Origin of the sequence: Geomonas silvestris (assembly GCF_014193515.1) — a bacterium.
Taxonomy (GTDB): domain Bacteria; phylum Desulfobacterota; class Desulfuromonadia; order Geobacterales; family Geobacteraceae; genus Geomonas; species Geomonas silvestris.
Genome location: NZ_BLXX01000011.1, coordinates 1 through 56,690 on the forward strand (window position 1 = coordinate 1; position 56,690 = coordinate 56,690).

The 56,690-nt window shown below is 61.7% G+C and carries 54 protein-coding genes (1 of these 54 running past the window's edge); 20 read left to right on the forward strand and 34 right to left on the reverse strand.

Translation table 11 applies throughout. The features are described from left to right. Positions 1-431 precede the first annotated feature (431 nt). Positions 432-1,025, reverse strand: a complete 594-nt coding sequence (locus GMST_RS15790; RefSeq protein ID WP_246399745.1) for a helix-turn-helix domain-containing protein — start codon at positions 1,023-1,025, stop codon at positions 432-434. Between the two features lie 169 nt (positions 1,026-1,194). On the opposite strand from GMST_RS15790, the gene GMST_RS15795 reads away from it, so the two are divergent. The 5 genes from GMST_RS15795 to GMST_RS15815 all read left to right on the forward strand — a co-directional run bounded on the left by GMST_RS15795 (position 1,195) and on the right by GMST_RS15815 (position 6,069). Next, the gene (locus tag GMST_RS15795) at positions 1,195-2,628 is read left to right on the forward strand and encodes a DegQ family serine endoprotease (protein WP_183355659.1); all 1,434 of its coding nucleotides are present in this window, start codon (positions 1,195-1,197) and stop codon (positions 2,626-2,628) included. 58 nt (positions 2,629-2,686) lie between these two features. After that, complete coding sequence (locus GMST_RS15800; RefSeq protein WP_183355660.1) at positions 2,687-2,950, forward strand: hypothetical protein; 264 nt, start codon at positions 2,687-2,689, stop codon at positions 2,948-2,950. An 86-nt stretch (positions 2,951-3,036) separates the two neighbouring features. Next, the gene (locus GMST_RS15805) at positions 3,037-4,008 is read left to right on the forward strand and encodes an RluA family pseudouridine synthase (RefSeq protein ID WP_183355661.1); all 972 of its coding nucleotides are present in this window, start codon (positions 3,037-3,039) and stop codon (positions 4,006-4,008) included. A 161-nt stretch (positions 4,009-4,169) separates the two neighbouring features. After that, the gene (pgeF, locus tag GMST_RS15810) at positions 4,170-4,970 is read left to right on the forward strand and encodes a peptidoglycan editing factor PgeF (protein ID WP_183355662.1); all 801 of its coding nucleotides are present in this window, start codon (positions 4,170-4,172) and stop codon (positions 4,968-4,970) included. A 79-nt stretch (positions 4,971-5,049) separates the two neighbouring features. Further along, the gene (locus tag GMST_RS15815) at positions 5,050-6,069 is read left to right on the forward strand and encodes a hypothetical protein (protein ID WP_183355663.1); all 1,020 of its coding nucleotides are present in this window, start codon (positions 5,050-5,052) and stop codon (positions 6,067-6,069) included. A 146-nt stretch (positions 6,070-6,215) separates the two neighbouring features. Here GMST_RS15815 and GMST_RS15820 read toward each other — a convergent pair whose 3' ends face one another. The 8 genes from GMST_RS15820 to GMST_RS15855 form a co-directional block, all read right to left on the reverse strand. Further along, on the reverse strand, positions 6,216-6,398 hold the full coding sequence (locus GMST_RS15820) for a hypothetical protein (RefSeq protein ID WP_183355664.1): 183 nt from the start codon (positions 6,396-6,398) through the stop codon (positions 6,216-6,218). Then, positions 6,395-7,855, reverse strand: coding sequence for a glycogen synthase GlgA (gene glgA, locus GMST_RS15825; protein WP_183355665.1), 1,461 nt, complete (start codon positions 7,853-7,855; stop codon positions 6,395-6,397). Before glgA ends, GMST_RS15820 begins: the two co-directional genes overlap by 4 nt. Before the next feature lie 166 nt (positions 7,856-8,021). Next, positions 8,022-9,056, reverse strand: coding sequence for a galactose-1-phosphate uridylyltransferase (locus GMST_RS15830; RefSeq protein WP_183355666.1), 1,035 nt, complete (start codon positions 9,054-9,056; stop codon positions 8,022-8,024). 264 nt (positions 9,057-9,320) lie between these two features. After that, a complete protein-coding gene (locus GMST_RS15835) occupies positions 9,321-11,531 on the reverse strand; it encodes a glycoside hydrolase family 57 protein (protein WP_183355667.1) in 2,211 nt (736 codons plus the stop codon). A gap of 47 nt (positions 11,532-11,578) precedes the next feature. Next, positions 11,579-14,089 (reverse strand): mannose-1-phosphate guanyltransferase, encoded by a 2,511-nt coding sequence (locus GMST_RS15840; protein ID WP_183355668.1) that lies wholly within the window; start codon positions 14,087-14,089, stop codon positions 11,579-11,581. A gap of 158 nt (positions 14,090-14,247) precedes the next feature. Continuing rightward, positions 14,248-14,625 carry a response regulator gene (locus GMST_RS15845; protein ID WP_183355669.1) on the reverse strand — a complete coding sequence of 126 codons (378 nt, stop codon included), beginning with the start codon at positions 14,623-14,625 and terminating at the stop codon, positions 14,248-14,250. A gap of 2 nt (positions 14,626-14,627) precedes the next feature. Continuing rightward, the gene (locus tag GMST_RS15850; RefSeq protein WP_183355670.1) at positions 14,628-16,250 is read right to left on the reverse strand and encodes a sensor histidine kinase; all 1,623 of its coding nucleotides are present in this window, start codon (positions 16,248-16,250) and stop codon (positions 14,628-14,630) included. 333 nt (positions 16,251-16,583) lie between these two features. Then, positions 16,584-17,267, reverse strand: coding sequence for a Crp/Fnr family transcriptional regulator (locus tag GMST_RS15855; protein WP_183355671.1), 684 nt, complete (start codon positions 17,265-17,267; stop codon positions 16,584-16,586). 275 nt (positions 17,268-17,542) lie between these two features. Here GMST_RS15855 and GMST_RS15860 point away from each other — a divergent pair, with 275 nt between their 5' ends. From GMST_RS15860 to GMST_RS15905, 10 genes are all read left to right on the forward strand, one after another. Beyond that, positions 17,543-18,184 carry a response regulator gene (locus GMST_RS15860; protein WP_198424568.1) on the forward strand — a complete coding sequence of 214 codons (642 nt, stop codon included), beginning with the start codon at positions 17,543-17,545 and terminating at the stop codon, positions 18,182-18,184. A gap of 113 nt (positions 18,185-18,297) precedes the next feature. After that, positions 18,298-18,906, forward strand: coding sequence for a CheR family methyltransferase (locus GMST_RS15865; protein ID WP_183355673.1), 609 nt, complete (start codon positions 18,298-18,300; stop codon positions 18,904-18,906). A 180-nt stretch (positions 18,907-19,086) separates the two neighbouring features. Further along, a complete protein-coding gene (locus GMST_RS15870; RefSeq protein ID WP_183355674.1) occupies positions 19,087-23,043 on the forward strand; it encodes a methyl-accepting chemotaxis protein in 3,957 nt (1,318 codons plus the stop codon). Between the two features lie 83 nt (positions 23,044-23,126). Continuing rightward, a complete protein-coding gene (locus tag GMST_RS15875) occupies positions 23,127-23,612 on the forward strand; it encodes a chemotaxis protein CheW (protein WP_183355675.1) in 486 nt (161 codons plus the stop codon). 588 nt (positions 23,613-24,200) lie between these two features. Then, positions 24,201-26,423, forward strand: a complete 2,223-nt coding sequence (locus GMST_RS15880; protein WP_183355676.1) for a methyl-accepting chemotaxis protein — start codon at positions 24,201-24,203, stop codon at positions 26,421-26,423. 90 nt (positions 26,424-26,513) lie between these two features. Further along, positions 26,514-26,996 carry a chemotaxis protein CheW gene (locus GMST_RS15885; protein WP_183355677.1) on the forward strand — a complete coding sequence of 161 codons (483 nt, stop codon included), beginning with the start codon at positions 26,514-26,516 and terminating at the stop codon, positions 26,994-26,996. A 169-nt stretch (positions 26,997-27,165) separates the two neighbouring features. Beyond that, positions 27,166-28,332: an LPS export ABC transporter permease LptF gene (gene lptF / locus GMST_RS15890; protein ID WP_183355678.1), complete on the forward strand. Its 1,167-nt coding sequence runs from the start codon at positions 27,166-27,168 to the stop codon at positions 28,330-28,332. Next, entirely contained in the window at positions 28,329-29,408 is a 1,080-nt protein-coding gene (gene lptG, locus GMST_RS15895) for an LPS export ABC transporter permease LptG (RefSeq protein ID WP_183355679.1), read from the forward strand. Before lptF ends, lptG begins: the two co-directional genes overlap by 4 nt. A 137-nt stretch (positions 29,409-29,545) precedes the next feature. Continuing rightward, complete coding sequence (locus tag GMST_RS15900) at positions 29,546-30,466, forward strand: choice-of-anchor Z repeating domain-containing protein (RefSeq protein ID WP_246399755.1); 921 nt, start codon at positions 29,546-29,548, stop codon at positions 30,464-30,466. A 143-nt stretch (positions 30,467-30,609) separates the two neighbouring features. Then, positions 30,610-31,011, forward strand: a complete 402-nt coding sequence (locus tag GMST_RS15905) for a VOC family protein (RefSeq protein ID WP_183355680.1) — start codon at positions 30,610-30,612, stop codon at positions 31,009-31,011. Positions 31,012-31,142: 131 nt separating this feature from the next. Here GMST_RS15905 and GMST_RS15910 read toward each other — a convergent pair whose 3' ends face one another. From GMST_RS15910 to GMST_RS15935, 6 genes are all read right to left on the reverse strand, one after another. Then, entirely contained in the window at positions 31,143-31,859 is a 717-nt protein-coding gene (locus GMST_RS15910; protein ID WP_183355681.1) for a cytochrome c biogenesis CcdA family protein, read from the reverse strand. A 39-nt stretch (positions 31,860-31,898) separates the two neighbouring features. Further along, positions 31,899-32,408 (reverse strand): TlpA disulfide reductase family protein, encoded by a 510-nt coding sequence (locus GMST_RS15915; protein ID WP_183355682.1) that lies wholly within the window; start codon positions 32,406-32,408, stop codon positions 31,899-31,901. Next, positions 32,409-33,770, reverse strand: a complete 1,362-nt coding sequence (locus tag GMST_RS15920; protein ID WP_183355683.1) for a sigma-54-dependent transcriptional regulator — start codon at positions 33,768-33,770, stop codon at positions 32,409-32,411. 276 nt (positions 33,771-34,046) lie between these two features. Then, the gene (locus tag GMST_RS15925; RefSeq protein WP_183355684.1) at positions 34,047-34,307 is read right to left on the reverse strand and encodes a hypothetical protein; all 261 of its coding nucleotides are present in this window, start codon (positions 34,305-34,307) and stop codon (positions 34,047-34,049) included. 240 nt (positions 34,308-34,547) lie between these two features. Beyond that, positions 34,548-35,516 (reverse strand): polyprenyl synthetase family protein, encoded by a 969-nt coding sequence (locus tag GMST_RS15930; protein ID WP_183355685.1) that lies wholly within the window; start codon positions 35,514-35,516, stop codon positions 34,548-34,550. Between the two features lie 425 nt (positions 35,517-35,941). Next, positions 35,942-36,415, reverse strand: a complete 474-nt coding sequence (locus GMST_RS15935) for a hypothetical protein (RefSeq protein WP_183355686.1) — start codon at positions 36,413-36,415, stop codon at positions 35,942-35,944. A 566-nt stretch (positions 36,416-36,981) separates the two neighbouring features. On the opposite strand from GMST_RS15935, the gene GMST_RS15940 reads away from it, so the two are divergent. From GMST_RS15940 to GMST_RS15950, 3 genes are all read left to right on the forward strand, one after another. Continuing rightward, positions 36,982-38,583: a glucose-6-phosphate isomerase gene (locus GMST_RS15940; protein ID WP_183355687.1), complete on the forward strand. Its 1,602-nt coding sequence runs from the start codon at positions 36,982-36,984 to the stop codon at positions 38,581-38,583. Between the two features lie 190 nt (positions 38,584-38,773). Further along, positions 38,774-39,781, forward strand: a complete 1,008-nt coding sequence (gene ltaE, locus GMST_RS15945) for a low-specificity L-threonine aldolase (protein WP_183355688.1) — start codon at positions 38,774-38,776, stop codon at positions 39,779-39,781. Positions 39,782-39,886: 105 nt separating this feature from the next. Next, a complete protein-coding gene (locus tag GMST_RS15950; protein ID WP_183355689.1) occupies positions 39,887-40,222 on the forward strand; it encodes a tRNA-binding protein in 336 nt (111 codons plus the stop codon). Positions 40,223-40,336: 114 nt separating this feature from the next. On the opposite strand, the gene rsmI is transcribed toward GMST_RS15950, so the two are convergent. The 16 genes from rsmI to GMST_RS16030 all read right to left on the reverse strand — a co-directional run bounded on the left by rsmI (position 40,337) and on the right by GMST_RS16030 (position 51,142). Next, a complete protein-coding gene (gene rsmI, locus GMST_RS15955; RefSeq protein ID WP_183355690.1) occupies positions 40,337-41,176 on the reverse strand; it encodes a 16S rRNA (cytidine(1402)-2'-O)-methyltransferase in 840 nt (279 codons plus the stop codon). A gap of 189 nt (positions 41,177-41,365) precedes the next feature. Then, complete coding sequence (locus tag GMST_RS15960; protein WP_183355691.1) at positions 41,366-42,187, reverse strand: NAD+ synthase; 822 nt, start codon at positions 42,185-42,187, stop codon at positions 41,366-41,368. A gap of 2 nt (positions 42,188-42,189) precedes the next feature. Then, positions 42,190-43,038: a nitrilase-related carbon-nitrogen hydrolase gene (locus tag GMST_RS15965; RefSeq protein WP_183355692.1), complete on the reverse strand. Its 849-nt coding sequence runs from the start codon at positions 43,036-43,038 to the stop codon at positions 42,190-42,192. A 309-nt stretch (positions 43,039-43,347) separates the two neighbouring features. After that, positions 43,348-43,788, reverse strand: coding sequence for a DUF4149 domain-containing protein (locus GMST_RS15970; protein ID WP_183355693.1), 441 nt, complete (start codon positions 43,786-43,788; stop codon positions 43,348-43,350). Between the two features lie 227 nt (positions 43,789-44,015). Beyond that, positions 44,016-44,393, reverse strand: coding sequence for a YraN family protein (locus GMST_RS15975; protein WP_183355694.1), 378 nt, complete (start codon positions 44,391-44,393; stop codon positions 44,016-44,018). A gap of 89 nt (positions 44,394-44,482) precedes the next feature. After that, on the reverse strand, positions 44,483-45,166 hold the full coding sequence (gene rnhB / locus GMST_RS15980) for a ribonuclease HII (RefSeq protein WP_183355695.1): 684 nt from the start codon (positions 45,164-45,166) through the stop codon (positions 44,483-44,485). A 78-nt stretch (positions 45,167-45,244) separates the two neighbouring features. Continuing rightward, entirely contained in the window at positions 45,245-45,604 is a 360-nt protein-coding gene (gene rplS / locus GMST_RS15985) for a 50S ribosomal protein L19 (RefSeq protein ID WP_183355696.1), read from the reverse strand. A gap of 208 nt (positions 45,605-45,812) precedes the next feature. Continuing rightward, complete coding sequence (locus GMST_RS15990; protein WP_183355697.1) at positions 45,813-46,382, reverse strand: RNA methyltransferase; 570 nt, start codon at positions 46,380-46,382, stop codon at positions 45,813-45,815. Then, positions 46,379-47,104 (reverse strand): tRNA (guanosine(37)-N1)-methyltransferase TrmD, encoded by a 726-nt coding sequence (gene trmD, locus GMST_RS15995; RefSeq protein WP_183355698.1) that lies wholly within the window; start codon positions 47,102-47,104, stop codon positions 46,379-46,381. The genes GMST_RS15990 and trmD overlap by 4 nt, the downstream gene beginning before the upstream one ends. Then, complete coding sequence (gene rimM / locus GMST_RS16000; RefSeq protein ID WP_183355699.1) at positions 47,101-47,622, reverse strand: ribosome maturation factor RimM; 522 nt, start codon at positions 47,620-47,622, stop codon at positions 47,101-47,103. The genes trmD and rimM overlap by 4 nt, the downstream gene beginning before the upstream one ends. 2 nt (positions 47,623-47,624) lie before the next feature. Continuing rightward, positions 47,625-47,855 (reverse strand): KH domain-containing protein, encoded by a 231-nt coding sequence (locus GMST_RS16005; RefSeq protein WP_183355700.1) that lies wholly within the window; start codon positions 47,853-47,855, stop codon positions 47,625-47,627. A 49-nt stretch (positions 47,856-47,904) separates the two neighbouring features. Beyond that, the gene (gene rpsP / locus GMST_RS16010) at positions 47,905-48,171 is read right to left on the reverse strand and encodes a 30S ribosomal protein S16 (RefSeq protein WP_183355701.1); all 267 of its coding nucleotides are present in this window, start codon (positions 48,169-48,171) and stop codon (positions 47,905-47,907) included. 93 nt (positions 48,172-48,264) lie between these two features. Then, positions 48,265-49,623 (reverse strand): signal recognition particle protein, encoded by a 1,359-nt coding sequence (ffh, locus tag GMST_RS16015; protein WP_183355702.1) that lies wholly within the window; start codon positions 49,621-49,623, stop codon positions 48,265-48,267. Between the two features lie 251 nt (positions 49,624-49,874). After that, the gene (locus GMST_RS16020) at positions 49,875-50,246 is read right to left on the reverse strand and encodes a four helix bundle protein (RefSeq protein WP_183355703.1); all 372 of its coding nucleotides are present in this window, start codon (positions 50,244-50,246) and stop codon (positions 49,875-49,877) included. A 48-nt stretch (positions 50,247-50,294) separates the two neighbouring features. Continuing rightward, the gene (yedF, locus tag GMST_RS16025) at positions 50,295-50,879 is read right to left on the reverse strand and encodes a sulfurtransferase-like selenium metabolism protein YedF (RefSeq protein ID WP_183355704.1); all 585 of its coding nucleotides are present in this window, start codon (positions 50,877-50,879) and stop codon (positions 50,295-50,297) included. Between the two features lie 2 nt (positions 50,880-50,881). Further along, positions 50,882-51,142, reverse strand: a complete 261-nt coding sequence (locus GMST_RS16030) for a putative Se/S carrier protein (RefSeq protein WP_183355705.1) — start codon at positions 51,140-51,142, stop codon at positions 50,882-50,884. Between the two features lie 95 nt (positions 51,143-51,237). Here GMST_RS16030 and GMST_RS16035 point away from each other — a divergent pair, with 95 nt between their 5' ends. Beyond that, on the forward strand, positions 51,238-51,498 hold the full coding sequence (locus GMST_RS16035; protein ID WP_183355706.1) for a hypothetical protein: 261 nt from the start codon (positions 51,238-51,240) through the stop codon (positions 51,496-51,498). A gap of 13 nt (positions 51,499-51,511) precedes the next feature. Further along, positions 51,512-51,961: a DciA family protein gene (locus GMST_RS16040; RefSeq protein WP_183355707.1), complete on the forward strand. Its 450-nt coding sequence runs from the start codon at positions 51,512-51,514 to the stop codon at positions 51,959-51,961. Between the two features lie 86 nt (positions 51,962-52,047). Here GMST_RS16040 and GMST_RS16045 read toward each other — a convergent pair whose 3' ends face one another. The 3 genes from GMST_RS16045 to GMST_RS16055 form a co-directional block, all read right to left on the reverse strand. Further along, positions 52,048-52,869, reverse strand: a complete 822-nt coding sequence (locus GMST_RS16045; RefSeq protein WP_183355708.1) for a tRNA1(Val) (adenine(37)-N6)-methyltransferase — start codon at positions 52,867-52,869, stop codon at positions 52,048-52,050. A 196-nt stretch (positions 52,870-53,065) separates the two neighbouring features. Continuing rightward, the gene (locus tag GMST_RS16050) at positions 53,066-55,498 is read right to left on the reverse strand and encodes a YfhO family protein (protein ID WP_183355709.1); all 2,433 of its coding nucleotides are present in this window, start codon (positions 55,496-55,498) and stop codon (positions 53,066-53,068) included. 18 nt (positions 55,499-55,516) lie between these two features. Beyond that, on the reverse strand, positions 55,517-56,690 hold the 3' portion of the coding sequence (locus tag GMST_RS16055; protein WP_183355710.1) for a glycosyltransferase family 4 protein. It continues 29 nt past the right edge of the window; the window shows 1,174 of its 1,203 coding nt (coding positions 30-1,203); the start codon falls outside the window, past its right edge — the gene reads right to left on this strand; its stop codon occupies positions 55,517-55,519.

The following is a 56,690-nucleotide window of genomic DNA, read 5'->3' on the forward strand; positions in this document are numbered from 1 at the left end:
CAACCTGTCAACAAAAAGTTTCAAGGTTTTTTCGGCGGCCGATCCGTGAAGCGATCTGGCCAGGGCGGTTATTTGTTTGTCGGAGAGCAGTGCTGCAACAGAGTCCCGTTTTATAGCAAAGCATCTCGAGGGCGTCAACCCTTTTCCGATACCTTAATGAATAATTTTCTCTAACACACCAAGGATCCAACTGCACACTACATATATGGCAACCCGGCCCATCGATTCCAGTGGAGGTTCAATTCAGGTGAGGGGATTACTCGGGCAAGGAACAGTATCGGAAGGAGGCGCAACAATTTTAGAGTTTAGCGACGAAGAACCTGGCGTCAACCAGAAAAAAACGGCGATCGCCCAGGCCCAGACGTGCAGGCTAAGGAAACCGCCGGTTTCTTTGACAACCTCAGTGCGTGGCGCGGGCGCCTTGCCCGGACCTAGCCCTTGGTGTAGAGGACCGCAACGGCGCGGGCGCGGGTGGGACCGACCGAGACATAGCCGTGCGGCTCCGAAGACTCATAATAGATACTGTCACCCGGCATGAGGCGCATCACCTCTTCGGCATAGTGGAACTCGAGCTCGCCATCGAGGATATAGAGAAACTCGACACCTTCATGGCTGTAGAAAAGCGAGTTATCCCACTCGCGCTCCTCGAACTCGACCAGGAACGGTTCAACCTTCTTCTCGCGCATCCCCGGTGCCAGCGGCTTATATACATACCCTTGGGCGGCATCTTTACCAGGCCGGCGCTGGGTACCCACCGACTGCTCGCCGCGGGTCAGCACGAACTTCTGGCGATCGGTAGCTTCCTCGAAGAAGTAGTGGATGCCGACCTTAAGGCCCTTGGCGATCTTCAGCAGGGTGGCAATGGGCGGCGTCACCTGATCGTTCTCGATCTGGGACAACAGCGGCTTGGAGAGCCCGGTCATGTCGGCAAGCGCCTGCAAGGTGAGACGCTGCTCCTGACGAAGTCCCCGCACCTTCTCCCCCAGCTTCATTTCACGAATTTCCTGCTTGATCTTCTCTTGCACGGAGCACCCCCTGATAGGCACATATATAGGCAAAACTGTATCGGTCGTCAAGGGGTATTTACACTAACCCAGCAGAGATTCCTAAATACCCGAAGGGGTTGACATCAATTCCTTTTTTGGCTAGGCTTTTTTGGGTTTCAGCCCTAGCAGAACAGCCAAGGAGTGCTCCATGAAAAGTGCACGTATCCTCATCGCCTGTCTAATGGTTATCTGTGTTCTCGCTGCCTGTAAGAGAAAGCAAGAACCAACCTTCTACGAGTCAAACAGAAAAGAGAGTGTTGATGCTCCGGTAAAGGATGTACCAAAGGATATCCTGGGCACCCAACAAGCATTCGTCAACCTGGTAAAGAACGTCACCCCCTCGGTAGTTAACATCTCCACCGTCGGGAAGAAGAAACTGGTGCGCCCCTTTTTCGAGGCGAACCCCTTCTTCGATGAGTTCTTCGGCGAGCATGGCATGCGCCCCCAGTACCGGCGTGAGAGCAGCCTCGGCTCCGGCTTCATCCTGAACAAAGAGGGGTACATCGTCACCAACGACCACGTGGTGCGCGACGCCGAATCCATCCAGGTGAAACTCTCCAACGAAAGCGTCTACGCCGGCAAGGTGGTTGGGAGCGACCCCAAAACCGATATCGCCGTGATCAAGATCAACACCAAGGAGCCGCTCCCCGCTGCCGTCCTGGGGGATTCCAGCAAGCTGCAGGTGGGTCAGTGGGCCGTCGCCATCGGCAACCCCTTCGGCCTGGACCGCACGGTCACCGTCGGGGTGGTCTCGGCAACCGGCCGCTCCAACATGGGGATCGAGACCTACGAGGACTTCATCCAGACCGACGCCTCCATCAACCCGGGCAACTCGGGAGGACCGCTTCTCAACGTCAACGGCGAGGTGATCGGCATCAACACCGCCATCGTGGCCGCCGGCCAGGGGATAGGCTTCGCTATACCCGTGAACATGGCCAAGCAGGTGGTCACGCAACTTATCAGCAAGGGGAACGTAAGCCGGGGCTGGCTCGGGATCTCGATCCAGGCGGTCACCGACGACATGGCGCGCTCCTTCGGGCTCCCCAAGACCTACGGCGCCCTGGTGAACGACGTGGTTCCCTCCGGCCCGGCGGCCAAGGCGGGGATCATGCAGGGAGACGTGATCACCTCCTTCAACGGCACCACGGTGAAGGACGTGCGCATGCTGCAGCGGGTGGTCGCCGACACGCCGGTCGGCAAGAAGGTGGAAGTCGAGGTTTACCGCGACGGCAAACCGATCAAGGTCTACGTGACCACCGCGCCGGCCGAGAGCGCCCCTGCCCAGACCCAGCGCCCGGCCGAGCGCGAGGCGGGGGCCCTCGGACTCTCGGTTCAGGATCTGAGCGCGGCACAGAAGTCGCGCGGGCTCTCCGGCGTGGTGGTGAGCGATCTCGAACCCGGCGGCATCGCCGAAGACAGCGGCATCGAGCGCGGCGACGTGATCCTGGCGGTGAACCAGCGCAAGGTCCGCAATCTCGGCGATTACCAGAGGGCGATCAAGGACGCCGTCGCCAAAGGTGCGGCGACCCTGCTCATCAGGCGGGGCAACGCGAACATCTACTTCGCCTTAAAATTAAAGTAGTCAGCTCCGGAAAAACTGCGTATAGTGATCCGCTGATAAAACCAGTCGGGGGAGATACATGAGCCTCATAGAAAACCGGGACCAGGCCAGGCGGCTTGCCAGAGCCATCGTTTCCGACGTGGCGATCTACAACCGGGACAAGGTGGAGCAGGGGATCAAGGAAGACAACATCTTCGAGCTGTTAAACGACGCCCTCACCGAGGGGCGGGAGCACTTCGAGTCCCGGGTGACGCCGGAGATCGCCACCTCCAACATCTTCGACATAGCGGTGGTCGACGTATTGATCAAGCGGGCAGGCAAGATCGAATCGACCATCTGGTAGGTATACCGACACCAGGACATTAACCGCCCGGGCGCGCTTCCTCAGAAACGCGCCCGAGCTTTTTTTACCGAGGGAATTTACGCAGTATGGAACCTATCGAACTTATCTTTCCAGGCGACACGGACCCCGAACGTCTGGACAGCTTCATCTCCCGCTCCGTTCCGGAGCTCACCCGTTCGGCCGCCCTGCGCCTCATCGAGACGGGGCAGACCACCGTGAACGGCAAGGTGCAGAAGCCGTCGCTGAAACTCAAAGGTGGCGAGCGCATCGTCGTCGAGGTGCCGCCTCCGGTGCCTGCCGAACCTCAGGCGGAAGATATCCCGCTGGAGATCCTCTTCGAGGACGGCGAGGTCGTCGTGGTGAACAAGGCCGCGGGGATGGTGGTGCATCCCGGCGCCGGCAACCCCGACGGCACGCTGGTCAATGCCCTTTTAGGCCACTGTACCGACCTCTCCGGCATCGGGGGCGAGCTGCGCCCCGGCATCGTGCACCGCATCGATAAAGACACCTCGGGGACCATCGTGATTGCCAAGAGCGACCGCGCCCACTACGCGCTCTCCGAGCAGTTCCAGGCGCACACCATCAAGCGTGTCTATCTGGCGCTGGTCTACGGGAACCTGAAAGAAGACAAGGGGCGCATCGAGTCGGTGATCGGCCGCCACCCGGTCGAGCGCACGAAGATGTCCGGGAAAGCCCGTAACGGCAAACACGCCGTCACCCACTGGCGGGTCGTCTCCCGGTACCCGGGCCTCACGCTGGTCCGGCTGCGCCTGGAGACCGGCCGCACGCACCAGATCAGGGTGCACCTCTCGGAGGCGGGGCACCCTCTGGTGGCCGACGAGCTGTATGGCGGCGGCGCCCGCCTGGCCAATCTCAAGGATCCGGTTCTCAAGAAGCTGATCAAAGAGATGGGGCGCCACGCGCTGCACGCAAAGACGCTCGGTTTTCTGCACCCGGTAAGCGGCGAGTTCCTGGAGTTCGACACCGAGCTGCCGCCTGACATGGCGCGGATCGTCGCCTACCTGGACGAGAAGTACCCGCAGGAAGAGGCGGAGTAGCCGAGGGTTTGGGAGGTCGGCATTGCCGCCCCCGGAAAAAGTTCGCGCGCCACGGATCCGACCGATGGGACGGATCATCACGCAGGCGCTAAAGGTAATCGAGCGTCGAACACGATACCACTTGTACTGGCAGCACCAGAATCAACACGAGGTAAATTGTCATGGAAATGAGCAAGGCAGGGAAGATTCAGTATCTGAAACCGCAATTGGGCGGCAAGGCGGTCGCCGCCGGATTCACCACCCGCCACGAAGGGGTTTCGCGCCCTCCCTACAACTCCCTTAACCTGGGGAGCAATACGCTGGACTCCCCGCACAACGTCGAGGGAAACCGCAGCCTTTTGGCCCGCAGCTTCGGCACCACGCTGGACCGTTTTCTCACAGTCACCCAGGTGCACGGCACCGACCTTTTGGTCATCGACACGCCGAACCCGGAATTCAACCACTTCCTCAAGCTGGAATGCGACGGCATCGTCACCAACCAGCCGGGCCTGATGATCGCGGTCTGCGTCGCGGACTGCGTCCCCGTCCTGCTGCACGACCCGGTACAAAAGGTCGTGGCGGCGCTGCATGCGGGGTGGCAGGGGACGGTCTCCAACATCGCCGGCAAGGGTGTCGAGGCGATGGTGAACATCTTCGGCAGCAAGACGAAGGACATCCAGGCCGCCATCGGCCCCTGCATCTCCCAGTGCTGCTACGAGGTGGACGCACCGGTCAGGGACGCCTTCAAGAAGGCTGGCGCCGCCTGGGATCTCTACAGCAGGCCCGGCGCCTCCGAAGGGAAATGGCAGTTGGACCTCTCCGGCCTGAACCGCCAGCAGCTGCGGGATGCCGGGCTGGGCGCGGGCCAGGTCGACGCCGAGGAACTCTGCGTATGCTGCAACCAGGAGCTCTTCTTCTCCTACCGGCGCGACGGCGGCGATACCGGCAGGCAGGTGGGCTTCATCATGCTGGAAGCTGAATAAAACGGTCGCCGCCTTTCGCCGCGGCGCAGTGCATTTTATCACGGTGTGCCGACAGCACGCCACTACAGGAGGAGGTACGATGCGGTCGTTTCTCAAGCTGGCCCTGTTAGTCGCAGTAACCGTAAGCATGTTCGGCTGTGCCCACAACTACTACAACATTCCCCAGGAGACCCTGGAGAAAAAAGTGAAGACGGTTGGCGTGGCATCCCTTTTCACCGATGCGGACTCCGACCTGCGGCACCCGGACAAAAGCTCGCTCGTCGCGCTGATCCAGACCTTCAACGCGAAGAACGAAAAGGAGCTGACCGCCCGGCTCAGGGGGACCGGGACCTTCTACTCGGTCCGCCCCGTCGACGGGGATCCCAACAGGCTTTTCTCGACGCTGTTGCAAAACCGCGAGCGGCGGGAAGACGCCGGGGTGATCTACAACAAGTACTTCTACAAGAAGGACGAGGTCCGGCGCCTGGCCGCCGAGAACAACCTGGACGCCCTGCTCCTTGTGGTGGTGAACGGGATCACGAGGCCCGAAAAGGTCTACGCCAGCAACCTGCTCTCCTACCTGGAGACCGACTACAACTTCCTGGCGATGTCTGCGCAGCTGGTGGACCGCGACGGCGAGATCATCTGGGAATACCCGAACTTCAAGAAGTCGATGCCGCTCTCCTATCCCATGCTGCTCTCGTTGCAGTACCCTGACTTCGACGAGGCGGCTGCCAACCTGAGCGACAAGGTGGACGTGAAGTTCAAGACCATCGCCGGCATCACCAAGTCCCTCGCGAAGACCGAGAAATCGGTGAGTAACGGTCCGCCGGTCTCTTCCGTGTACGCCGACCAGTTCGACGACATCATAAGCCTCATGAAGAAGTACCAGCCGCTCTTCGGCGGCAAGAAAGAGACCGCCCCGGCGGCAGCTCCGACCGGAGCCTTGGAACCGGCCCACCCCGCGGCACCGGCGAGCGCCGCACCGGCTCCCGCGGCAGCACCGGCCCCCGTGGCACCGCAGCCCCCCGCGGTCCAGGAGGCACCGGCCCCGGCTCCGCAGGGGATCCAGGAACCGGGCATGCGGGAAGAGATCGTGCCGGAGACCCCGGCAAAATAACCACAGCTGCGGGAGGGAGCCTCGCTCATCCTCATCAGTAACCCCGACAGCACGGACGCAAAAAAAAGAGGCCGGTGCGGGATTCAATCCCAGCACCGGCCTCTTTGTTTCCGGTTCATGATCAGTTGTGTGTTGGCATGTCGGGGCTAGAGTTCCTCGAAATCCTCGTCATCCGATTCGGCCTCGCCTTCCTGCGCCTCGGCCTCTTCCCCGTCGTCGAAGTCCTCGTCGTTCACCCGCGCCAGGAACTGCTTGTTGCTCTCGATGAGCTTGCGGATCTCTTTGGTGAGTTCCTCTATCTCATCGCCGCCTTCGACTTCCTGCGTCATGCCTCAACCCCTTTGCGCGCCAGGGCCTTGCGGTAGAGCTCCAGGTACTTGTGCACCGAATTCTGCCAGGAGAAGTCGCTGCTCATGCCGCGGCGCATCAGTTTTTTCCAGAAGGCCCGGTCCTGGTAGGCGGTGATGGCCCGGTTCACGGCGTCCCACAGGGCTTCCGGGGTGTACTCGTCGAAAACGAAGCCGTTGGGGGTCTTGTCGCTATCCTGCGGATCGAAGACGCTGTCGGCCAGGCCACCGGTGCGGCGCACCACCGGCACGGACCCGTAGCGCATGGCGATCAACTGCCCAAGGCCGCACGGCTCGAAGGAGGACGGCATGAGGAACATGTCGCTGCCGGCGTAGATCTTCGGTGCCAGCGCGTGGTCGAACCCGGTGGCGCAGGCGATGTTGCGGGCCCCAGCCGCCTTTATGTCTGCAAAGGCCTTCACGAAGCGCTCCTCGCCCGTACCGAGCACCACCAGCTGCAGCGGCGCCTTGGCAAGCTGCGGCAACAGCTCGGCGATCAGGTCGAACCCTTTTTGCGCCACCATACGCGACACCATCCCGAAAAGCGGGACCTCGGGCGCACTGGCAAGCCCCATCAGCCGCTGCAGACCGATCTTGTCGACCAGCTTGCCCGACAGCGAGGCGTGGCTGTAGTTCTTCATGATGTCCTTGTCCATGGCCGGGTTCCACTCCTCGTAGTCGAGGCCGTTCAGAATCCCGTACAGGTCTTCCTTGCGGTTGTGCAGCACCCCCTCCAACCCGCAGCCGAGCTCCGGGGTCTGGATCTCCCGGCAGTAGGCCTCGGAGACCGTGGTGACCAGGTCGGCGGAGACGATCCCCCCCTTCAGGAGGTTCACCTTGCCGTAGAACTCGAGCCCATCGATGGTGAAGCACTCCTTGGAGAGCCCCATCCCCTCCAGTTCCTCGGGTGGGAAGAGCCCCTGGTAGGCCAGGTTGTGGATGGTGAAGATGACGCCGGTCTTGGCGAAGAAGGGGTCGTGCTTGCGCTCGTGCTTCAGGTAGTGCGGAATGAGCGCGGTCTGCCAGTCGTGGCAGTGGATGATGTCGGGACGGAAGTCCATTTTCTTCAGCAGCTCGAGAACGCAGCGGCAGAAAAAGGAGAATCGCAGCGAGTTGTCGGGGTAGTCCTCTTCAGCGGTGCCGTAGAGTTCCTCGCGGGCGAAGTACTCCTTGTTCTCGATGAGGTAGACCGGGATGTCACCCAGGGCGGCCTGGCGCAGGAACCCTTTCTTCTCGACGCCGTCCATCAGGACCGAGGCGCTCTTGCGCCCCTTTCTGACCGCCATGCCTCCCTTCTCGACGCTGCTGTAAAAGGGCATCATGATCCGGACATCATGGCCCAGGGTCTTTAAATTCTTGGGAAGGGCACCCGCCACGTCAGCCAGACCACCGGTCTTGGCAAAGGGGGTTACCTCAGAGGAAACGAACAAAATCTTCATGGAGAAACCTCTAAAAGCTTAAAATTATATGTGATTTTAGATTAGAAGCGCGGTTAAGTAAAGATTTTTCTCGGGAAGCGCGCCGCTCGACCGGACCACTTAACAGCTCGCGGGCCCATCCGTCAACGCTGTATACCGCTTGAAAGGGGGTTCGGACCTCCCCCTTTCAGGCGAGATCCAGCTCGACCTCGCGCAGGAAAACGGCTGCGTCCTCCGGCGAGGTGGGGTTGATGTAGAACCCGGTCCCCCACTCGAAGCCGGCGATCTGCGTCAGGCGCGGCACCAGTTCGATGTGCCAGTGGTAGTCGTACTCGATGGAACCCCAGTACTCGGGTTTGCCCAGGCGCTGCTGCCGGGGGGGCGCGGTGTGCAGGATGAAGTTGTAGGGTGGATCGCGCAGCACGCGCTTCACCCGGCAGAGCATGTCTTTCAAGGCCTGGGCCAGTTCCATGAGTTCCGCATCGCCAAGCAGCGCGAAGTCGTAGGAGTGCCGCTTGGGGTAGAGCCTCAGCTCGAACGGGAAGCAGGAGGCGTAGGGGGTGACGGTCACGAAGTTGCCGAACTCCCTGACCACCCGGACCCCCTCGGCTATCTCGAACTGCACCACGTCGCAGAAGATGCAGCGCTCCTTTGCTTCGTAGAACTCCTGGCAGACCCTCAGCTCCGTCGCCGCCACCGGCGGGGTGAGCGGCACCGCGATGAGCTGGCTGTGCGAGTGCGAGATGGGTGAGCCGGCGCGCCGCCCGTGGTTTTTGAAGAGCACCAGGTAGCGGAAGCGCGGGTCGCCGCGCAGGTCGAGGATGCGGGTGCGGTAGGCGATAAGGACATCGGTGATCTCGGGGAGCGAAAGGTCGGCGAGCTGCCGGTCGTGGTCAGGCGTCTCGATGATCACCTCGTGGGCGCCGATCCCCTCCATGACGTCGTACGGGCCATAGCCGCGGGTCTTCAGGTCCCCCTCGATGCGCAGCGCCGGAAACTTGTTGGGGATCACCCGCACCCGCCAGTTCGCCTGGTTGGGCTCGCCTTCGGGGCGGATCGCGAAAATTTCCGGCGGCGTCTTGTCCTCGTTGCCGTAGCAAAACGGGCAGTTGGTGACGGTGCCGGTCTCCGGTTCCACCTGGAAATCGCGCGGGCGGCGGCCGCGATCCGTCGCGATGATAACCCAGTGCTGTTTGAGCGGATCCCACCTGAGTTCGGACATGTGACCTCGAGAACCTCAAAAAGGTTCTATGCTCTACGTTCTATGTTGTACGTTCTATGTTGTACGTTCTATGTTGTACGTTCTATGTTGTACGTTCTATGTTCTACGTTAACGAATCTGGGTTTCGTTTCGTGAGGCAGCTCTTTGTTGGCCAGCAGGGTCACGGACCCTACCGTCACTCACCTTCCACCAACCAGCACCGTGGCAGGCTCGCCTTTCAACCGAGAACGTAGAACATAGAACATAGAAACGTTTCTTTGGTTTTCAGATAAGCCAGGTCTCCAGGTCGAGATCCGGGCCGGTGTAGCTCAACAAAAGCGGGGTATCGACCGGCCAGCGCCCCACCTCCTCGCCGCTATGGGTCAGGGTGAGGTAGGCGAAAATCTTGTCCCCGGGGGTAAGCTGCAAGACCGCGAGCGGGATGCGCGCCTCGGCGATGCGCACGACGCCGTACTGCGCCACCGTGCCGCTTGGCTGCCACCCCGCCGGCCCCTTCACCATGACCTGGTTCTCGGAAAGCCCGAGCTGCATGTCGAGACGGTACTCGTTGGCATGGATCAGGTGCAGCGACACGACGTCCTCGCGCTTGAGGAACTTCTCCAGGAACTGCACGCCGTCGATCCGGACATAGAAGAAGTTCCGGTCGTAACCGTAGAAGAAGGACTGCAGCAGGTTTTCGCCGGCGTGGATCGCCGAGTACTGCTTGGTCAGGTCGTAGAGCCCCGCAGCCAGCCACTCGAAGTAGTCGGTCACCAACCCGGTGATCGCAGGAGTGATGAGTGCCGCCGGCTCCCGGACGAAGCCGGCCGGCGACTGCTTCTTGATCGGCTCGTAGAGCTCGCGCGGCACGGCGAGCCCCAAAAGCCGGTAGACGTTCATCAGGTGCCGGCGGAACAACAGGTCGAAGCTCGCGGAGTGCGGGGAGAAGTGGTCGTCTCCGTACCACCAGAACCAGTCGCTCCCCTCCGCGGCGTAGAGCGCCTGCACCACCAGCTCCGCCACCTCCCCCCCGATCTCCTCCGGGGCGGGGTCGGCCTGCGCGGTGTCTCCCGAGAGCAGTGCAGCGACCGCCGGGCTATGCTGCACGGCGGCAGCCCTGGCCCGGGCGAGGTAGTCCCACCCGAGGTTCTCCTCGGGGTGCCCGATCCAGATGCCGTAATTCGCGTTGATCCAGGAGCCGGGATGGATGTGGCTCAAGGTGCGCCGCTCGGGGACCCACTCCAGCACCTCGGAGAAGGTGGCCGGGGCGAGCCCGGGGGTGCCGGCCAGACAGTGGTAGAGCTTGCTCAAAAAGGGGAGCCCGTTGTCCTGGTAGTACTCCCAGGCGTTCTCCCCGTCCAGGATGACCGGCGCCACCACCGAGCTGTGGCAGCGCTGGCGCACCTCCTTGAGCCGCCCCAGGAAGTCGGCCACCGCGCGCTCGGCCTCCCACTTCGAATAGGTGAAGCCGATCAGGTCGGAGAGCACGTGGTCCCTGAAGAAGATGGCGGTCTCGCTCTCTCCCTGCTGGTAGAAGTAGGGGCGGTAGAGCGCCTCCCGGTCGCGCCCCAGCCCGCGCGGCAGGCTCTTGGCGAGCACCCACTCGTCGGTGGCGGTCCAGGTGATGCCGCGCTCGGCGAGGATCCCCAAAGCCTCGTCGCTCACCGCCCCCTCCGAGGGCCAGACCCCCTTCGGGGTGCAGCCGAAGAGCCGCTCGAAGCAGGCGATGCCGCGGTCCACCTGGCTGCGGGCGTCCTCGGGGTGCCTGAAGTGCTGGGTGGGGAGGGTGACCCGCGGCATGGCGCTCTGGGCCAGACGGGTGTCGCAGAGAAGCGGCAGGATCGGGTGGAAGTAGGGGGTGACCGAGAGTTCGACCTTCCCCTCTTCCTGCAGGCGTTTGTAGAGCGGGATGATCTCGCCGATCAGGACGCGCTGGGTCTCGAAGAGCAAAAGCTTGTCCGAGGCGGTGAAGTTCTTCCCCTTGCGCAGGAGCTCCCGGAACTCGGGATAACGGCGCCGGGCCGCCTCGCCGGTCCAGGTGAGGTAGAACCAGACCTGCAGGTCGAGGATCTCCTGGTCACCCATGACCCGCAGCCGGTCCCGGGAGCCGCCCCCCACGCCGTCACCGGCCAGGCAGTAGAGCTCGAGGTAGCGCCGGTGCGGCTCCACCATGCGCTGCCGGTTCGCCGAGAAGAAGTTGTCCAGGACGAAGAGGCGCTCCTCCTCGGTCATGTCGGCAGGCGCCATGCGCGCCCGGGAGAGGAAGGGATCGACCGCGGTGCCGGCGCCATAGTCCTGGATCTGCTCCAAAAGGGAGGGGACCAGGTTGAAGGTCACCTTGGCGCCGGGGGAAGCGTCAACGATGGCCGGCATATCGTAGTAGTCCTTGATGGCATGCAGGTAGGTCCAGGGGAGGATGTACTCCCCCTGGACCGGGTCCTTGTAGAAGGGCTGGTGCATGTGCCAGAGAAAGGACACGTACAGCGGTTCCGCCATGGCTTGGCTCTCCTTGTGGCTGCCCGGCTAAAAGGCGCCGTCCGTGCCTAGAGCGTCAGCTCCTTCTTCCACTTCTCCACTTTCTGCATGTACTCGTCCAGGAGCCGGTGCGCGGCCTTGGGGTCCTTCCCTTCGGCCACCACGTGCACCACCGGCTGGTACTGGTCGGGGAGCACCAGGACCCAGTCCTCGCCGAAACTCACCTTGATGCCGTCGATGAAGCTCGCCTCCTTGTCCAGGCTGTCCTCGCTCATCTTGCGCATGATCCCCCCCTTCTTCTCCCAGACACAGGGGACCTTCCCCTGCAAGAAGGTGCTGCGCCGCACCTCGCCTAAAACCTTGGAGAGCGGCAGCCGGGCGGCAGCCGAGAGCTCGATGGTCTTCGCGATGGTGAACATCCCGTCGAAGGCGGCCTGGAACTTCGGGAAGGCGAAGCGGCCGCTCATGGTGCCGGCCATGATCACCTCGGGGGAAATCGCGGTCTCGATCATGGAGCGCTCGGCGCTCTTGGTGCGCCGGACCGCGCAGCCGTTTTCCGCCGCTATCTGCTCGATCACCGAGGGGGCCGACACCGGGACGGCGAAGGTACCGCGGGCCCCGCTTTTCAGCATGAGAGCGACCAGAAGCGGCAAAAGCTCCTCGGGGGGGTAGACCTTGCCGGTCTCGTCAACGAGCGCCACCTCCTCGGCGGTCGGGTCGAGCCAGAATCCCGCCTGCGCCTCCAGCGTCACCACGATCTTGGAGAGCTGCTGCAGCGAGTGCGGCTTCTCGTCGGCGCTCTTCGAGCCGCGGCTTTCGTCCAGGTAGGTGTTGAGCCCGATCACCTCGACCCCCAGGTCGTTCAGGATCTGCGGGAGGATCTGGCCGGCCACCGAGTGGTTGAAGTCGATCACCACCTTGGACGCCGCGCCGCGGATCAGCTGCTGGTCGAGCCCCCTGAAGAACCCTTCGCGGTAGAAGTCGACCACCTGGGGGAGTTCGGTGATGCCGCCGGGCTCCTGGTAGTGGGCGCGCCTGAAGTTCTCCTTGTAGAAGATGCGCTCCACGTTTTTCCCCATGGAGCTCGAGAAGTCGAGGCCGTCGGCGTCGAGAAAGACGATCTCGGTGATGGCCGGGTCCTCCAGGCTCTGCCGGAAGTGCACCCCCCCCACCTCGCCGAAGGTGCGCAGCTTGTAGCGCAGGATGGGGAGCGAGATCATCCGGATGTCGCGCACGTTCACCCCCGCCGAGAGGATCCCCCCCAAAAAGGAGCGCTTCAGCATGCGCGAGGAGAGCGTCGAGTCGCGCCCCACCAGGACGTGGCTCCCTTTGGGGAGCGAGGTGCCGTAGGCGCACCCGAGCTTCGCCACGAACTCGGGGGTGAGTTCGATGTTGGAGAGCCCCTTGATCATCTCACCCTCGAAGAGCGACTTCTTCCAGCGCTCGCCCCAGATCAGGTTGTCGGTCACTGTGGAGCCGGCTTCGATCACCTTGCGCGGCCAGACCTTCACGTCGCGCTTTAAGTAGCTGTCCTCGCCGATCGAGGTGTCGTCGGCCACCACGACCCCTTCCTCCATCACGGTCGCCTGCCCCACGCTCACGTTGTTGCACAGGACGCAGTCGTTGATCTTCGCCCCCTTCTTGATGAAGACGTTGTCCCAGATCACGCAGCGGGTGAGCTTCACGCCGGGCTCGATGGTGCAGTTTCTGCCGATCACCGAGTCCTTGATCTGGGCCCCCGCCTTCACCTGGGAGTTGTCCCCCACCACCACGGTCCCCTCCATGAGGGTCCCCTCGCCGAGCCGCACGTCCGTGCCGATCCTCAGGTCCTTCCCCACCAGGTCCTTCTTGGGCTCGTCGATCTTCACGTTGACCTTACCCTTCAGGATGTCGTGGTGCGCCTCGCGGTAGCTGTCGGTGTTGCCGATGTCGCGCCAGTACCCTTTCACCGGGTAGCCGAAGAGTGCCGCCTTCTTCTTCAACAAGAGCGGGAAGAGGTCCTGGGAGAAGTCGAAGTTCTCCCCCTCGGGGATCATCTTGAAGACCTCGGGCTCGAGGACGTAGATGCCGGTGTTGATGGTATCCGAGATCACCTCGCCCCAGCCGGGCTTCTCGAGGAACTGGGTGATGCGCCGGTCCTTGTCGGTGATCACCACGCCGAACTGCAGGGGGTCCTTCACCGAGGTGAGGGTGATGGTGGCGAGCGCCTTGTTGTTCTCGTGGAAGTCGATCACCTTCTGGATGTTGAAGTCGGTCAGAAGGTCGCCCGAGATGATCAGGAAGCGCTCGTCCAGGTACTTCTCGGCGTACTTCACCGCGCCCGCGGTCCCCATGTCCTCGAGCGGCGTCACGTAGGTGATGCGCACGCCGAAGTCGGCGCCGTCCCTAAAGAAGTTCTTGATGACGCTCGGCTGGTGGTAGAGCAGCATCACCAGGTCGGTGATACCGTGTTTTTTCAGGAGTTCCACGATGTGCAGCATGATGGGACGGTTCATGAGCGGAACCATCGGTTTGGGGATGTTGCAGGTAAGCGGTTGCATGCGGGTACCAAAGCCCCCCGCCATGATGACAGCCTTCATAGGTCAATCCTCCTTGGGAAAAATAACATCAGGAAATATCAAGTTGAGGTTGAGGTTGAGGAGAAGCCTTGACAGCCCGACCGGTACAGGATCTCTGCATATTTGCTGTTGATCGGTTCAGGCTGCGTAGAAGCCTTCTTCTCAACCTTAACCTCAACCTAACCTGCCGTTTGCGCCTTCTGCCTCTTGGCGAGTACCCGCTTGATCTCGTCTTTTAACTCCTGCATGTCGCTCGATTTCACCACGTAGCCGTCGGCGAGCCAGGCCGAGAAGTCGTCCTTGTAGCAGGAAAAAGCGGTGCACAGGATGACCGGCAGGTTGTGGCGCTCCTTGACGATACGCTGCAACAGCTCGATGCCGCTTTCGTTTTTCAGCTTGATGTCTAGTACCACCAGGTCGAAGGCGTTACTTTGCAGTTTCTCGACCGCCTCCAGGGCAGAGCCCGCCGTCACCACCTGGTACCCCTCGTCGCTCAGTTCCTGCGCGTACAAAAGCCGGATATTCGCCTCGTCGTCCACCACCAGTAGTTGTGTCATCTTCAGATCGCCTCCTTGCGGGTACTGAGCCTGAGACTGTAGGTATTTCCGCCACCGGGGCGGTTCATGATGGAAAGGGAGCTCCCCTGCCGCTCCAGGATGGTCTTGCACAACGAGAGTCCGACGCCCCCACCCATCTCCTGGGTGAGGTAGAAGGGGGCGGTGAGCGCCTCCTGCGCCTGCCGGGTGAGCGCGGTGCCGCTGTCGCTGATGCGCACCAGGACGCCGTCGCCGTCGAGCTCCGTCTCTACCTTGAGCTCTCCGCCGCGCTCCATGGCGGCGAGTGCCGTCGAGATGATGGTCTTCACGCAGTAGCTGATCTGCTTGTAGTCGATGCGCACCATGGGGAGCTCGTTGGCAAGCTCCTGCCGGCAGACCACCCCGCTCTCCTCGAGCGTGGTCCCCAGTTCGTCGATGGCGCTTGAGAGGAGTTTGTTCAGGTCCCACAGGTCCATCACCGGGAAGAGCGACTCGGAGTAATCGAGCACCTCGCTTAGGACCTCCTCGAGCTGGCGCGTCTCGCGCACGATCGACTCGAGGTAGCCGTGGCGCTCGTCGTCCTCGGCGGTCCCTTTCAAAAGGGTGCGGGCGAAGCCGCCGATCACCATGAGGGGGTTTCTGATGGAGTGGGCGATGGAGGAGGTGATCTTCCCCACCAGGGCCATCTTCTCCATCTTGACGATGAGCTCCTGCTGCTCCCTCAGCTTCAGGTTCGCCGACTTCTGCTTGGCCACCTCCTCCTGGAGCCTCTCGTAAAGCGAGGCGCGCTCCAGGGCGAAGGCGACCGGGAAGGCGAAGGTCTCCAGGGACTGCATGTCCTGCAGGGTGATCGGCTTGTGGGTGATGCAGTTGTCGGCGATGATCACGCCGATGCGCCGGTTGCGCGAGATAAGCGGCATCACCAGGAAGGTGTCCACCCCGAGGATGCGGGCGAGGCCCCGGTCCAGGTCCGGGTTGTTGAGCGCGTTCTCGACCAGGATCGGCTTTTTGCTACGCAGCGCCCGGTTGAAGATGTGCCCCTGATCCGAAAGCGGCACGGTGAGCAGGGAGAGGATGTCGTGGAACTTCACCTTCTCGGAGGTGAGCTTGGTCTTTTGGAAGTTCTTGGCGAGTTCTTTGAGGGTGAAGTTGGAACGGCTCAGGTCCTCCCAGGTATGCCAGGCCTCCTCGTAGTTCTTGGGACCTACCCCCAGGTAGCCGCGGATGTTGCGGCGTTCCTTGTCGGTCATCAACAAAAAGGCCCGGTTCATGCCGAACCCCTTGCCGGCGGTGATCGCCGTCATGGCGACGGAGAGCACCTCGTCGAGGTCCAGGGAGGTCTGCAGCACCAGCCCCACCTCGCGCAGGAACTTGATCTCGCGGGTCTTGCTGTTCAGGAAGCTGAGCATGGCGCCCATCTGCGCCTTTTGCTCCTGGAACTCGGTGAGGATATAGGGGAGCACCTCGGCCAGCGGGTGCCCGGTGCTCTTTAGGCGGGCCAGGTCGTTCTTGAACCGGGGACACTCGACGCACTTTTCCACCACCCTGCGCCGGTGCGAGGTGTAGAGATCCTCCTCGCCGTCTCCGATGTACGGGCACCCCTCCGGTGTAATTTCGTCCTTACTCCAGCAGCATTCCCAATCCAAGCGTCCCCTCCGCACCGCCAAGGAAAAGATAGCAACAGGCTGAAACGGCAAAAGTATAGCAGCAGGTTGAACCGTGACAAGGGTCTGCGAGATTTTTACATAAAATTATTAATTAACATTTGCGTGACAGGAGTTACCAGAGGGGAGCTCGAATCCCGGGCCAAGGCGAGCGCACTGGCGGGGTGAACCGAAAGAAGCGTAGCGCGCAGGGGCTGCAACTGGGGAGGGGAAAGGGGAGGCCCGGGAGCCGTCGCCTGGCACGGGGACGGCTCCCGGGGGAGAAAAAATGAATGTGCCTGTCGCTTCGGGCCGGTCACGGCGGACCGGCGCAGACTAGCGGCCGGCGATCAGCTTCAGGCGCTCCATGTTGAGGATGATCACCTTGTTGCCGTCCACCTCGATGATGCCGTCGTCCTTGAGCTTGCGGAAGGTGCGCGACAGTGTCTCGCTCACCGTCCCCAGGCGCGAGGCGAGCTCACCCTTGCGCATGTCGAGCTCCAGATAGGTCTTCCCCTGGAAGCTCGTGCTCTTGCGCCCGGCCAGGTCGATGAGGTACGAGGCGAGCCGCGCCGGCGCGTCGGCAAAAGAGAGTTCCTCGATCTGCCGCGCAAAGCGGCGCAGCAGCAGGGAGAGCGAGGCGATCAGGTTGAGCGAGAACCTGGGGTTTCTTTCCAAAAGCCCCATGAAGGACTCCCGCGGGAAGAAGAGGACTTCCCCCTTCTCCACGCCGCGCGCCTCGGCGGGGTAGTTGCCGTCGCCGAAAAAGGCGGCCTCGGCGAAGGTCTCCACCGGATGCACCATGTGGAGCACCTTTTCCCGGCCGTCCGGGGAGATCTTGCACAGCTTCAGGGACCCTTCCGCCAAAAGGTAGAACCCCTGCGCCTTCTCACCCTCGACAAAGAGGCTCTCCCCCTTGGCGAACGGGCGGCGTACCGCGATCTCCGCGACCTCTGCCAGATGCTCCTCGTCCAGTCCGGAGAAGAGCAGCGTCTTCTTGATGATCTCTTTGTTTTCCATACCCACCCTTGTACCGCAAAGCACATTAAGAGGCAAAAAAAAAATGACCCCGACCGGGCGCCGCCCCGACTCCTGCCCCATCGGGGGCGGAGCGCCTGAAACAAGGAAACATTGAGAATTTCATAAATAAGTTAAAGGATTTCCGCTACGAACCGATAAGGAAAGAAAATGTTATCTTTTGTCAGAAGAGCCGTATACAGGTTTTCCGCCGCCCCCCAGGGCCCCATTGGCGTCCCCTCAGGCGGAGCGTGAAATCGGCAGGCGACGAGGTGAGCGTGCGCAAAATACTGGTAGTCGATGACCACACCCTGGTCCGTAGAGGCGTGATCCGGATTCTGGAACAAAGCCGGGATCTCGAGGTCAGCTGCGACGAGACGGGACAGGCCCAGGAGGCGCTGCGGCTAGTGACCGGCGGGAACTACGACCTGGTGCTTTTGGACATCGCACTGCCGGGGGTGAATGGGCTCGACCTGCTCAAGTCCCTGCACCGCGCGGCTCCCAGGCTGCCGATCATCATCCTCAGCATGTACCCCGAAGACCAGTACGCCATCCGCTGTTTCACCCAAGGGGCCGCCGGCTACCTCGCCAAGGACAGCGCCCCCGAAGACCTGGTGGCGGCAGTGCGCAAGGTGCTCTCGGGGGGACGCTACGTGAGCGGCGGGCTGGTCGAACACCTGGCCGGGCACCTGGCCGCCGGCCCCGCGCATACGGTGATCTCGCATGAGGACCTGACCGACCGCGAGTTCGTCGTCCTGCGGCTCTCCGGTGCCGGGAAAAGCCCGGCCCAGATCGCCGGGGAACTGTTCCTCAGCGTGAAGACGGTGAACACCTACCGCGCCCGGGTCATGAGCAAGCTGGGGCTTAAAAGCAATGCGGAAGTAATCAGTTACGCCATCAAACACAACCTGAGCACGTAATCGGATAAGAGTATACACTACGCTATTTTCAGCAAGAGTCGCTCTACAGCGGAAGGAGTCTTCCGCCGAAACTTACATTAGATAACGACGTTTGGTACGGAGCCGAGGACGAGATGGCCTTCACCTTTTTCATGCGCGACCAGCCTACCCTGGAACACGCCGCGCAGCAGATGATCGAGTACGCCAGTGGGCGGAGCCGGATCAAGATCTGGGATGCCGGGTGCGCCCTGGGGCAGGAGACCTACACCATCGCCATGATCTTCGCCCAGCGCATGAACCCATACGGTTTTCGCAACCTGCGGATCGACGCCACGGACTACGACAGCGCCAACAACTTCGGCGACGTGGTGCGGGCGGCGGCCTATCCCAAGGAAGAGTTGCAGCGCACCCCGCCGGAGTTTCTGGAGAAATATTTCGAGCCGGCCGAACGCCCCGGGCAGCTGCGGGCCGTGGAGCTGCTGCGCGGCCGGGTCACCTTCCAGTACCACGACCTGCTCTCCTTGAAGCCGATCGGTTCGGACTACTGCCTGGTGGTCTGCAAGAACGTCATGCTCCACTTCCAGTATCCCGAGCGCGTCGAGGTATTCAAGATGTTCCACCAGGCACTGGCCCCCGGCGGCTACCTGGCCACCGAGAACACCCAGAAGCTCCCGGCCGAGGTGTCCCACCTGTTCACCCAGGTGGTGCCAGACGCCCAGTTGTACAAGAAGATCGGAGACTAAGCTACAGATCATCCTGCGCAAGAGCGAGCGGACCTACAGCTGCAGCGCCCGGCAACAACGTGGCCGACAGCTCTGCGTGGTCCGACAGGTGCTGGAAAAGATCTAGCCGCACGACGCATCGTCGGCAAACCAGAACATACCGCGTATCACGATACCTGCACCACATCCTGGGAGGGACGCATGAAGAACTTACGCATTGGAGTACGGTTGGGAGTCGGCTTCGGCCTACTGTTGGTGCTGCTCTGCGCCATCTCGGTCTTCGCCATCATCCGGGTGAACGGGCTTGATCACGAGATCAACCAGATGGCCTACGACAAGTTTCCCAAGGCAGTCCTCGTCAATGACGTGGTGGACGCCGCCAACGTCTCGGCCCTGGGCACGCGAAACATGCTGCTCGACCCCGGCAACCAGCAGAAGGAGTTCGAGCTTATTGCGGAGCAGCGCAAGGTCGTCAACGACCGCATGGGGAAGCTAACCAAGATGATCACCAGCGAGGAGGGGAAGAAACTCCTTGAGCAGGTCAACAGTGCCAGGACCGCCTACCGTGCCTCGACCGACCAGTTCGTCTCCCTGTTGAAAGCCGGCCGCATGGCCGAAGCCCGTACCCTGCTGCTCGGAGACAACCGGGTCACTCAGACCGCCTATCTGTCCTCGCTCGAAAAGCTGGGGAAGTTCCAGGACACGCTTGTTGAAAAAGCCGGCAAAGAGGCGGATGTCGTGGCATCGGCTACGAGAAACATCATCATCGGCCTGGTGCTCGCGGGGCTTTTGCTCGGCATTGCGATCGCCTACCTGATCACCCGCTCCATAATCAAACCGGTGGAGACCTGCATCGCTGCCGCCAACAAGATCGCCGCCGGGGACACCGACGTGGTGCTCGACACCACGGCCTCGGACGAAACCGGGCTCTTGCAGCAGTCCATGCAGAAGATGGTGCAGGCGATCCAGGGGCTCGTCGCGGACACCACGCTGCTCTCCAACGCAGCCATCGCCGGCCAGCTCGCCACCCGCGCCGACGCAAGCCGCCACCAGGGCGACTTCCAGAAGATCGTCTCCGGCGTCAACGAGACCCTCGACGCGGTGATCGGCCCGCTGAACGTGACCGCCGAGTACGTGGACCGCATCTCCAAAGGTGACATGCCGCCCAAGATTACCGACAGCTACAACGGCGACTTCAACGAGGTAAAAATCAACCTCAACAACTGCATCGACAACATAAACGCCCTGATCGCCGACGCGAACCTGCTCTCCCAGGCCGCAGTGGAAGGAAAGCTCGCCACCCGCGCCGACGCAAGCCGCCACCAGGGCGACTTCCGCAAGATCGTCACCGGCGTCAACGACACCCTCGACGCGGTCATCGGCCCACTGAACGTCACTGCCGAGTACGTAGACCGGATTTCCAAGGGCGACATCCCGCCGCGCATCACCGACAACTACAATGGCGATTTCAACGAGGTGAAGCTGAACCTCAACAACTGCATCGAGACCTTGAACAACCTGCTTTCCGACATGAACGAGATGTCCCACCAGCACGACCTCGGCGATATCGACGTGGTCATGCCGGTGGAGAAGTACCAGGGCGCCTACCGCACCATGGCCCAAGGGGTCAACACCATGGTGAACGGCCACATCCAGGTCAAGAAGAAGGCGATGGCCTGCATCGCCGAGTTCGGCAAAGGGAACTTCGAGGCGCACCTCGAGCAGTTTCCCGGCAAAAAGGCCTTCATCAACGACACCATCGAGGTGGTGCGCGGCAACATCAAGGACTTCATCGCCGACATGAAGCACATGTCCGAGGAGCACGACAAAGGTGACATCGACGTCGTGATGCCGGTCGAGCGTTACCAGGGCGCCTTCCAGGTCATGGCCCAAGGGGTCAACACCATGGTGAACGGCCACATCCAGGTCAAGAAGAAGGCGATGGCCTGCATCGCCGAGTTCGGCAAGGGGAACTTCGACGCCGAACTGGAGCAGTTCCCCGGCAAGAAGGTGTTCATCAACAACACCATCGAGGCGCTGCGCCAGAACATCAAGAGCTTCGAGTCCGAGCTCCTCGTGCTCATCCAGGCGGCGACGGACGGGAATCTGGATCGCCGCGCCGACGCGACCCAGTTCGTGGGCGGCTGGAACAAGCTGGTGGCCGGCATCAACGACACCGTCAGCAACATCGTCAACCCGCTCATGGTGACTGCCGACTACGTCGACCAGATCTCCAAAGGGATCATCCCGCCGGCGATCACCACCGATTACAAGGGGCAGTACAACGTCATCAAGAACAACCTGAACAACACGGTCAAGATGATGAACGACCTCTTGGCCGAAACCGACAAGATCATCAAGGCTGCCGCGGACGGCCAACTCGACGAGCGTGCCAATGCTGCGCTCTTCGTCGGCGGTTGGAACAAGCTGGTGGCCGGGGTCAACGACACGGTCAGCAACATCGTCAATCCGCTCATGGTGACCGCCGACTACGTGGACCAGATAGCCAAGGGGATCATCCCGCCGGCCATCACCACCGATTACAAAGGGCAGTACAACATCATCAAGATCAACCTGAACAACATGGTTAAGATGATGAACGACCTCTTGGCCGAAACCGACAAGATCATCGTCGCGGCTGCAGACGGCCAGCTGGACCAGCGCGCCAACGCGGCACTCTTCGTCGGCGGCTGGAACAAGCTGGTGGCGGGGGTCAACGACACGGTCAGCAACATCGTCAATCCGCTCATGGTGACCGCCGACTACGTGGACCAGGTCGCCAAGGGGATCATCCCGCCGGCCATCGTTACCGAGTACAAGGGACAGTACAACGTCATCAAGATCAACCTGAACAACATGGTCATGATGATGAACAACCTGCTCTCCCAGACTGACATCCTGATCAGGGCCGCAGCAGACGGCCAGTTGGACCAGCGTGCCGACGCCGAGCTCTTCGTGGGCGGTTGGAACAAGTTGGTGGCCGGGGTCAACGACACGGTCAGCAACATCGTCAATCCGCTCATGGTGACCGCCGACTACGTGGACCGTATCTCAAAAGGGGACATCCCGCCGGCCATCACCGCCGAGTACAGGGGGCAGTACAACATCATCAAGACCAACCTGAACGTGCTGATCGCCGCCATGGATATCATCACCAAGGCCGCCCAGGAGATCGCCGGCGGGAACCTGTTGGTGGACATCAAGGAGCGCTCCGACAAGGACGAGCTCATGAAGGCCTTTGCCGCCATGGTGGCCCAGCTCTCCGAGGTGGTGAGCGAGGTGAAGGGCGCCGCCGACAACGTGGCACAGGGGAGCATGGAGCTTTCCTCCGGGGCCGAGAGCATGTCCCAGGGTGCCAGCGAGCAGGCGGCCTCCGCCGAGGAGGCCTCCTCGTCCATGGAGGAGATGTCCTCCAACATCCGCCAGAACGCCGACAACGCGATGCAGACCGAGAAGATCGCCGTGAAGAGCGCCTCGGACGCCATCGAAGGGGGCAAGGCGGTGGCCCAGACGGTCCACGCCATGAAAGAGATCGCCGGCAAGATCAACATCATCGAGGAGATCGCGCGCCAGACCAACATGCTGGCCCTGAACGCGGCGATCGAGGCGGCACGCGCCGGCGAGCACGGCAAGGGGTTCGCGGTGGTGGCAAGCGAGGTGAGGAAACTCGCCGAGAGAAGCCAGGCCGCAGCCGGTGAGATCAGCAAGCTCTCCGTCTCCAGCGTGGATGTCGCCGAGCGGGCCGGAGAGATGCTGGCCCAGCTGGTGCCGGACATCCAGAAGACCGCCGAACTGGTTCAGGAGATCAGCGCGGCCTCCAAGGAACAGGACACCGGGGCAAGCCAGATCAACAAGGCGATTCAGCAGCTCGATCAAGTTATTCAACAAAATGCCGGAGCTGCCGAAGAGATGTCTTCGACGGCAGAAGAACTCTCCGGCCAGGCCGAGCAGCTGCAGTCGACCATCGCCTTCTTCAAGGTCAAGGAGGGTGCCGGGTCCGCCAAAGGCGCCGCACCGGCCAAGAGTAAGAGGATCGCGAAGCCGGTCGTGCAGCACCTGGTGCATAACGAGCCGGCCACCAGGAAGCAGGCGGTAGGCGGGCACGCGCTGGCCATGGACGACGTCGACTTCAAGGACGACGCCTTCGAGAAGTATTAGGAACCGGTTGAGGTCAAGGTCAGGGGCGTATGCTCCCCTTCCCTGCCTTGACCTCCACTCAACCCTTAACCAAGGAGCGGGACATGAGCACAACAGAAACGGCAGGCGCAAGCACGCAGTATCTCACCTTCAAACTCGGGGACGAGATCTTCGCCCTGGACGTGGCGGAAGTGAGGGAGATCCTCGACTTCACTACGGTTACCAAGGTGCCGAGGACGCCCCCCTTCATGCGCGGCGTCATCAACCTGCGCGGCAGTGTGGTTCCGGTCATGGACCTGAGGCTCAAGTTCGGTATGAGCGCCACCGAGCAGACCGTGAACAGCTGCATCATCGTGGTGGAGTTGGACCTCGAGGGGGATCAGGTGGTGATCGGCGTGTTGGCCGACGCCGTGCAGGAGGTGATCGATCTCGAGCCCGAGCAGATCGAGCCGGCCCCGAGGATCGGCACCAAGCTCAACATGGAGTTCATCCTGGGGATGGGCAAGCACAATGGCAGCTTCATGATGATTCTCGACATCAACAAGATCTTCCAGGGCTCCGACCTCGAAGTCGAGCAGTCGGCGGCGTAAGAGAGGCAGGGATTAAAGGCAGGGACTAGGGACTGGGGACTAGGGAGGGCGAAAACCTTACTTCCCAGTTCCCTGTCCCCAGTTCCGCTTGTTCTCCGTTTCCTGTTTTCCAGCTGTTTTCCAGCTCTGGCCCCATCCCGTCTTCGGTTCTCTCCCGTTCTCCGACCCACTCGCTCTCCCCGTTTCGCTTCCAGCAGCCATTCCAATCCCAGCCGCAGCTTCAGCCCGACTCGAAGATCTCCAGTCCTCCGTCCTCCGTCCCCAGTCCCCAGTCCCTGCCTCTAGCCTCTAGCCTCTAGCCTCTAGCCTCTAGTCACTCGCCAAACAAACCTTACATAATCCTACACACCGTAAGATCCGAAACTACATGAAAAACCGACATTCACGGACTTTAGGAAGTATACGTCAGCTCCGAACTGGTTAATGAACCTTGTGCCGGCGGCCTGCTAGACGTGCTGCCGGTTGCGGCACGGCCTTCTCTGCCGGGGTTACGCTCATGAAGGAGGAAAACAGCGTCATAAGCAACCAGATCCGGCAACCCGCAGTGCACCAGTTTCGGCAACGTCAACCACACACGAGGACCTCACTATGAACCTGCTTAACAGTTTGACCATCAGCAAGAAACTAATGGCATCGTTCGTGATCCTGGCCGGCATCACCGCCATCGTCGGCTACATCGGGATCAAGAACATGGGTACCATCAACGACCGGGCCGACCAGATCTACCAGAAAGAGCTGCTCGGGCTTTCCTATGTGAAGGAGGCCAACATCGACCTCATCTACATGGACCGCGCCAGCAAGAACCTGATCCTGTCCACGACCAAGGCCGATCGGGAGTTGTACGCCAAGCGCTTCCAGGAGTACCTGAAGATGTACCAGGAGAACCTGGAAAAGGGGCGCACGCTCTTTTATTCCGAGAAGGCAAAGGCCGCATTGGCTAAGCTGGACAAGCAGTGGCAGGAGTACCTGCCGGTCGCCCAGCGGGTAAACCAGCTCGCCCTCGGCGAACAGCTCAGCGCCAAGAAGGCCTCGGCCGATCTCGCCGCCGGGGAGGCTCGGGAAAAGATAAACGCGGTGGATGACTCGCTCACCGAGCTTACCAAGATCAAGGAAGCGAACTCCAAGCGCATCTCCGACGAGACCACCGCGCTTTACCTGCAAAGCCGCAGCTATCTGCTCGCGCTCATCGTGGGGAGCGTGCTCTTCGGCATCGGGGTCGGCCTGTTCCTCTCGCGCAACATCGGCAACATCCTCAAGTCGCTCCTCGAGGAGTGCCGCAGGCTTACCGAGGCGGCGATCGACGGCAAGCTGGCCACCCGCGGCGAACCCGACAAGATCAACTTCGAGTTCCGCGGGGTCGTGACCGGCATCAACCAGACCCTCGACGCGGTAATCGGCCCCCTGAACGTGACCGCCGAGTACGTGGACCGCATCTCCAAGGGGGACATCCCGCCCAAGATCACCGACACCTACAACGGCGACTTCAACGAGGTGAAGGTGAACCTCAACAACTGCATCGACAACGTGAACGCGCTTGTGCAGGACGCCAACATGCTGGCAGAAGCCGCGATCGCCGGCAAACTTGCCACCCGCGCCGACGCGAAGCGGCACCAGGGCGATTTCCAGAAGATCGTCTCCGGCGTGAACGACACCCTCGATGCGGTCATCGGCCCCTTGAACGTGGCCGCCCAGTACGTGGACCGCATCTCCAAGGGGGACATCCCGCCGCGCATCGTCGAGCAGTACAGGGGTGACTTCAACGAGCTCAAGAACAACCTGAACATCCTGATCGCCGCTATGGAGACCATCACCAAGGCCGCCCAGGATATCGCCGGCGGCAACCTCCTGGTGGATATCAAGGAGCGTTCCGAGAAGGACGAGCTGATGCGTGCACTCTCCGCCATGGTGAACCAGCTCTCCGACGTGGTGACCGAGGTGAAGAGCGCCGCCGACAACGTGGCACAGGGGAGCATGGAGCTCTCTTCCGGCGCCGAGAACCTCTCCCAGGGTGCCAGCGAGCAGGCGGCTTCCGCCGAAGAGGCCTCCTCGTCCATGGAAGAGATGTCGGCAAACATCCGCCAGAACGCCGACAACGCGCTGCAGACCGAAAAGATCGCCGTAAAGAGCGCGTCGGACGCCATCGAGGGTGGCAAGGCGGTGGCCCAGACGGTGAACGCCATGAGGGAGATCGCCGGCAAGATCAACATCATCGAGGAGATCGCGCGCCAGACCAACATGCTGGCCCTGAACGCGGCGATCGAGGCGGCCCGCGCCGGCGAGCACGGCAAGGGGTTCGCGGTAGTGGCAAGCGAGGTGCGCAAACTCGCCGAAAGAAGCCAGGCGGCGGCCGGTGAGATCAGCGAACTTTCCATCTCCAGCGTGGATGTGGCGGAAAAGGCGGGTGAGATGCTGGCGCAGCTGGTGCCGGACATCCAGAAGACCGCCGAGCTGGTGCAGGAGATCAGCGCGGCCTCCAAGGAACAGGACACCGGTTCCTCCCAGATCAACAAGGCGATCCAGCAGCTCGATCAAGTCATTCAACAAAACGCCGGAGCTGCCGAAGAGATGTCTTCGACGGCTGAGGAGCTTTCCAGCCAGGCCGAGCAGCTGCAGACCACCATCGCCTTCTTCAAGGTGAAGGAAAGCGCCGGGGCCGCCAAGCCGGTGGCGCGTCAGCGGGCCGAAGCCAAGCGGGTGGCCGCGCCGCAGCACGTTCAGGGCTCCACCGTTTCCAAAAAGCAGGCGGTCGCCGGCCACGCGCTTAATCTGGACGAGGCCGACGCCCAAGACTCGGCATTCGAAAAGTACTGACAAGGCAGGGTGTGGGTTGAGGTCGAGGTCGAGAGGTCGCCTTGCCCGCCCTCGGCCTCAACCCACACCCGAGGTTAAAGGAGCACGAGTATGAGCGCAGCAGAAATCACAGTGGCAAGCACCCAGTACCTTACCTTTCGGCTCGGCGACGAGACCTTCGCCCTGGACGTGGCGGAGGTGCGGGAGATCCTCGACTTCACGACGGTGACCAAGGTGCCGAGGACGCCTCCCTTCATGCGCGGCGTGATCAACCTGCGCGGCAGCGTCGTTTCGGTCATGGACCTGAGGCTCAAGTTCGGTATGAGCGCCACCGAGCAGACCGTGAACAGCTGCATCATCGTGGTCGAGCTGGAGTTGGAGGGTGACCAGGTGGTGATCGGCGTGCTGGCCGACGCCGTGCAGGAGGTGATCGACCTCGAGCCCGAGCAGATCGAGCCGGCACCCAAAATCGGCACCAGGCTCAATATGGAGTTCCTCGTCGGAATGGGCAAGCACAACGGCAGCTTCATGATGATCCTCGACCTCGACAAGATCTTCCAGGGCGCGGACCTGAATATCGACAAGGCCGCGTAAAAGGCAGGGACGAGGGACTGGGGACGAGGGGAAAACCTCTTGTCTCCAGTCTCCTTTCCACCCTATGAGCCTCAAACCGTCCGCTCGGTATCCAGCTCCCAGCTCCCAGCCCCTAGCCCCTGCCTCTCTCCTTTACTTCCCCCGCCATCTCATGTATCATGCTGGATTCATGAGAAAGACCCTGAACACGTATATTTTCAAGGAGATACCGCCCCCCTTTCTGGTCGGGATGTGCACCTTTACCTTCGTGCTCCTGATGGGGAGGTTCCTGAAACTCGCCGAGATGGTGGTGGAGAAGGGTGTCCCCTTCGCCGACGTGCTCTGGATGGTCATCTACCTGCTCCCCTCCTTCTGGCTCTTCACCATCCCGATGGCGCTTTTGCTCGCCATCCTGCTCGCCTTCGGGCGGCTCTCCGGTGACAGCGAGATCACCGCCATGAAGAGCTGCGGCATCAGCCTCTACGGGATGCTGCCGCCCCCCATGATCTTCTCCCTGTTCGCCTGCGCCGCCTGCCTGTGGGTCACCGTCTATGCCGTCCCTTGGGGCAACAGCTCGTTCAAGAAGCTCCTCATCGAAGTGGCACAGGCCAGTGCCGGGGTCGTCATCAAGGAAAAGGTCTTCAACGACGCCTTCCCGGGGATGGTGATCTACGCGGAGACCTTCACCCAGAAGGGTCAGACCATGAGCGGGATCGTGATCCACGACGAGCGCGACCCCAAGGAGCCGGCCACCATCTTCGCCAAGTCCGGTGCGCTGTTGGCCGACCCGCAGGCCCACTCGATCGAGTTCCACCTGAACAACGGCAGCATCCACCGCTCCACCGAGACCGGGAGCTACCGGATGGTCGACTTCCAGGAGTACAACCTCAGGGTCTCCCTGGCCAAGCCGGGTGGCAACCAGAACAAGAGCGAAGAGGAGATGACCCTCGAGGAGCTGATCCACCCGCCGGCGGGGCGCTACAAGCCCAAGGAACTCCTCTCGATGCAGCTCGAGTACCACAGCCGCCTCGCGCTCCCCTTTGCCTGCTTCGTCTTCACCCTGCTCGCCATGCCGCTGGGGATCCAGAACCGGCGCTCCGGCAAGGCCGCCGGCTTTTCGCTCAGCATCGGGGTGCTTTTGCTCTACTACGTGGCCCTCTCCGCCTTCAAGGCCCTGGGCGAGCGCCAGCTTTTGTCGCCGGTCGCCGCCTGCTGGGCTCCCAACCTGCTCTTCCTGATCCTGGGGGCCTACCTCTTCCACAAGACCGCCAACGAGCAGCCGCTCCCCTTGACCGAGGGCTTCGCCCGACTCGGTGCCTTCATCAAGTCGCGCTTTGCCAGGAAGGGGGCGCGATGAGGATCCTGACCCGCTACGTGGCCCAGGCCTACCTGAAGATGCTCGGGCTCTGCCTGGGGGCCTTCATCGCCATCTACCTGGTGGTCGACTTCATGGAGAAGATCGCCCGCTTCACCCGCCATGGCGCCCACTGGTACCACATCGCCGCCTTCTTCATCGCGAAGACCCCGGAGGTCGTGAGCCAGGCAGCCCCCCTTGCCGTCTTGATGGCCACCCTGCTCACCCTGGGGACCCTCTCCATGAACAGCGAGCTCACCGCCATGCGCAGCTGCGGGGTGAGCCTGTGGCGCATCAGCGCGCCCATCCTGTGCATCGCCTTTCTGGTGAGCCTCACGAGCCTGTTCGTGGGCGAGCTGGTGCTCCCGAGAAGCTACGCCGAGCGGACCTACATCCAGGAGGTGCTGATCGAGAAGAAGAGCCCGAGCATGTACTTCCGGCAGCACAACATCTGGCACCGCGAGGAGGGGGCGATCCTCAGGGCGAGCCTCTTCGACCCCTCCAGCCAGTCCCTCAAGGGGGTAACGCTCTGGCAACTGAAGGACGGCAGCGAGCCGGTACAGCGTACCGACGCCGACTCCGGCGTGCTCGGTGCCAGCGGCTGGACCCTGGTCAACGCCCAGGTGCGCGATTTCCAGGGGGGCGAGGTTACCCAGACCCGCCGCTTTCCGAGCCTCAAGGTGCCGCTCAAGCTCAAACCCGACGACCTCAAGGTGCTCGGCAAGTACTCGGACAGCATGACCATCATCGAACTCAGGCGCTACTGCGACAAGCTCAAGGCCGGCGGCTACGACCCGACCCGCTATCTGGCGCAGATGCACAGCCGCTTCTCGCTCCCCTTTGGATGCGCCATCATGTCCTTCCTCGGCATCCCCTTTGCGCTCAGGGGCGGCCGCACCAGCGGCATCGCGGTCGGGATCGGGCTCTCCCTCGGGATCGGCTTTCTCTACGTGATCGTCAACTCGGTGATCATCTCCTTCGGCCAGGTCGGGCTGCTCCCCCCGATGGTGGCGGCCTGGGCGACCAACTTCATCTTCCTCTTGGTCGGAGCCTGGCTCTCGCTCACCCTGGATCGTTGACAAGCCGAGGGCAAATGATCTAATTAAGCCTGAAGGAGGACCCTGCCCACCCCTCGGGGCGGCGGCCGTCCTCCTCGCTCGTATCGGTGCAGTATCGGTAAGTTACCCTTACAGAACCGCCACAGGGAGGGCGCACCGTGAACCGTTTTCTGACCCACATCCTCATGATTTGCCTCTGCTGCACCGTAACGGCCACCTGCTTCGGCCAGAGCGTCCCCACCGCGGCGGGGTCCCGGAAAGGAGCAGCACCTTCCGAGGCGAAGCTCCCGCCGCTCACCGTCCTCAGCATCATCCCGGCCCAAGGAGAGCCCGGCACCACGGTTACCCTCAGCGGCTCGGGGTTCACCCCCGGCACCGTCGCCTGGCTCGGCACCCAGGAGCTCCCCACCACGGTCCTCGGGCCGAAGGTGCTCAGTGTCCAGCTCCCCGAGCTCCCCGCCGGGGTCTACGCCCTGTACCTCAAGCGCGAGGACAGCGCCACGAGCCGTGCCTACAACTTCAACCTGCAGCCGGTGAAGCCGGTCGCCTCCAGCCTGCTCCCCGACACCGTCACCGTCTGCGCTTCGGGGCGCGAGCGCGAAGTGGTGTTGAGCGGCGCCAATTTCCAGCCCAACAGCAAGGTCGTCCTGGACGGTGCCGCGGTCGGCACCCGGGTGGTCTCCGGCAACGCCCTCTCCTTCCTCGCTCCGCAGCTTGCCCCGGGCCTGCACCAGGTACAGGTACTGAACCCGCCCGAGGCGCTCTCCGGCACCCTGGCGCTCTTCCTCGATTCCCGACCCGAGATCCTGGGCGTTGCCGTGGGGAGCGATTTTGTGAGCTACTACGAGCTGGTGATCACCGGGAGGAACTTCCTGCAGAACTCGGTCCTGGTGGCCGACGGCGCCCGGATCGGGACCCGCGGCCCGGCTGTGGGGGATCGGGACAACCTCGTCTACCGGGGGTGCAGCCAGATCGTCTACCAGCGCCACCCCTACGACCCGACCCCCAAGGACATCAGGCTCCAGGTGGTCAACCAGAGCGGCGAAGAGAGTAACCTCTACACCATCAGCGCACCCTGAAGGGCGGGTAAGTTCGAGTCGTTGGCTGGATGCGACCGGGCAGAGGGAAGAAAAAGCCGGGTGTTCAGCAGGTCGGACCGGAAACAAGGCAGAGGTTGAGCGGGGAACGGCTCAGGGGAGAAAACGGGAAGCACGGGGGGCTCGTGGCAGGGGTTTTACAGTCTATCCAGCTCTTGGTTGCCGATCTTGACACCACCGAGGCCTTCTACGGCGGGATCCTGGACCTGCCGGTGCAGCGCGCCCTCACCTCGTTCGGCGCACCGGAACACCTCCTGCTTTCCCTGGGAGAGACCAAGGTGATCTTCGTTGAGCAGGAAGAGGTCTCCCGGCGCCACCCAGTCCTGGAGGCGCGCCTGCAGGCCTTTCCGCTCGGGGTTGGGATGACCCTGCACGTCGAGGTCCAGGGGATCGAGGATATCTACCAGGAACTCCTCGATGAGGAACTCGAGGTGCTCTACCCGCTGGAGCTGAAACCATACGGCACCCGGGAGCTCTGGTGCTTCGATCCGGACGGCTACCTGGTGGTTCTGGAAGAAAGCATCTAGCACAGGGAAAAGGCTGTAAAAAAACCGTTGTCCGTTACGTCGAGTTCTGGCAACTCTACCTAACGAGCCAACGGTTTTTTCCGTTTCGTGCCGACTCGGCCACTTCAACCACTTAACGGCTGTATTCCCTGCTACTCCCCGAAAATCCCGGTCAGGTACCTGCTCAACACGGTGAGGTAGTTGAAGTAGATCAGGATACCCACGACCACCATCAGGATCCCCGTGAAGATCTCGAAGAGGCGGATGTGCCGCTTGAAGCGCCTGAAGAAGATCAGGAACTGGTGCATGGCGAGCGCGGCGAGGAAAAAGGGGATGGCGAGCCCCATCGAATAGGTAAGCAGCAGCCAGACCCCGCGCCCCTCGGTGGCGGCCACGGCGAGGATGGTGGCCAGGATGGGGCCGATGCAGGGGGTCCAGCCGGCGGCGAACACGACGCCGACGATGAAACTCCCCAGGTAACCCGCCGGCTTGCGGTGCAGGGTGAGCTTCTTCTCGCCCAAAAGCATGCCGATATCGAAGATTCCCGAGACGTGGATGCCGAAGATGACGATCAGGATGCCGCCGGCGCGCCTGATCCCGGTCTTGTGCTCCTGCAGGAAGTCGCCCAGAAAGCTCGCAGAGGCTCCCAGCAGGACGAAGACGCAGGTGAATCCGGCGATGAAGAGCAGCGAATGGATGATGGTCTGCCGGCGCACCTGGTGACTTGGGTGTTCGGCCTGCAGGTCGGCGAAGGAAAGCCCCGTGATGTAGGTGATATAGGAGGGGATGAGCGGCAGGACGCAGGGCGACAGAAATGACAGAAGGCCTGCCACGAAGGCGCCCACCAGGGTTATGTTGGAGCTTTCCATACCTTTACCTCCGACCGGCTGCGGTGGAGACCGCAGGGTCTATTTTTCCTTGCCCAGCTGTTCCAGCGCCGCCAGGACCTGCGGATCGCTCCAATCCATGGCGCCGACCACCTTCTTGACGATGATTCCCTTGGTGTTGACTACAAAGGTCTCGGGAACCCCGGTCGTGGCATAGAGCCTGGAGATCTTCCCCTCGGTATCCAGCAGTGCGGGGAGCACCGCGCCGCTCTTCTTGAAGAAGTCGGCGACCGCGTTTTTCCCCCCCTCGTCCACCGAGATCGCCAGCAACTGGAAGGGCTTGCCCTGCATGGCCTGGGTCATGCGCACCAGCGAGGGGATCTCCTCGCGGCAGGGGGGGCACCAGGTGGCCCAGAAATTGACCAGCACGACCTTCCCTTTCAGGGAGGAGAGCTGGACCGGGTTGCCCGCCAAGTCCTTCAGGGTGAAATCCGGGGCGGGTTTACCCTCGGCGGCAACCTCCTGGCGCTTGGTGCACCCGAAGGTGAGGCTGAGCGCCAACAACATGAGTACCACGATGCGTCCCTTCATCTACTTCCTCCCCGGCTGCGTGATTTGGTATTTTTCCATCCGGTAAATCAGGGTGTGACGCGGGATGCGCAGAAAGCGCGCCGCGGCGGTCTGGTTCCAGTCGCACCGGTTCAGCGCCTCGAGCACCACCTCCCGCTCCAGTTGCTCCAGCGAGTACCCCCCCGGCGGCAGGCGCAGCACCCCGCCTTCGGGCTTTGCCGCGGTCGCCGAGAACTTCTCCGGGAGCTCCCCGGCAGCTATCTCGTCCCCCTCGCGCATGATAAGCAGGCGCTCTACGGTATTTTCCAGCTCGCGCACGTTGCCCGGCCAGGGGTACAGCTTGAGCAGTTCCAGGGCCTCCTTGCTGAAGGTCACCGAGCTGCCGCCGAACTTGCCGCAGAAATAGCGCACCAGAAGCGGTATGTCCTCCACGCGCTCGCGCAGGGGGGGGAGCCGCAGGGGTATCACCGAGAGCCGGTAGTACAGGTCGTCGCGGAAGCGCCCCTCGCCGATCGCCTTCTCGAGGTCGGCATTGGTGGCGGCCACCACCCGGACATCGATCCGGTTCACGCTGGTGCTCCCCACCGGTTCGAGCACCCGCTCCTGAAGGACCCGCAAAAGCTTGGGCTGCAGCTCGAGCGGCAGGTCACCCACCTCGTCCAGAAAGATGGTCCCGCCGTCGGCCAGCTGGAACTTGCCTTCCTTGTCGCGGATGGCACCGGTGAAAGCACCCTTTACGTGGCCGAAGAGCTCGCTTTCCAGGAGGTCACGCGGGATCGCCGCACAGTTCACCGCGATGAAGGGGGCGCTGCGGCGCGAGCTCCCGGAATGGATGGCACGCGCCACCAGTTCCTTGCCGGTCCCCGACTCGCCGGTGATCAGCACCGTCGCCTCGGTATCGGCCACCTTGCGCACCACCGAGAACACCCCGTCCATGGCGCGCGAGGTCCCCACGATGCTCTTGAACTCGGCCCGGCCGGAAAGCTCCTCCTTCAGCAGGCGGTTTTCTTCGGAAAGCCCTTGAAGCTGCAGGGCCTTTTGCACGGTGAGTTTCAGCTCGTCGCGGTTGAAGGGTTTGGTGAGGTAGTCGAAGGCTCCGAGCTTCATCGCCTCCACGGCGGTATCGATGGCGCCGAAGGCGGTCAGCACGATGACCACGGTACCGGGAGAACGCTCCTTCACCGCGGAGAGGAGCTGAAATCCCGTCATCCCCGGCATCTTCAGGTCGGTGATCACCAGCGCCGGCGCGCGCTCCTCGAAAATCTTGAGGCCGCTCTCGCCGTCAGCCGCGGCAAAGACCTGGTACCCCTCCTGTTGCAGGTTGTACTCCAGCACGCGGCGCAGCGAGCTGTCATCGTCGATGATGAGAATTCTGGCGGTCATGGGGGTCCGGTCTAATGGAGAAAGTCGTTCCGCTACAGATCCAGATCAATTTTTAACCGATTCCGGGGATCAGGGCAACCCCTTTTATAATGAATAAACCGCTCTAGGGATTACCAGAAGGGGCGCGCTGCGCGTTGAGACGGGGGAGCGGTTTGGGCGGGACAACCGCGGTGGGGACAAAAAAAGGACCCTGCTCGAGGAACGTCGGGGTGAGCAAGGCCAACCTGCCGTGCCGGCAGGGCTGGAGCGATGGTTGGGCCGCAGCTCCGGCCCGGATCAGGTGCGTCTTACTCTGGCTCTCCGACAATAGCCGAGGTAGCTCTGGGTGAGTTCACGGGTACCGACGGCCAAGGGGAGCAGCCCTTCGTGTTTCTGCAGGGTTTCCGGCACCGAAGGGCCATCGGTGATGATGAAGTCGTTCTCGCCCAGGCAGGTCTTGGCGAAGTAACGTCCGGCGGAACTGCAAAAAACGTTGATCTGGAATACTTCCCCGTTCAGCTCCAACTCAGCCGAGTGCAGCAGCATCTCTTCGTCCATTTTCCCCTCCGGCAAACCTACATTAGAAAATTACCGTTTACACACCAGCAAAAAACACGCCAGAGCCAGCAGCAAACGCAGTCATTTTCGAGCCACCGTGGGGAAGTAGCCGACACGTCACCGGATAGTAAACGCAGGTCGTCGGAGAGAGGGCGATAATTTGAGGAAACTAATACCTAAGGCGCGGTTTTGGTGGGGAAATCGGGGCAGAGGTCGGTTAAATGACGAGGTGAGGGCTCGTCATTTAACGCGCGTCACCACGTACTCGGCCAGATCGGCCAGCGCCTCGCGGGCCGCCGACTCCGGGAAGCACTCCAGGTGTTTCCTGCACAGGGCGACATGTTCCCGGGCGGTCGCGATGGTATGCTCGATACCCCCGTAGCGCTGCACGAGGCTGAGGACCTTGGCGAAGTCCTCGTCGGAGAGGAGCTCCTTGTCGACGACGCTGGAGATGACCTCGCGTTCGTCGGCGCTGCAGTTCTGGAGGGTGTGGATGAGCGGCAAGGTGATCTTCCCCTCTTCGAGGTCGTGACCGATGCTCTTGCCGAACTGCTCCTCGCTCGCGGTGTAGTCGAGGGTGTCGTCCATCAACTGGAAGGCGATTCCCAGTTCCATGCCGTAGGCGGCGAGGGCTGCCTGCTGCTCCTGGGCGGCACCGCCCAGGATGGCACCCACCTCGCAGGCGGCCGAAAGGAGGATCGCGGTCTTGCAGCGCACCACGTCGATGAAGCGCTCCACGGTGATGTCGAGGTCGCTGGTCACCACGAGTTGCAGCACCTCGCCCTCGGCGATGATGGTGGTGGCATCGGCGAGAACCTTCAGGATGCGCAGGTCGCCGTCGCGCACCATGAGGGAGAATGACTTGGAGAACAGGAAGTCGCCGACCAACACCGACGCCTCGTTGCCCCACAGGGTGTTGGCGGAGGCGAGGCCGCGGCGCAGGTTCGCGTTGTCGACGACGTCGTCGTGCAGCAGGGTTGCCGTGTGGATGAACTCGACGACACTTGCCAGGGGAACGCTTCTGTCGCCCTGGTAGCCGCAGAGTTTGGCAGCCAGCAGCACCAGGGCCGGGCGGATTCGCTTGCCGCCGCTGGAAAGCACGTACTCGCCGACTTTGCGGATCAGGGGAACATCCGACTGCAGGTCCTTCTTGAACTGCAGTTCTACGTTTTTCAGGTCTTCCCCAATAAGGGCAAGTGCTGCATCCATAACAGGCCTCGGTTCTTTAGAAAGGCCCTCCACTAGCCGTTGCAAAACCCCGGAACAAAAGGGTTTGCGGCAAGACACGGAGGCCATATATCATTCGGGGTCGACGGGGCACTGTAGCAAATCCCGCCCTATTATTCAAGGCATTTCGACAAGGTAGAGGCTGTCGGACCCGCAGCTGGCGCCCCTTCGGGGCTGTGGGAAAGGAGGGTGCAATTGCGGCAGGTGTCGCGCCGAACTTTTTGCGCAGATCGTTTAACTGGACCAGGAGGAGTGCGGAGGGGACGCGAAGGAAGCGGCGACTGCGGGGAATGCGGAAAACGGGTTGCGGCCAAGGTTAAGGTTGAGGAGACCGGAGCTGCCACCTGGACCCGACAGGAGATCCACCGTGTCTCGACCTCAACCTTAACCTTAGCCGTAACCTGCCTCTACGCCGCCTTCTGCTCCTGCTGCAGCAGCCCGCAGCGCTTGAGTTCTTTTTCCAGCTTCACCCTGGTGATTCCCAGCGCGCGGCAGATGCTCTCGCTGTCGCAGCTGTAGCGATCCATCGCCATCAAGAGCAGCGCCTTTCTCAGGGAAACGGAAAGCTTGTCCATGACATGCTCCGTCGCGGTGGCGCTGATCAGGGTAAAAAGAGGTTGCAGATTGTTCTCGAAGAGCTTGGCGCTCTCCTCCACGTGCGGATTGCTTTCCACTTTCATAGCGTTCACCCTCACCATATTCGCGGCAATATCAGCCATATTCTCCTTGACGAAGCTCAAGGTGTCCCAATCGTTTTCCACGGTCAGCACGGCGCTAGCACCGCAATCGGCAGGGAGGCTTTTCTTGGTCAGCACCACCTCGAGCGCCCGAAACTCGTAGGCACCAGCCCGGTGAATCGTCTCTTTGCATCTGTGTCCCATGATCGCCTCCTCTTCTGGTTCTGGTAGATTGCTGCCGGTCGAGGGCTCACCGCAAAGATCGGTGTGAAGCCGCGCGGAGATGCTGCCTGTGGAGTCGCGCACCGTGTCGCATGCCGCAGTCTCCCCTGTTACAACAGCCGTACCATCCGGCGCCGGCTTTCATTATTTTTGCAACCTGCTGGATTTTCGCTCTTTTTCTCCCCCACAGGTTGATCCTTCCGAATCCCCACCCGGCTCGCAACTTGTTCACAAGGTGCACAGAGGTGGCAGAAAGTTGAAATATCAGCTGTTTTTCGGCCACTTGCAAAGATGGAGCACCTCATGAACTTAAGCAGCCTTTGAACAGCGCATCAGGGCGTCCGAACACTTGAACAAAATCTAATCTGTGTTATCATGCCCCGACGCACATGAGGGACGCGGCATCACCTTCCAGAGGGCCGAAGGCCTGCAAAGCCTGGGATCGCCTTCGCCGAATCGGCGCCGAAGGGAAGGGAGTTGCACCCAAACTACTAATGAAATAGCTTGATCCCGATACGAGTTACCCAACGTGCGGTACGGAGGAGACCATGGAAAAGTTGCAGCTTTGGGAGCGCTTCAAGGACCGGCTCTATGCAGACGCGGAAACCGGCCTGGTGCTGGATACCAGCCGGATGGACTTCCCGGCGAAGTTCTCTGCAGAGCTTGAGCCCCGGCTGCAGCAGGCCTACGCGCAGATGGCCGAACTGGAGGGTGGCGCGATCGCGAACCCCGACGAGAACCGGATGGTAGGGCACTACTGGCTGCGCGCTCCCGAACTGGCACCCACTCCGGAGCTTTCCGAGGTGATCACCGGCACACTCACCTCGGTTAAGGCGTTTGCGCATTCGGTGCACAACGGGAACATCAAGGCCCCGGACGGGGGGCGTTTTACCCGCCTTCTGGTGGTCGGCATCGGCGGATCGGCCCTGGGGCCGCAGTTCGTGGCGGACAGCCTTGGTAACGCCGGGGACCGCATGCGTCCCTACTTCTTCGACAACACCGATCCTGACGGGATGGATAGGGTCATCGCCGAGATCGGCACCGCCCTCCCGCAGACCCTGGTGGTGGTGATCTCGAAAAGCGGCGGCACCAAAGAAACCCGCAACGGGATGCTCGAGGCCCAGGCGGCCTTCCAGAGGGCGGGGCTCAACTTCGCCGCCCACGCCGTCGCCGTCACCGGAGTCGACAGCGAATTGGACCGCGCCGCATCCCAGCAGAGGTGGCTGGCCCGCTTCCCGATGTGGGATTGGGTCGGCGGGCGCACCTCGGTAACCTCAGCCGTGGGGCTTTTGCCCGCCGCGCTGCAGGGGATCGACGTGGACCGGATGCTGGAAGGTGCCCGGCGCTGCGATGCCAGCACCCGCCGCACCGCTACCAAGGAAAACCCCGCCGCCCTTTTGGCGCTCTCCTGGTTCCACGCGACCGCGGGGAAAGGGGCCAAGGACATGGTGATCCTCCCCTACAAGGATCGCCTGCTCCTCTTCTCGCGTTACCTGCAGCAGCTCATCATGGAGTCCCTGGGAAAAGAGAAGGACCTGGACGGGCAGGTGGTACTGCAAGGGATTGCCGTGTACGGCAACAAGGGGTCGACCGACCAGCACGCTTACGTCCAGCAACTGCGCGAAGGGGTTCCCAACTTCTTCGCCACCTTCATCGAAGTCCTCAAAGACCGCCCCGGCACGTCCGGCGAGGTCGAGCCCGGGGCCACCTCCGGCGACTACCTCTCCGGCTTTTTCCAGGGGACCCGGACCGCGCTCTACGAAAGCGGGCGCGAGTCGATCACCATCACCGTGCCCGAGGTGACCCCCTTCACCGTAGGTGTGCTGATCGCCCTTTACGAGCGGGCCGTCGGGCTCTACGCCTCACTCATCAACGTGAACGCCTACCACCAGCCCGGTGTCGAAGCCGGCAAGAAAGCTGCCGGCACCGTACTCAAGCTGCAGGGCGAGATCCTGGAATTGATGCGGAGCCAGCAAAGCCGCGCCTTCACCTGCGAGGAGTGCGCGCTCGCCCTGGCGCGCCCCGAGGAAGTGGAGACGGTCTTCCTCATCCTGCGGCACCTGGCTGCCAATCCCGACCACGGTGTGCATATGGTGAGCGCCGACAAGCCGTGGGAGAGCCGGTTCCAGTTGAGAGCGGTTGCTCGGTAACGCCGTTTTTTGTTGCCAAGCCGCCCGGCTTCCGGTATTGGAAAGGTGGGTTGAGGTTTCAGCTGTTTAGGCGCACCGCCCGCGCGGTTTGCGCAGTTCGATAGAAGGGACCGGCACCTGAGGCGCCGGTCCTTTTGTTTTGGGAAATTTGCCTGACCGGAATGACAACTCCACCGACACGAGGAATTCAATGAAGCCAATCGATTTGAGAAGTGATACGGTCACCCGCCCCTCCGAGGAAATGCTGAAGGTCATGGCACAGGCCGAAGTGGGCGACGACGTCTACGGCGAGGACCCGACGGTAAATCGACTCCAGGAGTTAGCGGCCGGGATGCTCGGCAAGGAAGCCGCGCTCTTTGTCCCCAGCGGCACCATGAGCAACCTCCTTTCGCTTTTGACCCACTGCGGCCGCGGCGACGAGTACATCGCCGGCCAGGACGCCCACATCTACCGCTGGGAGGGTGGCGGCGGTGCCATCTTCGGCGGCATTCAGCCCCAGCCGCTTGACTTCGAGCCCGACGGCACCCTCGACCTCGGCAGGGTCTCCCGCGCCGTGAAATCCCCCGATCACCACCACGCGGTGACCCGGCTCCTTTGCCTGGAGAACACCCAGGGGGGCCGCGTGCTGCCGCTTCCCTACCTGGCAGAGGCCGAGCGCTGCGCCCGCAGCCACGGCCTTTCCCTGCACCTGGACGGCGCCCGCATTTTCAACGCCGCCGTACACCAGGGAGTGCCGGTTACCGAGATCGCCAAGCACTTCGATACCGTCTCCGTCTGCCTCTCCAAAGGCTTGGGCGCGCCAGTCGGCTCCGTCTTGTGCGGCAGCGCCGCCTTCATCGACCGCGCACACCGCTGGCGCAAGGTAGCCGGCGGCGGCATGAGGCAGGCCGGTATCCTGGCCGCAGCAGGGATCTACGCCCTGAAGCACAACGTGGAGCGCCTGGCCGAGGATCACAGAAACGCCCAAGCCTTGGCGGGCGGACTTGCCAGCATCAAAGGTCTGAGCGTCACCCCCGCCAACACCAACATCCTCTTCGTCACCCCTCCGGCGGGAACGGCAGCCAAACTGCGCGACGAACTGGGGCGCCAGGGGATTTTTTTGGGCGGCGGCGACTGCATCCGCCTGGTCACCCACCTCGACGTGAGCGCCGCAGACGTCGAGCGCACCATTGCAGCATTCAGGAAATTCTTGAACTGACGCACCTAACCGGGTCGGCTGTCATAGCCCCAGGACCTTACGATGGTGTCGCAGGGGCGAATAATTATCCGCTCCTACAATTGATTTTGTGGCAAAGGAGGGAAAATGGCAGAAATAACCTGGGATGATTTTGAACGGGTGGAGCTTCGGGTGGGGACGATTCTGGAGGTGGAGGAGTTTCCGGAGGCGCGCAACCCGGCGTACAAACTGCGGGTAGATTTTGGCGAGGCAGGTATCAGAAAATCGAGCGCCCAGATCACCAAGCTGTACACCCGCGAGGAGTTGGTCGGCAAGCAGGTGATCGGCGTCGTCAACTTCCCGCGCAAGCAGATCGGCCGTTTCTTCTCCGAAGTGCTCATCACCGGTTTCCCCGACGAAAACGGTGCCATCGTCCTTGCCGTCCCGGAGCGTGAGGTCCCAAACGGCGCCCGATTAGCGTAAAGGCAGCGGCTAGGGGCTTCCACCTCTCCGTTGAATCAACAGAAAAGGGCAGGCGCCATACTCGGCGACCTGCCCTTTTTCATTTTCTCTTGCTGTTTCCCTAGTGCCTGGTCCCTAGTCCCCGCTTTTCATCTTAAGCGCTTCCGCATACACCGTGCTCTTCGGCAGCCCCGTTTCCTGGGTCACCTTCTTAACCGCATCCTTCAGGGAGTACTCGCCCGACGCCAGATACTTGGCCAGCAGCTCTTCCATCCGCGGCGTGTCCGGCAGGGCCTCCTCGGTGCTCGGCGCGACCAGGATAGCTACCTCCCCTTTCAGCTCCCTCCGCTCGGCCTCAGCAATGACTTCGGAGATCGTCCCGCGCAGGAACTCCTCGAAGAGCTTGGTGAGCTCGCGCGCGAGGACGATCTCGCGGTCACCCAAGACCTCCAGCATGTCCTTAAGCGTAGTGAGCAGCCGCTTGGGCGCCTCGTAGAAGATGATGAGTCCCGGCAGGTTGACCAGCGACTCCAGCTTCTCGCGCCGCCGTCCCGCACGGTTGGAAAGGAACCCGGCAAAGGTGAAGAGATCCGACGGCAACCCGGAAGCCGAGAGCGCGGTGATGGCCGCGCAGGCGCCGGGTATCGGCACCACGGTGACCCCGGCAGCTGCGGCGTCGCGGATCAGCTGGTATCCCGGATCCGAAACGCAGGGAGTCCCGGCGTCGGTGACCAGAGCCACGTTCAGACCGTTCAGGAGCCTATCCAGCACGTAACTCCCCTTCACTTCCTTGTTGTGATCGAAGTACGAGGTGAGCGGCCGGGAGATGCCGAAGTGGGTCAAAAGCTTGCGCGTGTGGCGGGTATCCTCCGCGGCGATCAGGTCCGCCTCTTTGAGGATGCGCAGCGCGCGCAGCGTGATGTCTTCTAGATTGCCGATCGGTGTGGCTACGATGTAAAGAGTGCCTGAAGGCATAGAACCCGTTCTACGTTCTATGTTCTAGGTTCTATGTTCACAAACCAAAAACCTGGTGCAGGCAAGGTAGAGCACGGAACGCTGGAACATGACCGGATGTTTTTGATTTTCCCCCTACGCTCAACCACTGCCCACGCCTGCAAACTAACGTAGAACCTAGAACGTAGAACTTAGAACCTGTTTCTGGGGTTACTTTCCCCAATCCCGCGCGTAGCGGAAATCGCGGTCGATGGTGCGGTTGGAAACCTTGGCGATCACCGGCAGGCGGCGCTTGAAGTGCGAACCCTGGACCTTGCGCTGCACGTTATCGATGAAGTCGGCGGCAAAGCCCGCATCGATCAGCTCCTCGCGATTCATGCGCTGGTCCACCATGCGGTAGAGGAGCTCATCGGCGTCGCGGTAGCTGAAGCCGAGTTCCTGCTCGTCGGTCTGCCCGGCCCACAGGTCGGCAGACGGCTTCTTCTCGATCACCTCGTGCGGCACCCCCATGGCTTCGGAGAGTGCCCACACCTGTGACTTGTAGATGTCGCCGATCGGGTTCAAGGCGCTCGCCATGTCGCCGTGCAGCGTACCGTACCCCAGGAGGAGTTCGGTCTTGTTGCTGGTCCCCAGCACCAGGCCGCCCACCGCGGCAGAGTGATCGTACAGGATGGTCATGCGCTCGCGGGCCATCTTGTTGCCGCGCCGCATGTTGTCGGCATCCGGCACCAGCCCGAAGTAGGCGTCCACCATCGGGGTGATCTCGATCACCTTGTAGTTGATCCCCAGCGCGTCGGCCACCAGTTTCGCGTGCGCCTCGCTCTCCGGGTTACTGGTCTTGTAGGGCATCGTGTAGGCGTAGACGTTCTCCGGCCCGAGCGCCTCCGCGGCGATGAAGGCCACCAGCGCCGAATCGATCCCTCCGGAGAGCCCGAGCACCCCCTTTTTCACCCCAACCTTGTACACCTCGTCGCGCACGAAGCCGACCAGCATCTTGCGCAACAGCGTGGTATTAACCGATAACGCGCCCATCGCTACCCCCTCTCCCGCTCGATGCGCCGCAGCTCCTTCACGGTCAGCATCATGTTCTCGTCCCGCATCATGGGAGAGAAGATCCGCTCGCGCCTGAGCGCTCCCTCGTCGACCTTGGCCAGCACGAAGTCCTCCTCGAGGATCGCACCGCGCACAGCGACCTCGCCCGACGGGGTGATCACCTCGGAGCCGCCCCAGAAGTTGATGCCGTCCTCGTACCCCACGCGGTTGCAGTAGAAGACCCGGCAGTTCAGGAACATCGCCGTCGTCGAGGTGAGCCGCTGCCAGGCGCCGGCGGAGCCGAGCCCTTCCGCGTCGCTGAGGCCGCGCCCCGGGCTGGAGGAGAGGCAGATGATCGAGGTGGCGCCGTCCATGGCGAGGATGTACGGCGCCGAAAGGTGCCACATGTCCTCGCAGATCAGGATGCCGATGCGGCCGAAGCGGCTGTCGAAGGCGCGGAAGTGCTCGCCGCGCGCAAGGTAGCGCTGCTCGTCGAACAGGCCGTAGGTCGGGAGGTACACCTTGCGGTGCACGTGGCGGATCTCGCCGTCCTCCAGGTAGAGCGCGGTGTTGAAAAAGCGGTAGTCAGGGGTGACCTCGACCAGGCCGATAGCGATCGAGATGCGCCGCGAGAGGAGCTTCAGCCTTTCGATCTCAGGTGCATCGAGAGTGAGCGCGACGTCCGGGACCAGGTCCTTCAGAAAGTAACCCGTCAGGGCGAGTTCCGGGAACACGATGAGCTGGGCGCCCTGCGCGATTCCCTTCTCTATGGCGGCCTCGGCGATGGCCAGGTTGTCAGCCAGGCAGCCGAGCTTCGGCTTTATCTGGGCCAGGGCAACAGTAAAATCCATGAGCGTCTCCGGGATTTTTTTCTAATAACTAGCATAGCCTATGAGCCCCGGGCAAACCTTTTCCTAAAAAAACCGGTTTTAGCCACGGAGCCACCAAGTGCACGGAGAAAAACCGGGCATGCGTACTTCGACATACTGCTCTGCGGCTACTGCTGGTAAACCCTCTCAAACTGTTCGCCCCTTCCCGTTGACGTGAGAGGCCGGACAAGAAGAATGGAGCCGTATCTCTTCAGACAGATCGACTGGTCGCGCGCACCAGGCAAGCGCCTTTTTCCGTGTCCTTGGTGGCTCCGTGGCTATCTTCAGCTTTTAGAAAAGCACCACCAGGACGACGCCGCCTGCGATAACCACCAGGTTGCAGACCGCCGATACCCCGTGCAGCTTCGCGAATTCCCGGCGCAGCGGGTGATCTTTCGGCGTCGTTTCGAAGGAGACGATCTCCTTCTTGAGAGCGGCCGCCTTCGGCTCGATGTAGAAGGACTGGAACGAGCAAAGAGCCAGCATGACTGCGAGGATGATCCCCGCGACAAGGGTTCCCTTGCCCGAGAGGATCACGCGGCAGATAAGCGCGACGACGCCGCAGGCGAGGCCCCAGCGGAAGTAGCCGGGGAAGAGCAGCCCCACGATGCGTCCCGCGCTGTCGCGGCTTTCCGACCGGAACAGGATCGGGGTCAGCATAAAGGTAAAGAGCGCAGCACCGCCCAGCCAGAGCGATACCGCCAGACGGTAAATGATGGTTACAACCTGCATGAAAGAACCTCCTTAGAAAAGAGTAGTCAGGGACTGCAACATGATAGATCAGCCGCGGAGGCACGGAGCGCACCGAGAAAAATCTCTACGGCTAAAGCTTCTAGGTATAACCCTCAAGCTTTTGCCTTTCTCCGGTTTTCCTCCGGCATTCTCCGTGACTACAAGATGTGAGGCCCGGCCGTTCAGCCTTTCTCCGTGCCCTCCGTGGCTCCGTGGCAAAACCGGTGTTAATAGGCCAATTCGAAGGCATCACGGATATGCTCGATCACCGGCACCTCCCCTTTGCGCGCCACGATCGCCACCACATCGAACCTGGCCTCGGCATCGTAGAGTTTCTTCTTCGAAAGCCACACCAAGGCCGCCTTGGAAATCTGGCGCTGCTTGAACGGAGTCACTGCAAGCTGAGGCGGCCCATAGTTCACATTGTTGCGGCACTTCACCTCGACAAAGACAATGGTTCTACCTTCACGCGCGATGATATCCAGTTCGCCGCAGACACAGCGAAAGTTCCGCTCGACAATGGTGAAGCCTTGCCCTTGGAGATAGGTGGCGGCCATAGACTCACCTCGCTCTCCGAAAGAGCTGTTGCCGCGCTTTTCTTGCATAGCACCCCGCACCGGATGACTCTGAACGATTAACCCCAGACAGTGTAGCAGCAAGTTGACAGGTTGTAGATGTATTTGTGGCGGAAAGATTAGAAGCCGGGCAGGGTCAAAACACCAGCCGCTTCGGCCTTGGCTGCTTCGGGGAGGTGTTCCTTTACGCCGCGGAAGGTCTTGCGGTGGATCGGCGAGGGGCCGAGACTTGCGATGGCCGCCATGTGGGAAGCCGCCGCATACCCCTTGTGCTCGGCGAAGCCGTAACCGGGATACTGGGCGTCGTACTCCACCATCAGCCGGTCCCGGGTCACCTTGGCGATGATGGAGGCGGCGGCGATGGAGATCGAGAGAGAATCACCCTTTTTCACGGTCTTCTGGGCGATGTTCATGGGAACGGCCGAGATGCCGTCGATAAGCAGGAAGTCAGGTTTGGGGGAGAGTTGCAGGATGGCGTCGCGCATGGCCGACAGGGTCGCCTGCAGGATGTTTATGCGGTCCACCAGGTCGTGGTCGCCGAAGCCGACGCCTACCGAGACCGCTTCGCGGCGGATGGTGTCGAAGAGTTCCTCGCGCTGCAGGTGGGTGAGCTGTTTCGAGTCGTTTACCCCGGGAAGGATCAGACCTTCGGGGAGGATGACCGCAGCCGCGACCACGGGGCCGGCCAGGGGGCCGCGGCCCGCCTCGTCGATGCCGGCGACGCAGCGGTAGCCGCGCCGTTTGGCCTGCGACTCGTGCAAGAGCAGATCGATCGGCTGGTTGTCCTGGAAAAGATCGGACACCTTCCCTCCTGAAGGAAAATCGAAAGTACCACAAAAAAAGCCCCGGTCGAGGTGACCGGGGCTTTTCGACGGTAAGTCTTACTGAGCGCCGTGAACGTACTTGCGCTCTTTGATCCTGGAAGCCTTGCCGCGCAGCTTGCGCAGGTAGTAGAGCTTCGCGCGACGCACCTGGCCGCGGGTCACCACTTCAACTGCCTCGATGGACGGCGAGTGCAGCGGGAACACCCTCTCAACGCCCACGCCGTTGGAGATTTTGCGCACGGTGAAGGACTCGCGGATCCCGCCGTTCTGACGGCCGATGCACACGCCCTGGAACGCCTGGATACGCATCTTGTCGCCTTCAACGATCTTTACCTGCACCTTCACGGTGTCGCCGGGAACGAAAACCGGGATGTTCTTCTTCATCTGCTCGAATTCAATACGGTCGATCTTGTTCATGTTCTACTTCCTCCCTTATCGGAACTTCTGATTCTGCAAGTTTGTGACTGCGTTAAACCTAAACCAATAGAACGCGGATTAGGCGGATTATGCGGATTTCCGCGGATGAACCTTAAAATCGTTATGGGTTGAACCCTATAGCTTTTGGCTTGATCCGCAAAATCCGAACGATCCGCACAATGCGCGTGCTATCGCCTTTGACTTTGCCTCACCGTCCGAAGAGTCGATCCAGCATGATGGCCGCCGCGCTCCTCACCGAGAGGTGGTTGTAATCCCCACCGCCGCTGATCGGCTCCAGCAGGTAATCCCCCTGGTTGAAGACCTCTTCGGTGAGCCCCCATCCGGTTCCCAGCAGGAGCAGGTAGTGCTGCTCGGGGTCGCTCGCCAGGATCTCCTTCATCTGCTCGAAGCTCACCGAGTTGGGCCGCCCCGCGGCTCCGGTCACCACGACCTTGGCCTTTTTCCCGGTGCGGGTCTCGATGTCGGCGAGCGCATCGGCCAGCGAATTCTCGCTCTGGATCAGCTCCAGCGCCATCTTGCGCTTCGGGTTGTAGGTGGATCCCCAACCCTCCAGCCAGTGCGTCCTGATCTTGTCGACCAGCTTCCGCTGCTCCTGGACCGGCGTCACGATGTAGTAGCGCGCGATCCCGAAGGTGCGGCCCGACCGCGCGATGTCGTGAATGTCCAGGTTGGTGACCGCCGTCGCCACCAGGTCCTTGTTCTTGTCCAGAACCGGGTAGTGGATCAGCGCTATGCTCAAACGTTCGGCGAGGCTCACGAACTCACCTCCGCCAAAAGTTTCTGGTCCGCCTTGCTCAACTCGATCCGGCCGAGGAGCTCGGGACGGGAGGCAAGCGTTCTTAACAAGGACTCCTTGCGGCGCCACTTGGCGATCACCGCGTGGTTGCCGGAAAGGAGCACGTCGGGAACCTTCTCGCCCCGAAATTCGGGAGGCCGCGTGTACTGCGGGTACTCCAAAAGACCATCGGCAAAGGAGTCGTAGAGCGCCGAGTCGTCGGAACCGAGCACCCCCGGCACCAGACGCGCCACGCTGTCGACGAGCGCCATGGCGGCGATCTCACCGCCGGTCATGACGAAATCCCCCAGGGAGATCTCTTCGTCGACGAAGAGCTTCTTCACCCTTTCGTCGACCCCTTCGTAGCGGCCGCAGATGATGATGAGCCCCTCTTCGCGGGAGAGTTCCTGCGCCACGTCGTGGGACAGGGTCCGCCCGCCCGGGGAGGTCAGGATCACCTTCGAGCCGGGGCACTTCTCTTTCACGCTCTCGATGGCACCGGCCAGCGGTTCCACCTTCATCACCATGCCGGCCCCTCCGCCATAGGGGGAGTCGTCGGCAGTGGCGTGTTTGTCGAGCGCCCAGTCGCGGATGTTGTGCAGCGCGACCTCGATGAGCCCGTTCTCGCAGGCACGCTTCAGGATACTCTCCGTCAGCGGCCCCTCGAACATGGCCGGGAAAAGCGTCAGTATGTCGAATTTCATAGATCGAGCAGCCCCTCGGGAAGAGAGACCGTCATGCGGTTTGCTTCCAGGTCGACGGAGAGGACCACATCCTCCAGCGCGGGGACCAGCACCTCGCGCCCGTCCAACCGCACCACGTAGACGTCGTTGGATCCGGTCTCAATGATATCGACCAGTTCCCCCAAAGCCTCCCCCGCCTGCGAGACCACTTCCAGGCCGAGCAGGTCCGACCAGTAAAACTCGTCGTCGGGGAGTTCCGGCAGTTGGCCGCGTTCCGCGTAGATCTCGCGGCCCACCAGGTGCAGCACCTGGTTTATGTTTTCGAACTGCGTGAGGGTCAGGATCACCCTCTTGCCGTGGGCCATCGCCGAGCGCACCGGAAACGTCTCCAGGGCGCCGTTTGGGGCCTTGATCAGCACGTGGTCCAAGAGCGAGATGCTCGAGGCATCTCCCGCAAAGGGAATGACCCGAAGTTGCCCCCGGATCCCCTGGGTCGCCTGGATTTTACCGATCAGTAACAGCTTGCTGCTTTGAGACATCGTCACTCTACAATCTTCAGGATAGCTTTCTTGTTGTCCTTTGTGGAAACTGCGTTCAACAGGGTGCGGATCGCTTTTGCGGTGCGTCCCTCCTTGCCGATGATACGTCCCATGTCTTCCTTGGCTACCGTCAACTTGATGACGTTGGTGTCTTCCTCCATCTCTTCGGTAGCTTTAACCTGGCTGGGATCATCAACAAGTGCTTTCGCGATGGTCTCTACAAGATCTCTCATGTCGCTATCCTCTGTAGTGTGGGATATCCGGCTTACCGGACGTTAAACACTAGGCAGCCGGAGTTACGAACTTCTCCCAGATGCCAGCCTTTTTCAGGATCTGCTTGACGGTATCGGTCGGCTGAGCGCCCTGCTTCAGCCACTCAAGGGTCTTCCCTTCTTCCAGGTTGTAAGCTGCCGGGTTTTTGTTCGGGTCGTAGGTACCGACGTTCTCGATGAAGCGCCCGTCCCTGCGGCTGCGGCAGTCAGCAACTACTACCTGGTAAAACGGTTTCTTCTTGGCGCCCGCACGTGCAAGTCTGATCTTTATTGCCATTTCTTCCTCCTGGTATTCTCGGATCTTGGATCCGCGACTTCTGTAAGTATGGGTGAATCGGGTTTCGTCTATCGTGTCAACTAAAAGCCGGGTTTAGAAGGGGAACATCCCCTTGCCCATGCCCTTCATACCTTTCATAAGCCCCTTGGGGCCCATCTTCTGCAGCTGCTTCACCACCTTCTGCGCCTCGGTGAACCGTTTCAGGAGCTGGTTCACTTCCTGGACGCTGGTGCCGCTCCCCTTGGCGATCCTCAGGCGGCGGCTGCCGTTGATGATGGTGTGGTTGGCGCGCTCTTTCGCGGTCATCGAATCGATGATCGCCTCGATGCGCTTCAATTCCTTCTCCGAAGGCTGGGCGCCCTGCATCTGGCGCATCATCTTCCCCATCCCGGGGATGAGCCCCATGATGGATTCCAGCGAGCCCATCTTCTTGATCTGCTGCAGCTGGGCGCGGAAGTCTTCCAGGTCGAACTGGTTCTTCTTGAGCTTCTGCTGCAGCCGTTCGCCTTCCTGCTGGTCGAAGCTGGCCTGGGCCTTCTCGATCAGGGTGAGGACGTCGCCCATGCCGAGGATGCGGGAAACCAGGCGGTCGGCGTGGAACACGTCCAGCGCGTCCAGCTTTTCACCCAGGCCCACGAACTTGACCGGCTTCCCGGTAACGGCCTTGATGGAGAGCGCTGCGCCACCCTTGGCATCGCCGTCCAGCTTGGTGAGCACCACGCCGGTGATCCCCAAACGATCGTTAAAGCCGCCGGCGACGTTCACCGCTTCCTGGCCGGTCATGGCGTCGGCCACGAAGAGGATCTCGCGCGGGGCGAGCTCGTCGCGGATCCCTTCCAGCTCCTCCATCAGGTAGTCGTCGATCTGATGGCGGCCGGCGGTATCGTAGATCACCACGTCGATGCCGTTGAGCGCCGCGTAGCGGGTTGCGTTGCGGCAGATGTCCAGAGGCTTCTGGTCGGCCGACGAGTCGAACACCTCGACGTCCAGCTGACGTCCCAGCACCTTCAGCTGCTCGATAGCAGCCGGGCGGTACACGTCGGCCGGGACCAGGAGCGTCTTCTTGCGCTGATTCTTCAGGAACCGGGCCAGCTTGCCGCAGGAGGTGGTCTTACCGGCACCCTGCAGGCCGACCATCATGATGGCGACCGGCGGCTTGGCGGCGAGGTCCAGCGAGTTGTCCTCGGCACCCCCCATCAGCTCGACCAGTTCGTCGTGGACGATCTTGATCACCTGCTGCCCGGGGGCCAGGCTCTGCAGCACCTCCGTGCCGACAGCACGGCCGCGCACCCTTTCGATGAAGTCCTTGACCACCTTGAAGTTGACGTCGGCCTCGAGGAGCGCCAGGCGCACTTCACGCAGTGCTTCCTTGACGTTGTCCTCGGTCATTACCGCCTGACCGCGCAGCTTCTTGAAAACCAGGTCCAGCTTGTCAGAGAGAGTCGCGAACATCGATATCCCATAAAGCGCCGGAAATGCGCGCTATTTTCCGTAAAGCCCTTGGGAAAACCTGCAAAAAGACACAGGTATCCCGCGGCAAGAGAGTCAATCTAGTAGATAAACCCATCTATTGTCAAGGAAAAAGAGAGGCAGGGGAAAGGCAGGGGCTAGGGACTAGGGACTAGGGAAACGGCAAAATCTTAACCACTTCCCAGGCGCTTTTCATGCCACAGCCATCCTCTTTATCCCTACCCTCTGCCCCTTCATCCCAACTTTACCCTGAGCGTCTTTTGCAGAGAACGCAGCATCCGACCGACTTCGTCACATTTGCCGAGAGTCGCCTTGAGTGCTGTACTATCAAGGTACTGGAGGCGCTCTGCTATGAAAAGCTGTGTTTCCAGTTCTGCAAGAGATCCGGAGCAGATGGCAAGGAAATGCAAAAATTCTCGCGTAGACTCACGAGCATGACCTTCCGCTATATTGGAAGGTACTGACACCGCAGCCCGGCGTACCTGGCTTGTCAGTGCATAAAGTTCAGATTGGGGAAAGTGTTTGGTATGTTCGTACACAGCATGGACCAGGTCCATTCCCAGCTGCCAAACTTTGAGATCACGATAGCTCTTAACCTCAAGCATCTCCCCCCCAGTTGCGCCGCCCTAGTCCCTAGCCCCTAGCCCCTGCCTTTACAACCGCACTACTGTGCGTGCCGTCGTGAGGCTCTCGGCGATGGTGAACATGTTGGTTACCGCACCGGCCTTCAGAAGTTCCTTCTTGTGGAAGTAGTCGAGACAGACGCCACAGGAGAGCACCTCCACCCCGCGGTTCCCGAGCTTCTCCAGCGCCTCGAGCACCTCGGACCCCTCGGCTGTGAGCAGCACGCCGGTGTTGATGAAGAGCATCCGGTCCGGCACCTCGGCCACGTCCAAAAGGGTGATGATGAAGTTGCGCATCAAAAGACGCCCAAGCTCTTCGGGGCCGTCGCCCAGCCGGTCGGTGCCGATCAGCATCACCGCAGGTCCGGTCTTGGCGACCGCAGCCTGGGGAGCTGCGACTGCCGCAGCACCGGCGCCGGTGATGGTCAAGGCAAAAGCACCGTCCTGGACCTCTTCCTGCACCTGGTAGCCGCGACCTTCCGCGAAGCGCCGCACATTCTCCCTGGGCGCGCCGTCATCCAACAGCACCCGCAACGCTCCGTTCGCCGTTTCCAATGCCCGTTTCACCGATACCACCGGCGCCGGGCAGGCCATTCCCCTGCAATCGAGATCCATCGTCATTCTCCCTCTATCTTTATAAACGCTTCGCCTTGCTTGCGGAACGACTCCCGCGGCATGAGCCCCGCCTGGGTGAGCACCTCCTCGACCTCCTGCCGGACCTCCTCGCCGTAGCGGATGGCCAGACCGCAGTCTGCGGCCAGCGCCCTGGGTGCGGGGATCAAGAGGATCGACAGACGCCGCTCCTTCAGGAGCTTCTCGGCCTCCATGACCCGGTGGATCGAGTTGAAAATCACTACGTAATCGCCTTCGTTTACCACACCTGCTCCTTTTGGCTGGGACGGCCGCTCTCCGTGAGATCCGGATTGACAAGGCCGCATGAAATCCATAATATTCGTGGTTCAAGAGGTTCTACATGCAGACAGCCCTACAAGTAGCCGTCGTCGTCCTTCTGGCGGCCGCCGTCAACATTCCCTTGGGATACCTACGCCAGGGCTGCCGGAAGTTCTCCCCCGGGTGGTGGTTCTACATCCACATCTCCATCCCGCTCATCATCTATGCCAGGCTCAAGATCGGCCTGGGCATCCAGTTCATCCCCTTCACCCTCGCAGGATCGGTAGCCGGCCAGTTCATGGGCGGCCGACTCTACCGCAAGAGAAACGGCGTTGGCGAGTGATCGCCGCCCGAAAATGAAACGTCCCGCAGCGCTCTCCGACCTGCTCAGGGCTTTTCTAAGCGGAACGCCCGCCGAGAAGCGGCTCTACGAGGGGCGCATCTGGCTGGTCTGGGATCAGGCTGTCGGCGAGCGCATCGCCTCGCACGCCCAGCCCTCCGCCTATCGCGAGGGGACCCTCACCGTCACCGTGGACAGTGCGCCCTGGATGCAGCAGCTCACCTATCTCAAGAAGGAGCTGATCGCCAAGGTGAACGACGAACTGGGCCAGGAGATGGTTCGCGAAATCTACATGAAGGCTGGCCGCATCGCCCCCCCTGCCCAAAAGAAACCCCACGTTCCCAAGCGACGCGAACTCTCTGACGTCGAAGCGACCGAGATCACCGAGCAGACCGCCTCGATCTCCGACCCGGAACTGCGCACCGTCCTCGAGCGCCTCATCAAAAGGGATCGGGAAAGCAGGTAGACCAGCGAGGGACTGTCACAGTTCCCGCCGTAGCGTCTCATTATCCACACAATCAGCCTGCTGCGCAAGCCGCAGCTATCTTTTATCTAAATAACCGTGGCAGGTTCTGCCAATAGTTTGTGATTTTCACTTGCTCCGGCGGCCTGCGCAGCTTCCTGTCTCACACGGTTCTTGCCACGATAAATGCGCAGTTTCTCCTCGCTGTACCCCCCTTCCTCGCCGCGCACGAACAGAGGCGCCTCGACCTTAAGCTCGCCCGTCCTCCCCTTGACCAGCTCCACCAGGAACATCCTGGCCGGCATCGAGATACTGCCGTGCACCATGCGCAGTCTCAAGATGCCGAGCTTTTGCTGGGCGGCCTGCGCCATCAACTCGGGCAGCCGGCAGGTGTGGTAGACGAAGCAGATGCGGCCGGAGGGCTTCACCAGGTACTTTGCCGCGGCGAGGAAATCCGCCAGGGTGGCGCTCGTCTCATGGCGAGCGTCGTCGCGCCCCGCACGCGGGCTCACCTTCCCGGTTCCCGGGCGGCGGTAGGGAGGGTTCGATACCACCAGGTCGAAACTGTCCACTGGGAAGCGCAACCTTAGCGAGATGACGTCCTCCGACACGATCTCAACCCGCTCCTCGAGGCCGTTCAGCGCGACGTTTCGCTCTGCGATGTCCGCCATCACCGGCTGAAACTCAATCGCGGTCACCAAGCAGGACTCCTCCAACCGCGCCAAAAGCAGCGGTATGACGCCGCAGCCGGTCCCCAGGTCTGCCGCCCGCTCGCCCCGACGCACCCCTGCGAAGTCCGCCAACAGCAGCGGGTCGACCGAAAACCGGTACCCATGCCGCGGTTGAATGATGCGCAGGCCGTAGCCGGTCAGTTCGTCAAGCGTTTCCGATTCATGAACGTGCGGTTCCAAAACAGTCCCCTCTCCTGCGCCTGCTCGAAAAAAAAGGTCCCTTTGCACCGTAAGGGCGCAAAGGGCCAGGAAGCATTGGCCACAAAAGGGGCAAAAGCTCAACAGGACCCTGAAAAGGTCCCCGGTTGTCTTCGCCCCTACTCGCGGCTAAGAAAATGTAGCCCAACCAGCACCCCTCGTTGAGGCACCGACACTCCTAGTTTTTCGCCGCCCCCTCACGCTTCAGCCAGATCTCCCGGCCCAGCATGATGAAGAAGAAGGCAAAGGAAGTAAGGGTCAGCCACTTGCCGATCTTGAAGGGGGTCGGGTCGAAGGTGAACTCCACCCGGTGTTTGCCGGGGGTGAGGTAAATCCCCCTCAGCACGTGGTCCACCGGGTAGATCTCGGTCTCCTTGCCGTCAACGGCGGCGCGCCACCCCCGGTAGTATTTCTCTCCCAAGACAAGCATGGCGTTCGTTGCGACCTGGGCATCGAGGTCGATCCGCTCCCCTTCGAACCTGGTCACCTGCACGGCCCCGGGAGCGGCAGTCGCCGGAGCGCCCGGGTTTGCCAGCGGGATGGGGGAAGGCGTTTCGACGAGTGCGATCTGGCCCAGGTTGAGCTTGGGGTCCTGCATGACACCCAAGCGCTCGTTGGGGGAGCTGACCACGGCGATGGTACCCACCAGCCACGCCTTGGGAAGCACCGTCCGGCTCTCAAGGACCACCGTCCCGTCGGGAGAGGTGAACACCGGGGTGAACTTGGCGCTCAGGCCCGCCTTCTCTTTCTCGAACTGGTCCCGCGCCACGATCAGGTACCTGACATTGAGGATGTCGGGCATGCTGGAGCCCATGTTGAAATTATCCAGAAACTCCTGCCAGCGCCGCTGCTGTACCGCGTTGGCCGTGAAAACCACGGGAATTTTATGCGCGACATACGCCATCGGATCGCTGCCATCCATGGGAAGCACCCGATACTGATCCGAAGCCTGCCGGGCCACGAAATCGAGCACCGGCGTCTTGACCATCCGGCTTTTTTCCGGCACCGCAATGGTGAACAGGAATTTGCCGTCGATTCTTCCGACGTCCGCCAGGAAAAGGGCCAGCAAGAGACCGGGAAGCAGCTTTATGGTCACGGCACCGCGCCGATAGGCGAAAAACACGGCGGCAAACAGGGCGGCAAGCCCAGCCGACAGCCCGGTTTCCGTCACCAGGTTCAGCCAGCGCTGCATCACCAGTTGCTCGCTCTGCGGCTGGTAACGGGTCGGCTGGGAAAGGATCTCGATGAACCGGTTGATCCAATAATCCCTGCCGACCAGTTCTACGGCCAAGAGCGCCACCAGGGCTACCGGCAGGGCGGCCACCCCGATCAGGTACTTCTTGAACTCTTTGGTCTCTCGAGTTTTCAGGTCAAGCAGCAGGTCGAGCCCCAGCGCAGACAGCACCCCAAGCCCCATGACAGGGATGAACATCATCATCTTGGGGACCCGGAAGCGGTTGATCCCCGGGAAGTAGTCGAAGAGCAGGTTGTAGAAGATGGTGTACTTCCCCATCGAGAAGAAGACCCCGCCGAGAATCGCCGCGGTGGCCAGCCAGGTGTAACGGTTGCGGCGGTAGATGAGCGGCAGCGGCACCAAAAGCCAGGGGAGCAGCCCCATGTAGCTCACGGTCTGGGTGAAGTTCATGCGCCCCCAGTAATAGCAGGCGATGTTCTTCGGGTTCTCGCCCCCCTCCTGCCGGGAGAGTCCGAAGAAGCCGGGGATAACAAAGGCGCCGAGCTCTTCGGGCGGCAGCGACCAGGACATTGCCTCCTCGCGGGCAAGCCCGCCCTTCCCCTCGTTGGCGCCGCTGTGCACGCCGCGGTTGGTATCCTGCGACCAGTTGGCAAGTGGCAACAGCGCCATCGAAACGGTACTGAGGAAAAAGACCAGGACCACCACGTTCATCCCGAGCAGCTTCGGGAACGGGAACAGCTTCCGCTCCTCCGGGTTGCGCAGGATCGCCACCGAGCGGAGCACGCCGTACAGGCCGATGCACAGGCAGGTGTAAAAGGCGATCTGCCAGTGCGTGTTGAAAAACTGCAGCGCCAGGAAAAATGCCGTGGCGAGGAAGAAGATCAGCCTGCGGGTTAAAAGCCCCCGCTCCAGGAAGTAAAACGCCCAGGGTGCGAAGGAGATCGTCGCGATCTTCATGACGTGGCCGGCATTGATGAGCGAGGCGTTCTCGGGGGCGATCGCGAAGATCAAGGCGGCAAGAAACGCAGCGATTCTGCTGGCGCCGATGGTGCGGCAAAAAAGATAGAGCCCCGCGGCGCCAAAGAACAGGTGCAGCACGATGAACCAGGCGACGCTGGCAGGCGGCGGCAGCAGCAGGAAGAGCAGTTTTATGTAGAAGAGCATCTGGGTGGCATTACCGCCCCCCTCTGCAGTCGAGCCGCCGTTGACATAGACGTCCCACCCGGCGGAGAACACGTTGCTGTCGAACAGCTTCGCGAACCCCTTCTGGTGGATATCGAGGACCCCCCAGTAGAATTCGTTGATGATATCGGGGGCGCTGATGATCTTCCCCGTGAAGAGGATCTTCCAGAAGAAGAGGATGAGAAGCAGCAGCAATCCCCCCAGAAACAGGAGGTCCTTCTTTTTTTCCGTCATGCAAACCTCGCGATGCGCTTAGCGTTGAGCGCTATCTGTAACCTTTACGTAAAAATTATGCAAGAGGCCAGCGTAGTCCCGCCAGGCGTAGCTCGTTACCAGGAAGGCGCGTCCGGCGGCCGAGGCACGCTTTCTGGCGTCCGGGTCGCGCAGCAGTGCCAGACACTTTTCCGCCATTTCTCCCTCGGCGCCCGGATCGCACAAAAGTCCCTGCAGTTCCGGCGCAACGTACTCGGGTATCTGCCCGACCCTGTCCGCCACCACCGGGATCCCGGCCCGGAGCAGTTCGGTGAATTTTGCCGGACACTTGGCCCGGTTCACCAGGTTGTCCGCAAAGGGATAGAGGGCCACGTCACCTGCAGCCAGGTACGCCGGCAGTTCAACCGGTTCGATCCAACCGGCCACCAGCAGCTTGGAGGCGAACCCCAAGGTGCGGGATGCTTCGGCGAGTTGCTGCTCTTCCCCGTGCCGCCCCTTGCCGACCACCAGGAACCAGGCTTCCGGCACTCCCCTGGAAACCTGGGCGAGGATCCGGTGCAACCTGGCCTGGTCGAACTCGAAGAAGCGGGTGTAGAGGAGGACGACCGGTGCGGCGGCGGGAATGCCGAGACGCTCGCGGACCCCGGCGCCGCTCGCGGGAGGCAGATCCTCGACGCAGTTTGGGAGATACAGCAGCCGTTGCGGGGGCACCCCCATGGCGAGGATCTGCTGCTCGAGCATCCGGCTGGCAACCGTCACCCCGCTCAAGCGAGGGGGGAGCCACGACTCCTGAACGGCATAGAGCCGCTGTTCGGCCCCCGAGTAACGGACAAGGTCGTTCATGCCGCCTTCCCCTTCCCAATCGTCGGTATCCAGGAAAAGGCGAGGCATGCGGATCCCCAGGCGTTCGCAGCAGACCATGAGCATGGCGGCGAGCCCGCCGTACCCTTTGGGTTTGAAGAGGTGCACCAGATCCGGGCTTTCCTTGAGAGCCGCCCGGAACATGCGCCAGGCCAGGAAAGGAGCCGCCAGGGCCTTGTGCCGCGGGCCAAGCGACACGTTCAGGAGCTTTACCCCCCTCACGATCTCGGTCCGCCCGGAATCTTCCGGGTTCGTATAAGGGGGCGCCACGATCACCACCTGGTGCCCCAGCTTCTCAAGCTCGACTGCCAGAGGGAGCATGCGTGCGATCAGGGTCCCTTTGGGACGGATG

What these genes read in the sequence shown, in the direction of transcription:
- GMST_RS15940 (WP_183355687.1), top strand. Translation starts at nt 36,982, where the DNA reads ATGGAAAAGTTGCAGCTTTGGGAGCGCTTCAAGGACCGGCTCTATGCA.
- GMST_RS16035 (WP_183355706.1), top strand. Translation starts at nt 51,238, where the DNA reads ATGCAGACAGCCCTACAAGTAGCCGTCGTCGTCCTTCTGGCGGCCGCC.
- GMST_RS16050 (WP_183355709.1), bottom strand. Translation starts at nt 55,498, where the DNA reads ATGACGGAAAAAAAGAAGGACCTCCTGTTTCTGGGGGGATTGCTGCTG.
- GMST_RS16020 (WP_183355703.1), bottom strand. Translation starts at nt 50,246, where the DNA reads ATGCTTGAGGTTAAGAGCTATCGTGATCTCAAAGTTTGGCAGCTGGGA.
- GMST_RS15795 (WP_183355659.1), top strand. Translation starts at nt 1,195, where the DNA reads ATGAAAAGTGCACGTATCCTCATCGCCTGTCTAATGGTTATCTGTGTT.
- rimM (WP_183355699.1), bottom strand. Translation starts at nt 47,622, where the DNA reads ATGTCTCAAAGCAGCAAGCTGTTACTGATCGGTAAAATCCAGGCGACC.
- GMST_RS15865 (WP_183355673.1), top strand. Translation starts at nt 18,298, where the DNA reads ATGGCCTTCACCTTTTTCATGCGCGACCAGCCTACCCTGGAACACGCC.
- GMST_RS16005 (WP_183355700.1), bottom strand. Translation starts at nt 47,855, where the DNA reads ATGAGAGATCTTGTAGAGACCATCGCGAAAGCACTTGTTGATGATCCC.
- GMST_RS15950 (WP_183355689.1), top strand. Translation starts at nt 39,887, where the DNA reads ATGGCAGAAATAACCTGGGATGATTTTGAACGGGTGGAGCTTCGGGTG.
- rplS (WP_183355696.1), bottom strand. Translation starts at nt 45,604, where the DNA reads ATGAACAAGATCGACCGTATTGAATTCGAGCAGATGAAGAAGAACATC.
- GMST_RS15800 (WP_183355660.1), top strand. Translation starts at nt 2,687, where the DNA reads ATGAGCCTCATAGAAAACCGGGACCAGGCCAGGCGGCTTGCCAGAGCC.
- GMST_RS15910 (WP_183355681.1), bottom strand. Translation starts at nt 31,859, where the DNA reads ATGGAAAGCTCCAACATAACCCTGGTGGGCGCCTTCGTGGCAGGCCTT.
- GMST_RS15870 (WP_183355674.1), top strand. Translation starts at nt 19,087, where the DNA reads ATGAAGAACTTACGCATTGGAGTACGGTTGGGAGTCGGCTTCGGCCTA.
- GMST_RS15880 (WP_183355676.1), top strand. Translation starts at nt 24,201, where the DNA reads ATGAACCTGCTTAACAGTTTGACCATCAGCAAGAAACTAATGGCATCG.
- pgeF (WP_183355662.1), top strand. Translation starts at nt 4,170, where the DNA reads ATGGAAATGAGCAAGGCAGGGAAGATTCAGTATCTGAAACCGCAATTG.
- GMST_RS15830 (WP_183355666.1), bottom strand. Translation starts at nt 9,056, where the DNA reads ATGTCCGAACTCAGGTGGGATCCGCTCAAACAGCACTGGGTTATCATC.
- GMST_RS15885 (WP_183355677.1), top strand. Translation starts at nt 26,514, where the DNA reads ATGAGCGCAGCAGAAATCACAGTGGCAAGCACCCAGTACCTTACCTTT.
- ltaE (WP_183355688.1), top strand. Translation starts at nt 38,774, where the DNA reads ATGAAGCCAATCGATTTGAGAAGTGATACGGTCACCCGCCCCTCCGAG.
- GMST_RS15875 (WP_183355675.1), top strand. Translation starts at nt 23,127, where the DNA reads ATGAGCACAACAGAAACGGCAGGCGCAAGCACGCAGTATCTCACCTTC.
- GMST_RS15835 (WP_183355667.1), bottom strand. Translation starts at nt 11,531, where the DNA reads ATGGCGGAACCGCTGTACGTGTCCTTTCTCTGGCACATGCACCAGCCC.
- lptF (WP_183355678.1), top strand. Translation starts at nt 27,166, where the DNA reads ATGAGAAAGACCCTGAACACGTATATTTTCAAGGAGATACCGCCCCCC.
- GMST_RS15805 (WP_183355661.1), top strand. Translation starts at nt 3,037, where the DNA reads ATGGAACCTATCGAACTTATCTTTCCAGGCGACACGGACCCCGAACGT.
- GMST_RS15815 (WP_183355663.1), top strand. Translation starts at nt 5,050, where the DNA reads ATGCGGTCGTTTCTCAAGCTGGCCCTGTTAGTCGCAGTAACCGTAAGC.
- GMST_RS15935 (WP_183355686.1), bottom strand. Translation starts at nt 36,415, where the DNA reads ATGGGACACAGATGCAAAGAGACGATTCACCGGGCTGGTGCCTACGAG.
- GMST_RS15855 (WP_183355671.1), bottom strand. Translation starts at nt 17,267, where the DNA reads ATGGAAAACAAAGAGATCATCAAGAAGACGCTGCTCTTCTCCGGACTG.
- lptG (WP_183355679.1), top strand. Translation starts at nt 28,329, where the DNA reads ATGAGGATCCTGACCCGCTACGTGGCCCAGGCCTACCTGAAGATGCTC.
- GMST_RS15965 (WP_183355692.1), bottom strand. Translation starts at nt 43,038, where the DNA reads ATGGATTTTACTGTTGCCCTGGCCCAGATAAAGCCGAAGCTCGGCTGC.
- GMST_RS15930 (WP_183355685.1), bottom strand. Translation starts at nt 35,516, where the DNA reads ATGGATGCAGCACTTGCCCTTATTGGGGAAGACCTGAAAAACGTAGAA.
- glgA (WP_183355665.1), bottom strand. Translation starts at nt 7,855, where the DNA reads ATGAAGATTTTGTTCGTTTCCTCTGAGGTAACCCCCTTTGCCAAGACC.
- GMST_RS15960 (WP_183355691.1), bottom strand. Translation starts at nt 42,187, where the DNA reads ATGGGCGCGTTATCGGTTAATACCACGCTGTTGCGCAAGATGCTGGTC.
- GMST_RS15975 (WP_183355694.1), bottom strand. Translation starts at nt 44,393, where the DNA reads ATGCAAGAAAAGCGCGGCAACAGCTCTTTCGGAGAGCGAGGTGAGTCT.
- GMST_RS15970 (WP_183355693.1), bottom strand. Translation starts at nt 43,788, where the DNA reads ATGCAGGTTGTAACCATCATTTACCGTCTGGCGGTATCGCTCTGGCTG.
- ffh (WP_183355702.1), bottom strand. Translation starts at nt 49,623, where the DNA reads ATGTTCGCGACTCTCTCTGACAAGCTGGACCTGGTTTTCAAGAAGCTG.
- GMST_RS15840 (WP_183355668.1), bottom strand. Translation starts at nt 14,089, where the DNA reads ATGAAGGCTGTCATCATGGCGGGGGGCTTTGGTACCCGCATGCAACCG.
- GMST_RS16040 (WP_183355707.1), top strand. Translation starts at nt 51,512, where the DNA reads ATGAAACGTCCCGCAGCGCTCTCCGACCTGCTCAGGGCTTTTCTAAGC.
- rpsP (WP_183355701.1), bottom strand. Translation starts at nt 48,171, where the DNA reads ATGGCAATAAAGATCAGACTTGCACGTGCGGGCGCCAAGAAGAAACCG.
- GMST_RS15925 (WP_183355684.1), bottom strand. Translation starts at nt 34,307, where the DNA reads ATGGACGAAGAGATGCTGCTGCACTCGGCTGAGTTGGAGCTGAACGGG.
- GMST_RS15820 (WP_183355664.1), bottom strand. Translation starts at nt 6,398, where the DNA reads ATGACGCAGGAAGTCGAAGGCGGCGATGAGATAGAGGAACTCACCAAA.
- rsmI (WP_183355690.1), bottom strand. Translation starts at nt 41,176, where the DNA reads ATGCCTTCAGGCACTCTTTACATCGTAGCCACACCGATCGGCAATCTA.
- trmD (WP_183355698.1), bottom strand. Translation starts at nt 47,104, where the DNA reads ATGAAATTCGACATACTGACGCTTTTCCCGGCCATGTTCGAGGGGCCG.
- yedF (WP_183355704.1), bottom strand. Translation starts at nt 50,879, where the DNA reads ATGGATCTCGATTGCAGGGGAATGGCCTGCCCGGCGCCGGTGGTATCG.
- GMST_RS15915 (WP_183355682.1), bottom strand. Translation starts at nt 32,408, where the DNA reads ATGAAGGGACGCATCGTGGTACTCATGTTGTTGGCGCTCAGCCTCACC.
- GMST_RS15920 (WP_183355683.1), bottom strand. Translation starts at nt 33,770, where the DNA reads ATGACCGCCAGAATTCTCATCATCGACGATGACAGCTCGCTGCGCCGC.
- GMST_RS15845 (WP_183355669.1), bottom strand. Translation starts at nt 14,625, where the DNA reads ATGACACAACTACTGGTGGTGGACGACGAGGCGAATATCCGGCTTTTG.